Below are 47,835 nucleotides of genomic sequence, written 5' to 3'. Positions count from 1 at the left end.
CTGGATGAGGGAATAAATATACACTTCCTCCAAGGACTAAAAACTTAAACTTTTCTTCTTTTATCATTTTTATTGCTTTATCTACATCAACATTCATCCTTTCTTCGTCATATGGAAGATAAACCTGCGTCATGCCTAAAGCTCCTAGCGTCCCAAATTTAGTATGACTGACATGGCTCCCGGCTTGTACGGGCGCAACAAGCGCTCTGTCTCCGGGTTCTCCCAATTCTTTAAAAACAGATGCATTTGCTATTGTTCCGCTAATAGGCCTAGTCTCTATATACTGAATGTTGAGAATTTTTCCCATAAGTTCAGCAAGCATTATTTCGAGCTCATCGATGTATTTTGTTCCCTGATAGTACCTTTTTTTCGGTTTACCTTCAGCATATCTGCTCATGAAGTCGCTCAAATATACAGCTTCAGCAAGAGGGCTCATTACGTTTTCGCTTGCTATTAAATTTATTGATTTTTTCCTCCTCCACTCATTTGCTTCATTTGTTAATTGCAACACATTTCTCAAGAGATTTTCAGGAGAGGACAATTTTATCACCATAAATTTTTACATCATTAATTAATTAAATTCTCATTATTAGTTATAAATTTTTCAATAAAATTCAGCCCGCTTAATAGCTCTCTTATTAAGATTTCGAATAAAATGGTTCAGCTTGCATGTGCATCCATAATCTTACTTGGTCTTTTCTTTCCATCAGTGATAAGTACTCTTTAGAGGGATCATATTACCCAACATTTATTTAACCTTGGCTTATTAAGTATTTAGCAATATTCAAAAGATTTATATGCTTTAAAAAGGAAAGAGATTCAGAGAAAATCAATAGCAGTCAGGTTCTGGTACTCCTCTTTCAAAAACCGGTCTTCCTTTTCTAGTTGGAGGTGCCAACCAATCTATGACATCGTGAGGATTATCATGATATATATAGAGCTTAACAGCACCAAGGGGAGATTCTCTTTCTTCACTTACAAAAGAAATCCTTCCAGCCGCTAATGCTTGTTTGTGTAACATTACAACTATCATCTTATCAGCTACACCTTCCTTTAGATATCTTCTTGCCGAATCTAATATCCTCTCGCTTCTAAGCAAGTAGTGCATTTTCTTCAGGCTTGAAATGCACTTAGATCTCGCTACAATTTTTTTCTCTATACCTAAATCTTCACTATATATCTCTTCTGGCTCCATAATTTTTTCAACCAGCAAGGCTAGATTCTTTTCACTTTCTGTAGGTTTTACAGGTATTTCCATACGGACTCTTTCTTGCAATTGCATATTTCATCCTCCTTACTTTTCAGGTAATCTATGACTTTACTGGGCGATTCATCATTAATTATCATGAAATCACTTAAAGATATTACATTGCCAATTCCGAAGCTTAGCTCTTTCAGATCTCTTTCAATGAGCTCTTCAAAGCTCCTAGGATCACCAGGTCTGCCTCTATAAAGTAGCCTTTCAAATCGCATATAAGGAGGCGAGTACACAGCTATAATGTTTATGCATTTGCTCACCTTTTTAAATTCACCAATTTCGTTTATGCTTCTCACTCCATCAATAACAACCGTCTCGGATTTTTCTTTTTCAAGAATAGGTATCATTAGCTTAGCTACCCCACTCGGACCATACTTATTTCTTATCTCTTGGGCAATTGACAGTAGATTTTCTAAAGTTTTTTCTACGCCTCTTTCTTCCGCAATATTTCTAACTATGTCGCCCATAGAATAGACGGTATAACCTCTGCTTTTAAAGTAGCTTGAAACTATCGACTTTCCAGAACCTGGCATTCCTGTAATTAATATAAGCTTTCTCATATCTCCCAGCATCTGGAATTAATTTTAAATCGTTATTTTATAATTTGATCTTTTCTCTTGCTATTAATTTAATTTTCAGGCATTTATATTTGGGAAGAGGCAAAACGATAGTATTTGTATCAACACTAATTTTCTCAGGATTTTGTTCTATATTATTTATATAAAATTCTCTCATGTAAAAAGGCGGCTTCACATAAATTCTTAATACTTTATCGTAGCTCAGGACATTGCATGCATATAATTCATACTCAAACTCTCTTTCGCTTAGATCTTTAATTTTTTGGCTGTGTAAGAAGGTGGAAGGGTCATTTATCTGAACTTTTGGTAACTTTGAAGAAAACAGGTTGTTCTCATCAACAAATACTCTTAGATAACTTAACAATGAGTAATTTGGAAGTGTATCAAGTGAAATGATCGTTTTTCCTCTGTTTTCTACAAATATTTCTTTTTCTTCGTGTTTGAGAGTTATTGGATATAAAGATGCAAAGGTTATTGAGAAAGAAGGCTGCGATAGAATAATAAAATTGCTCGATAGCTTTTCTCCGTGAGAAAGAGTGTCGATAACAATTCTATACGGCTGGATCCACTGAACTAAAGAGTTTATAGATATTGTGTTAATTCTTATATCTGATTTTTTATTAACTTGAAACATATTCCCCTCTTTAAACATAAATAACTCGTTTCCGCTACAGAAGTAATATGTGATCTCAGGCGTGAGGGTTTTTTCACAGCTCTCATTAAAATTTATATTTATTGGACCAATGTTAAGCTCTTTTCCAATTTTTGTTTGGTTTTTTCTACTTATTTTTTTAACATTTCTATCGTTATCGTTCAGCTCATATGGGCCAGTTCCCTCTCCTTTGAAAAAGTATTTTTCACCCTCAATTTCTTGAATGAATGTTATTGGAAAAGGGTTGACTATACCTATAATGTTGCTTGCAGATATTTTTGTGTTTGTTTCATGAATAGTTTTAATGGGTAACCAGCTAGTATTTTTCATAGGTGTTGTGGCTTCGCTCCACAGGATTTTTCTTGTTTTTTCAATGCTGTTACCTATACTTACTTCTTCATTGTAATAGTCAATTATCATGATATTTTCATTATCGAATTTTTCGTCTAATGCTTTTTTCGCAGCGGAGTTGTTCTTTAGGATTTGCACGATTTCCTTTAGCCCAACTATATTGAAACCATTCATATCATTTCACGCTTTTATTGTTGATCTTTATTATTAATGAAGATTTTACTAAGTGAAGTTTAATTATATATAAAAACGGCATGACGAAATTCCGTCCATAAAACAGTTGGTATTACTTTATAAATTTGAAAATTTCTATCTTTTCAAAATTTCAAACTCATGACACTCATTAAGGTAATACAAAAAAAGTAAAGGTAATACCCTTATCGTCATTCATTTCTTTTTTTAATTCCTTAAATAAAAATGGTGATTATCTTGCCAATCGTATATAAATGTAAAAATTGCGGATATGTTTTTCATTATTTAGAGCATGTCGGTCAAGATTATATTGGCATTCCTTCATTAAATGAAATAATTGGAAAATATGGGTCAGTTTGTCCAAAATGCGGTAGTAAGTTGTCAAAACCGTCACAAGAGGATATCGTGATAACTTCATTATCGACTGCAGTAAAGAAAAATATGCTCCCAGTATCTGTAGGAGGTAGCTTATACGTGCTTTCAAGTATATTAGATACGAGCGTATACAAAGGAGAATTAGACAAAGTTAAGATTCCTGTCGAAAAATAATATTTAAAATCTTCTCAATTACTTTTTCTATTTCTTCTTGCATACATCTTTTTTTGAAGCAGTTTTTATACAAAATTAATAGTTCTCTTAGCTTGTTTTGTTTTATCTCATCGATTTTAAAACTCTTAGTAATCCTTTCATTAATTCTAGATTTCGAAAGGAAAAGAGCTGAAGATATTTGTAAAAAATTTGAGTTATTTCCGTTTATAGTTGAGCTACCGAAATCTAAGAAAATTGGAGTTATCTTTTCGCGATTTTTGATAAAGAAAACATGGTGATAAGGCCGGCTGAGCTCATTATGAGATAATCTGATCGAGTCTAATTTTAAAGAATAGATCAGCAAACTTCTTAAGGCATCTTTTAACTCATCTTCGCTTGCACTAAAAATAAAGTCTGAGATTGAAATTCCGTTTATTCTCTCCATTAATACGTGATACTTTGAAAAAGAATATAGTTCAGGCGCAATTTTTATCCCTGTTTTTTTAAAGTTTCTTTCCAATATATATAATGACATTCCTTCTTTTAATAGCGAAATTTCTCTATCTAATCTTACTACCTTTAAAGCGTATTTTTCATCCAGCGATAGAACAATTGAGTCTGTTCCTTTAGCTAGAAGTGTTAATTTTCTCCCCTCTAGGTCTAAGATTTTTTCAATTACTTCCTCAATTTCCAGGCATTTTTTTGCATATTTGTCATTAAAAGGAAAACAAATTACGTATTTCAAACTCTCCATTAATCTCATCTTAAACTTAAGCGCCTTTAATTGTGTCTGAATATTTCGAGCTTTTCAAAGAAGATATTTTTTCTTCGAATATAGAAAGGTAATATGGCATAATCCATTTGGGCTTGTTCATAATAAATGTCTTTAGCCAAACACCTCTTTTTCCTGAGAGTTTTTCAGTTCTCCAAGAAAGAATATACATGTCAACCAAAGAGTCAGCAAAATCAGAAATAGCAATTTCCTTTTTTCTTTCCAAGAGGAGCTGTAGTGCATTTAAAAACTTTCTCTCATTAAGTGACCATAATCTACCGTCATCACCTATCCACGGTCCTTCAACGGGTCTTAAAATGTGCTCATTAATAAATGCGAAGAAATGCTCTTTAAAGAACATAGGCGGACCTATAGACACGTTTTTACTTGGCAAAAATATTGATGTTAGTAAACAAGCAATGTATGCTTCCTTTTTCTCATCGCTCCAAGGTTCGCATTTGACGACATCAAACCCCTCATTCTTCAAGATATTAAAGGCATTTTTGCTCATTCTTTTTAGCTCTCCCCATATAACATCTTTACTAATTTCTTTACGGATTTCAAACTCGATTATTACAACGTTTTTATAGTAAGGCTCAAGTGATTCAAAATTTATTGTACTGATGACTTTTTCATCATTATCCTCTTCGAAGAAATAAAGCGTTGGTTTCTTTAAATAAAGCTTCGAAGCAGAAGAAAATTCAAATATTTTTCTTTTTGATACTGCAGCTGCAACATTTCTTTCACTATCTGTAGGGTCTTCGACTATCATAGGACAATTCTCATATTTGCTTAAGAGACGCTTTATTGATTCGCTACTTGAAAATGATATCTTTATGGGGATTCTCCACTCAGATGCTTTATTCAGTAGCTCTCTGAAACCTCCATATTTTATTGTTAAAAGCTCAATCAAGTATCCAGAAAATCCCTCGATTTTTGTCTCTGCTCCATAAACACCAATACTTCTTGCAAACTTTTTTGCAACTCTAATTTCATCCCTAAGCTCCGGAGTGGTATTTTCAAGTATAAAAAGCGTATGAAGAGGGGTTCTATCCACAGCTGTTTTAGTTCTCTTTCCTTTTTCGTATTTAATAGCTGGAACAATGTCGACGTTGTACTCATCCACTTTTATTGTTAGGTAAGGATGCTCGGCATATTGCTTTGCAGGTTCATATTCATTTAAAATACTCGCCAATTTATTAACAATGGATTCAAAGTCTTTTTTATCAAGCTCATTTTCAAAAACGATAAAAACGTCCATTTCAGGGCTTGTTCTGAGCCATGTATCCTTAGCTATGCTTCCTTCAAGCAATACCTCAAATTTTTCGTTACTCGCTTTCAATCCTTCAATTATCTTGTTTTTTACTATATTAAAAATAGCATTTGCCTTAGCCCTATCTTCATCAGTCGGCTTTATTTTTTTTAAAATTTCAACTTCAATAGAAGAAAGGGTCATTATCTATCCTTCCCTAAGGTCTTTTGATAGTATATCATCATATATTGGACCTTTTGGCGTAAGTGTGCTTTTTTTAAGTTTTAATTTGTCGAAAACTACTTCGCCAATTTCAATACTTGAAAACTCATTTATAAAGCTCGCGAGCCTTTTGATATTTTCTCTCCCCTTTATTCTCGCAATAGTAAGATGGGGGGTAAAGTCCTTTTCCCTTTCAAAAGGAACTTTATGAGCTACTAAGCTACTTGATACCTTTTTGTACAACTCCATAATAGAGATGCTCGCTTTATCGTCAACTCCTATCCAAACAACTCTCGGCGAGTTTGAATTTGGAAAAGCTCCAATTCCCTTGAGTTTTGCTTTAATTTTCGTATGCTCTATTTCTTTAATTGCTTCTATTGCATCTTGAAGAGTGTCTTCACTAATTTCTCCGATGAATGCAAGAGTTATATGAAGATTCTCCTTTTCTACAACTTTCATAGGAACTTTTAATGATAGCATCTGCTCTTCAATGTTAATAATTTTCGAGACAACATTTGGATCATTAACCTCTATTGCCACAAATGTCCGAACCAAAATACTTCCCCATTTTATTATTATCAATACAACATAGTATTAAATAATATTTTTATCAATACAAAAGAAGCTCATGAAAACTTTTCAAATGTATAGTAAGATACATCTCCGTGTTTATCTACTACAGCTAAAATCGCTTCTCTATTTAGTCTCTTAGCCGCATCTAATAAATCTAGAAGAGTAGAAACCTTAAATTCAAAAGTTTCTTCATATACAAATACTAAGCTAATTGGCTTATTATTCTGATAAAGGGTAAAGCTGTTTTGAAAAGGTCCATACTTCAATATTCTGCCTCTTTCTCGCAGATCATAGTATACAGAAAATAGAATCCAGGCATTATTCTCTAATTGAGATCTATCTAAAACGATGTCGTACCATTCTAAAGTTTTTTGGTCTTCGTCAGTTATAATAATCTTTCCTTTTTTGCACATGTATACAGTTTCATAAAAATCCAGCTTTTCTCCAGTGTAACATACGAGCTCTCTTTTTTCCCTTAAGTATTTAGCTTTTGTACATTCTTTCACTTATGCTTCACCACTATGTTAAATTCATAATCTGCAATATTTTATAAATGAAATTTTAAGCATAATAGTATGAACATCAGAAATTTATATTAGTATGAATAAAACTAATATTAACAAATATCTTTTGACTATAATTGCGACTAAATAAATTTTTGATTCTTAAATCTAAAAGGGTGAAATTAACTTTGGGACAGAATTCAATTAAAGACGAAATAATAGAATCTATAATTTCTGCGGGTCTTCTTGAAGATTTAATTTCATACTTGAGCAAAAATGGAATCGATATAGATGGGATAAAGAAAATTACCGATATAGACGAAGAGGTTTTGTTAAAATATGCAAAAGAAAAAGGGCTGCTATTTGAAAGCGACCCATCTCAAGTACTAGAAAAAACTGATGAATATGAAGATATAGAACCTTACGAACAAAGACCAAAAACTCCTCCAAAAAATAAAAGATAATTCTGTTTTTCTTTTTACAACTGAAAGCCTCGCCTTTTAAGGCGGGAAGGAGGTCAGAATCGAGGCGATTAAGATACCTGATAATCCAGTAGGTGAAAGAGCGTTTAAAGGTTTTTTAAAGGATAATCCCACTATAATCATTTCCTAAAATTAATTTTTCCTAAAAATATATATTTTGAATTTTTACAATTATTAAGAAATTAATAAAATACAAGGTGTAAAAAATGTTATCTAAAAATCCATTGGAAATTCCTATGGATAGGAAATTAAAAGCTAATGAAATTGCCGATGCGTTGAGGCTTTCGATAATTGCTGAATTGGACGCAATAAATCTATATTTGCAACTTTCAAAGTCTGTTGAAGATGAGAACGTTAAGAAAGTTTTTGAAGACGTAGCTAAGGAAGAGAAAACTCATGTCGGAGAATTCCTTGCACTTCTTAATTCTTTAGATGCGGAACAAAAGAGTGAGCTTGAGGCTGGACTCAAAGAAGTAAAGGAGCTAACTTCTATGAACATAAAAGATGACCCAAGCAACTTAGTATCCAATGAGGAAAAGAAAGAAGAAAATAAGGTTAAGAACAGTAATGGAGATTTTCTTTCTATTGTTGTAAATGAATATCAAAAAGCTCTTGAAGAAATGAGGATTTTCAGAAAATATTTACCTATAAAAAGAATCGAAAAAGGCACTCAGGCTATATTTGTTGAGAAAAGTGATGAAAAAGGAGAAAGAGAAATAATTCCTCTAAATGAGATAGAGTCTTATTTTATAGTCTCGCAAATGTCAATAGATTCTATAGATAAAAACGGGGAATTGGAGGCTCCCGACTTATACAGATCTGCGTTGGAACTATCTAATAATGAAGATCGCTTGATACTTGAGACTATATTGAATCGCGAAGGTACGATAAAGTTACCAGTTGGCGAGTGGAATGAACCGTCTCAGTCTGTAAATGATATAGCTAATGCTTTTACGGAGATTTTAAGATCAGGAGCAACTAAGCCATTTGCATTGTTTATAAGCCCGAAAAAATATGTGAAGCTTTTGGCAATAAGCGATAAAACTGGAACTACAGATCTTGAGAGGATCAAAGCTTTTATTGATAATATAGTTATTCTTCCGATTTTACCTGATAATGTGACCATAATAGTTTCATTGCAGCCCAGAATTCTGGAATTAGTAATTGGCATTGACAGTGAAATAAGATATCTCGGTCCAGAAAAGGGTTACCACAACTTTAGAGCAAGGGAAAAGCTCGCTTTAAAAGTAAAGGATGCGAGAGGAATAGCTATATTGGAGGGGAAATAAAGTTGGTTGAAGAAGAAATTAAGAAAGAAGTGAAGGAATTCGCAATTTTAGAAAAAGAATATGCTAAAATCCTTTTGGAGCTCTCAAAGAAGATAAAGCATAAGGCTTTGAGTTCTATTTTTGAATCACTCTCAAAAGATTCTGAGAAGCATGCCACATTGTATGAAACGATATCAGAGCTATTAAGCAACGAACAGCCTTTTATTTCGGAAGAGGACTTTCGGCTGATTGAACGTACCATAAATGAACATATAACAACAGAAGCAAAAATGATAGAAGAATCTAGAAAAATTCTAAATAACATAAAAGATCCTAGGGTTAGGTTATTAGCCGCTATCATATACGAAGATGAAGAAAAGCACTATAAGCTTCTACTTACTGTGAAGGAAGACATTGCAAAAAAAGAGACATTTTCTGAAACAGATTTCTGGAATATGGTTTGGAGAGATAGCCCATATCACGGAGCCCCAGGAGGATAAAAAATATGTTATTCTTATAATTTTTTTGACTGCAGAAACTCTTGATATCCTTAAACTTATAGTCAAAATACCTGTTTTAGAACTAAATAAAATCAAACTAAAAAAATTACAGATTATTTGTGAAGCTCGAATAACTCAATCCTACTGGCAGTCACAAAGATAGAATAGCTCTATACATGGTAAGTTCTGCAATCAAAGAGCATAATCTCAAACTAGGAGAATATATAGTTGAAGCTTCGAGTGGAAATACTGCTATATATGTTGCATTTGTAGCGAGAAAATTAGGTCTTAATCCAATAATTGTAGTTTCCCGGCAAACTAGTGTAGCAAAAGTTAAATTGATAAAGATTTTAGGAGCTGAAATATTTTACGGTTCAGATGATAAGGATGCTGATGATTATTATATCAAATAAGCAAAAAAAGATCGCCGAAGAGAAAGGAGGAGTTTTTTTGAACCAATACGAAGATAAAAATAACTTCAGGGCACATTATGAAACAACAGGTCCAGAAATATGGAGTCAAATGAATGGAAAAATTGATGCTTTTGTGATGGGAATTGGAACAAGGGGAATGTAATGGAAGTTGGAAGATACTTGAAAGAAAAGGACAAAAAAATTATTGGCATAATACCGGAAGGTTCTAGACTTGCAGGGGAAAAGGTTATGAAAGAATAGAAGGTTTAATGCATAAAGATATTCGGGCCTTCTTGATAAAAAAAATCTTGGATGGCTTGATTGAAGTAAAATTTTCAGATGCAAAAGAAATGACGGAAAAATTAGCAAAAGAAGAAAAGGGATTCTTGCCGGTTATTCCTCTGGTGCTAATGTGTATGCTTCACAAAAATTAGCAGAGAATATTGAAAGCAATTCTACGATTGTAACTGTAATAGTAGATTCCATCTTAAGATATTTGACTGAATCATGAGCAAATAAGCTTAATTACTTTTTTATTACAATATTCATTTTTGCTCACGAGAGATACATCCTTTAGGGCGAAAAGTTAAGTATAAATAACAAAGATAGAAAGCTTTAGGGATATTCCCTAAAAAACAGAAGTCAAAATCGCCTGAATGCATCAATTAACATAGCCCTTGCCTTAACGAGAGGTAAGGGTCGAGGGTTATGTAAACACCCAAAGGAGATATAAAGGTGAATCATGAAGGTCGCTGGAAACCCAAAAGCCCTGCAGAAATGACGGTAGTTTACTCTAGGTAAACTTTTATACATAAGTTGAGATTTTTTAGTTTGTTAAATTGTTAAATAAGGAGTGCGAAGACATGCGAAAAGAAGAAACTTCTTTTGAAAATTTGCTAAAAACTAGGACTTATATAAAAGATCCGGTACATAAGCTTATTCCAATTAACTTCGTAGAATATAAAATTCTTCAACACCCTTTAATGCTTAGACTTCATGGCATTAAGCAATTGGGCTTTACGTATTTAGTCTATCCACAAGCGAAACACTCTAGGTTCGAGCACTCTTTAGGTGCTATGCATGTTGCGGGCATGATTTGGACTTCTTTCATGAATAACAGCCCTGGGATAATTTCTGAACTTTTCCCAACTTCCAGCTCCAGAAAAGATCAGTCTGCTTTCTACTTAGCAACAAGAATTTCTGCGCTACTTCATGACGTTGGTCACTTGCCTTACAGCCACGTCACAGAGAGCGCCCTTGAAACTGCATATGAAAACGGGGAATTGCCTGAAGAAATGAACGAAATTTTTGAAAAAGCCGAAAAAAGAAAATTAAAATTGCATGAATATTATGGATGCATATTTTCAGAAAAACTGCTAAAAGACATACTAACAGGTTTCAAAAAAGAAGGGTTTCCTAAACAGACAATAAAAATGCTCTCTGAGGCTTTTAAATCGGTGAAAGCTGTTCTTTGTAGAGATGATGATACTATTGAGGGGAGGCTTTTTAAAAAGGAAGCTCACAACATCATGAAACAAATAATTTCCGGCGAAATTATAGATGCTGACAAGATCGATTATTTGGTCAGGGACGCATATAACACAGGTGCTACCTTTGGAGCTATTGATATTGAGAGGCTTATAAGCGGTCTAATGCTTTATGATGAAGGAGGAAAAGTAAAGATTTCCATTCCGACGAAAATAATAAGCAATTTGGAAGACCTATTTTATGCTAGATATATGATGTATAAATGGGTATATCTTCACCATAAGGTCATATCATTAGAACTCTCGTACATAAATGCCTTGCAGACAATAGGCAGAAATTGGAGCAAAAATAAGAAAAAAATTCTTAAAGTTTTTGGACATCTGCCAAACAATTTCTGGGAACTATTTCATCCTGAATATATATACAAGTCAACTACTAAGTTTTGCCTTAGAATAGATGATAGCTTTATTGATATAATTCTAAGATATTCTCTTTCTGCTAATGCAAATTCAATTGTTGAGGATGTTAATGCACTATTAAATAGAAAAGCAAAGTTCAACTCGATTATCAAAAGAGAAGAAGATCTACTAGTCGAGCTCTTTGAAGTATTGTCGTCTGAAAATGAGAAGCGTATCAAACCTATAGATGTTTTGGAAAAGACTGGAGAGCTACTTCAGAGCTCTTCAGTGGAAATCTTAGATGTTGTTAAAAAAACATGGCCAGAGGGTTTTGAAAAATTGAACGAAGAATGCGGCAAAGTTAAAAATAGCTCTTACGATACTTTAAAGTGCTGTCTTGAAAAAATCTTAGGTGAAAAAATTAACAAAAAACTCAAAAAAGATATAGAGTTAACTCTATATTTCTCGCAGAGAATATCTCCTAAAAGCTTAGGAGGTCTATCACTGATGTCTGATGGTAAGGCATTACCTATCGAGCATGTATCATCTATTATAAGCCAGATTAATAGAGCCGGTCAGCATCCAATGATATTTTTATATTCAAAAGAAAAAATCGGCAAGTCAGAAGAAAGCTCTATTAGAAGGATTCTTGCCGAAGCTTTAATAGAACTCTACCTATCTTTAAGAAAGAACGGGTCAAAACCGTCTTAACACTTTTCACTAAAAATTCGTTAAAATTGCTCAAATAAAATCGAAACATCCAGCTAGAAAAATTAGATATACATTTATTAATTTTATTTGTTAGAGTGTCAATAATGCATAGATATTATAGTGAATTGCAATGAAGTTTTTTATAAAGACTTTTGGCTGTGCGCTAAATAGGAGTGACAGCGAATTAATGAGAGAGATCCTTATAAGCAGAGGGTTTGAAGAAATAGACAACTTAGAAAATGCTGATGTTATTATAGTCAATACGTGTACAGTTAGAAAAGATAGTGACCAAAAGGCGATTGAATATATAGAAAAAGTGAAACAGCTTAACAAGAATTCAAAAATAGTAGTAGCTGGTTGTATACCAGGAAGTCAACCGTATCTAATCAAATCAAGATTTCCTGATGCGGTTTTAATTTCACCGTATGAAACTAACAGGATCGTCGATGCTATTTTTTACGAAACGGACTTCCTAGGCTATGAAGAATTCAAGCGTTATAACGTTCCAATAGTAAAGACGGGCAATATTGCTATTGTACCCCTCAATGATGGCTGCCTTTCTAACTGTAACTTTTGTATTACGAAGGTAGCAAGGAGAAGACTTTTAAGCAGAATGCCTAAAGTAATCCTTAAAGCGATAAAGGATCTTGTTGAAAACGGTGTTTACGAAATCCAGCTTTCTAGTCAGGATGCTTCAGTTTATGGGATTGATTTTAAAGGGAGACCATTGTTACCAGATTTAGTTGAAACGATCAACCAAGAGATTAAAGGGGAATACATGCTAAGGATCGCGATGATGAATCCGGATGGAGTAAAAAAAGATCTAGAAAATTTCGTAAAAATTTTTGAATATGAGCATGTATTTAAGTTCTTGCATTTACCAATACAAAGCGGAGACGATGAAGTTCTGAAGATCATGGGAAGGGACTATAGCATAGAAGATGCTCTATATGTAGTAAATGAATTCAGAAGTAGAATTAAAGACCTGAGAATAGCAACAGACATTATAGTCGGTCATCCAGGGGAGAGTGAGGAGGCCTTTGAAAATACATTGAAAGTAGTTGTAAGCGGCTTGTTCGATAGGGTACATATCGCACAATACACACCAAGACCTTTCACCCTATCAGCGCGAATGCCTCAGATTTCTGATTCTGTTAAAAAGAAGAGAAGCAGTTTACTTAAGGAGGAGCTGGAGAAAGTATTGAATAAAAAAATGGAAAAATATGTTGGTAAGATCATAGAGGGAGTTGTAGTAGAAAAAGATGAAAAAAGAGAGAGTTATATTGCTAGGACAAAGAATTACATAAGCATTGTGCTGAAAGGAGGAAAAAAAGTTTCTTTAGGGATGAAAGTAAACATTGAAATAACTGATTATACACCATATGACTTAAGAGGAATAGCGCTCTAATTGTAATACTCTGGTGAGAAAAATGGGAGAGCTATGCATGTTGAAAATAGCAAATTCTGAAGAAGGAATATCTGCAGAGATTAGTTTATATGACGAATCTACCGGTAAGATGGTTAGAAGAGAAGAACTTGGAAAAGAAAAGAATATCAGGCAAATCAGCATAAAAAATAGCGTTCTAATTACAAGCGGAATTTTCGGCTTCACTATTACTTTAATTGTCAAGGATGTTACAGATATTAGGTTAAATAACGATATTCTTATAATTAATTAAGATTTGGTGATTTGTACTGAACATCGAGCTTATAAAAGAAAGATCTAAAAGTCTCACAGGAAAACATGCAGTTTATCACTGGTCATTTCTAGTTAGTGAAAATGACGTGAAAGAAGTGCAGGAATTGAAAAAAGAAAAGATAACGACGAAATACAGAAAGGGTGAAGCTTTTAAGATCATCGTAGAACCTCCTCAAGATGAAAAAACATACATACTAGACGTATATCTTTTAAAAAACCTGAAGGGGCATATAAGCGGAAGAATCAAAGTTATAAACAATAATGGAGACGTTGTTTTAGAATGCGTATATAGAAAGATGAAGGTTAGAAGAGTAAGGGGGAGTTCTCATCTCATTTGGGCAGTAAAAAAGCTTTTAGAAAAGCTAAAAGTTCCCGTAAAAAGATATAATGTAAAAACGGGGGAGCCTATATGAACTTATTAAAGGGATGACCGGATTTTAGCGGAATGATCCTTCACAGGAAATGATTTTTTCACGGACCGGGGGACCTTTTAGATTTTTGTAAGTTTAAGCTTTTTTATAAAGATCCTTACAATAATATACTTCCTTTCATTGATGATGAGCTTTCAGTTATATAAAACCATGGTCCTTCTATTCTGAACGACTTGCACTTGGGACACTTCGATGGCCTTTTTGCCTTTCTGTTGTCTTTGAAAGTGTATCCGCAATTTAAACATCTTGCAGGCAAAATTGCTATTCTTTCTTTACCATTGCTTCTGCTTTTTAAGCTTAAGGCTAAATGCTCAATATCTTCTTCTACTTTTCTTTTCTCTCTAACTGAATAACCAAGCATATTAATTATATCTTCAACAGTCAAAGGGATAGGAGAATTTTTGAGGATTAAATATATTTTTTCTCTGGTAGTAAGAAAATTTTCTTCCCCGCTCAAAATAATTGACCTCGAAAAGCTTTAGAATACTAATATAAGTTATAAAAACTTCATTAATTTATTTTAATTATTTTAATATAACAAGTTTTTGAAAAGGTGAAATTTTTGAGAAGAAAATTCTACATTGCCACTGATGAGGAAATTTTAAATGGAGAGGCAACAGATGTCTACTTTACAAGAGTTGAAAAAATTTTAGAAAGTGCAGGATTAAAGGACAAAAAAGTCAGAGCAGAATTTCATACTTATGGGCTACCTAAAGATTACAGCTGGGCTATATTTGCTGGATTAGAGGAGGCACTTAATGTTCTTGAAAACCACAAGGTAGATGTTTATGCGTTGCCAGAAGGCACACTTTTCAGGGAAAGAGAACCTGTAATGCTAATTGAAGGAGAATACTATGATTTTGCACTTTATGAGTCTATAATATTGGGAATTTTAAGACATTACACAAGCATCGCAACGAAAACCGCTAGAATAAAATACGCAGCAGGAAATAAACAGGTTCTATTTTTCGGTTTAAGATCTCTACATCCAGCGCTTGCTCCACTTGCAGATAGAGCAGCTTTGATAGGAGGCGCGGATTCTGTCAGCGGGGTTCTATCAAAAAAATATCTTGGAGTAGAACCTTCTGGAACTATGCCCCACAGCCTGATGATAATAGTGGGCGATCAAGCTAAGGCTTGGAAGCTGTTTGATGAAAATATAGATGAAAGCGTTCCAAGAATAATACTTGTTGATACTTTTTGGGATGAAAGAATAGAAACTGAGCTTGCAATGAAAACTTTAGGGAAAAAGCTTTATGGTGTTAGGCTAGACACTCCAAGCTCACGAAGAGGGAATTTCAGAAAAATTATTGAAGAGGTTAGATGGGCTCTAGACCTTAATGGATTCAAAAATGTAAAAATTATAGCAAGTGGAGGGTTAAATGAAGAAGATATTAATGAGCTTAAGGATATCGTTGATGCTTTTGGTGTTGGGACGTCTATAGCATTTCCTCCAAGCGTAGATATTAGCATGGACATCGTTGAAGTATATGAAAATGGAGAGTGGATACCGAGAACAAAAAGAGGTAAGTTGCCAGGTGCAAAGAAAATTTATAGATGCCCAGGATTTAAAGACCAGATATTGCCTTGGAACAAATCTCCTGAGAAATGTGAAGATGGCAGTGAGCCGAAGCTTTTATTAAAGAAATATATTGAAAATGGGAAATTGATCGAACCTCTTCCGGACTTAAAAGAAATTCGAAAATTAGTTCTATCTCAACTCAATGAGCTTGCAAATATCACTTTTTAAGATTTTTTGCAACTGAAAGGTTTCGCTCTTCAGAGCGTAAGGAGGTCAGCTAAAGTCGGTATAAAAGAGTTATAACTTAATAATTAATATAAATTTAACGAATATTTTATTATCTTCAAAAATTACATATGAATAAAATATTAAAAAACGAATGGGGATGATGCGTTATTTCCAACGAAACAGAAGAAGAGAGAAAATATAGGTCAGACACTGAAATCTTATATGAAATAATGAATGTTATTTCCAGTGGAGGAGATTTTGGGATAAAGAAGACTCATTTGATGTATAAGACCAACTTAAATTCCAAAATGCTTCAAAAATATCTCGACATACTTCAGAGAAATGGACTGATAATAGAAGAAAGTAAGGGAAAGCAGAAAATAATAAAAATGACGCCAAAAGGAAAAAGCGCATACTTTTCATTAAAGATGTTTTCTTCCTATCTCAACATAGTACAGACTCCGCAGGAAATTGTTGAAATATATGAAAGATTAAGAGGATTAAAGGGAGAAAATGTTAACATAAGTTACAACAGTATGCTCTTAGGAAAAAGCGGAATAGAATATGCGGCTTTAGTTGTAATTACAAAAGAGAAAGATAGGTACGTAGTTGGACATGTGCTAAGTAAAAACAAGCTTGATATGGTAGTAGATCTTATGCAGTATATAATTATGATGCTAGATACAAATTCAAAAATTATATTAATAGTTTCAGATGAAAGCATTTCAAAAATAATACCGGAAAAATTGGAAAATGATATCAAAATAATTCCATTAGAACCAAAAGAGAACTTGATTGAAAGGATCAGGAATTCGATAAAAATCTAAAGTCCCTTATTTTTCAACTCTTTCTAATACTGTCTTCATTGCTTCCTCCTCTTTCATCGATGAGTACCTTTTTGCCTTTGAATATAGGGCTTTTAGTTGTTCATTTGAAGCGTAATCAATTGGAAATCCTTTCTCGTTATTCTCTTCCCACAACTTGTATAAAATTTCCATAATTTTTGATACTTCTGAATCGGAGAAATATGCTGCCTTTATCCAGTTGCTGGGATTTTCGTCTATCATAGATATGATTTCCAGTTTCATTCTTTCATTTTGGTTATACTTCTTTTCCATTTCCATCACCTTTTGTCATCTTTTATTTAAATAAAAAAGTAAATATAACCATTTTTCTTAATTAAATTAATTAAGGGAAAAGTTATGGATGCATATACTTTAGTTTCAAACCTAACAACTATAATATTCATCATCATAATATTGATAATTTTCCTTTCAATGGCTATAAAAGTAGTCAGAGAATATGAGAGGGCTGTTGTCTTTAGGCTTGGAAGGCTACTTGGAGCAAAAGGTCCGGGACTTTTCTTCATAATTCCTTTTGTAGATAGGCTTTTAAAAGTGGATTTGAGAATTGTTGCGGTTGATGTTCCTGAGCAAAGGAGCGTTACGAGGGATAATGTTTCAGTAGGAGTTGATGCAGTAATCTATTATAAAGTTCTAGACCCAGTAAAGGCTATTATGGCTGTGGAAAACTACTCATATGCTGTTCTCATGCTTGCGCAAACAACTTTGAGGGATGTAATCGGGCAGGTAGAGCTGGATGATCTTCTTTCAAAAAGAGAAGAGCTAAATAAGAGAATTCAGGGGATATTGGACGTGCTGACCGATCCCTGGGGCATAAAAGTGACTGCAGTTACTTTAAAAGAGGTAAAATTACCGGACACAATGTTAAGGGCATTAGCTAAGCAAGCTGAAGCCGAACGGTTTAGGAGGGCGAGAATAATTGAGGCAGAGGGTGAGAGGCAGTCTGCTAGTATAATGTCTGAAGCTGCAACATTTTATGAATCTCATCCAATGGCTATGAGACTTAGAGAGCTTCAAACCCTTATTGAAATCGCTAGAGAGAAGAATCTGATAATTGTGACTCCAGAGAGTAGGGGTGAAATTCTTGGGACCGTAGTAGGTCTTACAAAAGGTATCCAGGTAGGTGGAAAAGAAACTTCAACCTCTTCTCCCATGAAAGCTTCAAGTGAGTCAGAAAGTGAAACATAAAATGAGTCTGAAAGCTAAAGCATTGTTTTTCATAGTGGTTTTTTTATTATTATTTTTGCTTTTTTCTGAGAGTAAGATTTCATATGCTCAAAGCAATAATGTTATAGGAAACAGAGTGATAGTCATAACTGTTAGCGGTGTAATTGATTCGGCGGTAGAAGAATATGTAAGCAATGCAATTGCAGTAGCAGAGAAAGAGCATGCGATTTTAGTTATATATCTAAATACTCCAGGAGGTCTTCTCGATTCTGCGATGAACATCGCTATAGATATCGATAAATCTACCATTCCTGTGATTGGATTCGTAGTAGATAAATGGGCGGAGAGTGCTGGAACACTGATTTTTGTCTGCACACATATAGCTGCAATGCAACCGGGAACAATAATAGGTTCCATGCAACCTATTGAATATGATCCTACTACTGGAACATATACATTAGTGAATGATACTAAAATAATCAACCCGATACTAAAGTTTCTAGATGAGCATGCTGGAAATAAAGATAGAAATTTAACGTCAATACATGATTTCGTGTTGGAAAATTTAAATTTGGGGCCTCAAGAGGCTCTGGAGTATCATGTTATTAACTATATAGCTTATAACATCGACGACCTTCTTAGGCAAATTAATGGAACGCAGGTTTACCTCCCAGGTACAAACATCACATATATAATAAATACTTCGTCTTATACATTAGAATATTTTGATATGAATATAAGAGAATATATTGTGCATGCGATATCAGATCCTACTCTTTCCACACTTATGTTATCCTTAGGCATGATGATCATATTATTCGGCATACTTTCAGGGCATCTAGGAGTAGTTCCTGCAGGCATTCTTCTACTTCTTCTTGGATTTGTAGGAAATGGTTATAGTATAAGTGCAACAAGCATATTACTAATTCTCTTTGGGAGCATTTTATTGGTTGTAGAGCATTTCATTTCTAGTTTTGGAGTTGCAGGAGGGATTGGGATAGTTATGATCGTCCTTGGCATAGCTTTAGCACCAACATCAATAGGTTTTTCTTTTAGTGAGCAGTATGCACAGAGTGTTTTATACTCCGCATATGCCGTTGGAGTAGTTTTAGGGGCAATTACCGCTTTCATCATTTACAAAATAATAGCGGTCAGAAGGAGGAAGCCTTTTTCATGGAAATTAGAGGGCGCTTTAGGGAAAGCAGTTGACCCTATTTCACCTGACAATGAAGGCTTTGTAGTAATTGATGGAGAATACTGGAAAGCTAAAAGCGAAAGCGAAAGTATTTCTCCTGGCGATGAGGTTATTGTAGTGAAAAAAGAAGGACCAATTCTTATTGTTAGGAAAAGGATAGAAAAATAATACATATGCGTAAATTATATATTTTTGAATATAGTTAATATTTTTGACAAATCTTCTAAATTTAAGGTGTTGTTATTTATGAGCGAAGAAGTTAGAGCTATTGTAGCAGAAGCAAAATCAAGAGATGTCGGTAAGAAAAGGGCTAGGGTTTCATTTAGGTTAATGAGCAAACTAGGAGTTACTTCTGGAGACTTTATTGAAATAGAAGGTAGAAAAGGAACTACATTAGTTCAAGTTTGGCCTGCTTACCCAGAAGATGAAGATAAGGATTATATCAGAATTGATGGTGTAATAAGGAATGCGATAGGTGTTAGCGTTGGTGAGACTGTAACAATTAGAAAGGCAGAGGCATCTCCGGCAACAAAGATAGTGTTGGCACCTACTGGTATAGAAGGCAAGCTTAGTAAGGATTATGTAGAATACTTTGAAAACTTACTTAAAGAGGAGCTTAACGGGAAACCTCTGAAGAGAGGCGAAACGATCATCGTTCCGCTTTCATTCTTTGGCTCTGAGCTTACATTTGTTGTTACTAATACACAACCCACAACAAATGTCTTTGTTACAAGTTCTACAGAAATTCAAGTAAGAGAAGAGCCGGTGAAGGAGGGAGAAATAGTAGGAGAAATTCCTAAAGTTACTTGGGAGGACATCGGAGATTTAGAAGAAGCCAAAAGGAGGCTAAGGGAAATTGTAGAACTTCCCATGAGGCAACCACAACTATTTAGGCATTTAGGTATAGAGCCTCCCAAAGGAGTTCTACTCTATGGACCTCCAGGAACCGGAAAAACCTTACTCGCAAAAGCATTGGCAAATGAAATTGGAGCCTACTTTGTAGCAATAAATGGTCCTGAGATTATGAGCAAGTTCTACGGAGAGAGTGAACAGAGGCTGAGGGAAATATTCCAGCAAGCACAGGAAAATGCACCTGCCATAATATTTATTGATGAAATTGACAGTATTGCACCAAAAAGAGAGGAAGTCACCGGTGAAGTGGAAAGAAGGGTCGTCGCTCAATTGTTAACGCTTATGGATGGTCTGAAGGAAAGAGGAAGAGTTGTTGTTATTGGAGCTACAAACAGACCAGATGCGCTCGATCCAGCTTTAAGAAGACCGGGAAGGTTTGATAGAGAAATAGAAATCGCCCCTCCAGATGTTAAAGCCAGAAAAGAAATATTAATGGTTCATACAAGAAACGTTCCATTGGCTGAAGATGTCGATCTTGATAAGCTCGCTGCTATAACTCATGGATTTACCGGAGCAGATCTTGCTGCTTTAGTAAAAGAGGCAGCAATGAATACTATTAGGAGGTTTATCGAAGAGAAAAAAGTAGATTTGGACAAGCCGATTAAGCCTGAGCTTTTGAAAGATGTAAAGGTCACATGGAGCGATTTTATGAATGCGCTTAAAGATGTGAATCCGTCGCTTATTAGAGAAATATATGTAGAGGTTCCAAATGTTAAGTGGAGCGATATAGGCGGGCTTGAAGAGGCAAAACAGCAGCTGAGAGAGGCAGTTGAGTGGCCTCTCAAGTACCCTGAGTCATTTAAGAAGATCGGCATAAGACCTCCAAGAGGTGTATTACTCTTTGGACCTCCTGGTACTGGGAAAACGATGCTCGCTAAGGCTGTTGCAACTGAGAGCGAGGCGAACTTTATAGCAGTCAGAGGTCCAGAGGTGTTGAGCAAGTGGGTTGGAGAGAGTGAGAAAGCTATAAGGGAAATATTCAGGAGAGCAAGACAGGTCGCTCCGACTGTCATCTTCTTTGATGAAATTGATTCAATTACTCCTGCAAGAGGATTAAGGTATGATTCTTCTGGAGTGACAGATAGGATTGTCAATCAATTACTTACGGAAATTGACGGAATACAACCTCTTTCAAACGTTGTTGTTATTGGAGCTACAAACAGACCAGACATACTAGATCCTGCTCTATTAAGACCGGGAAGGTTTGATAGATTGGTGTATATTCCTCCGCCAGACAAAAAGTCGAGGTTAGACATATTAAAAATACATACGAGAAAAGTTCCTCTTGCAAGTGATGTAGATTTAGAAAAGCTGGCAGACATGACTGAAGGCTACACTGGCGCAGATCTGGAAGCTTTAGTTAGAGAAGCAGTGATGCTCGCTCTTAGGGAAAAACTTGAAGCTAGACCTGTTGAGTTCAAATACTTCCTTAAGGCCATGGAGACTGTAGGACCATCGCTGACTAGAGAAGAAGTAGAAAAGTATGAGAGGCTGGCAAAGCAGCTTAAAAAAATGACGATCTGAGCTTTCAATGGAATTTTTTAATTTAGGATTATCATGAGTGGCAAGTGTGTTATTCCCGATCCACGAATTTCCCCTCCTCTTCATTTATGTTCAAGAATTTGGTATTGACGCTTTAAGCTCAGCTCTACCTCTATATTGCATAAATGATGAATGTTCATATAATGTTTGAGTCACTAATAGCAAAACTTCAAAGTATTGCTTTACGAGAGATATCTTAGCTTAAAAAGGTGGTATCTACGACTATGAAGAGAGAAGAAATAGAAGCTGTAGCTTCTGACTACATAAAAACTATAGGAAAAGAACCTCCGCACGAGATTAAAAAGTTTGCAAGAAGATTGAGAGATAATACTGAAAAATACGTAAAACTGAAATATAGAAGACTGGTTGTCGTTTCTGGCGGTGATGAAAAGAAACAGGGGTTCATAAGCGGGTATATTACTTATCATTATCTGCTTGAACTATCGAGGCTTAGAGGCGGAAAAAAGTTAAAGTTACTTTATATGTATCATGATGAGTATGAAGAAGCCAGAATTAGGAAGGAGACTTTTAGACAATTTATGAAAATGGCCAGAAAAAAACTACAAAATATTGAAAGAAATATTGACGTCTATGAAAAAAGTGACAGATATTTAGGAACAAGCTATGACGTCCTTATTTTAGACCTAACTAACGACTTAAGACCTAACGATATTGGAAAGCTTGTAGAAATAGTAAACGGTGGAGGTCTCATTATTTTCCTAACGCCCGATTTAGAAAAGTGGGACAGATGGATGACGGCATTCAAGCAAAAGCTTGTAGTACCAGGATTTAATGAGCCTAGACATATATTTATAAGATGGTTCAAAGAAACCATATTAGACTCAGACAGCACTTATGTTTATGATGCAGAAAAAGACCAGCTCGTTAAGAAATTCTATGTACAGAGGGTAAAAGGAGAAGAAAAGAAGTCCGAAGTAGTGAGAGAAAAGGGGCTCAAAGAAAAACACATATTTGACGAAAGATTATATTCGCTAGCCTTAACTGAAGATCAACAAAAGGTTTTAGAAGTTATGGAAGAACTTCTAGGGAAGATGAAAAAGAAAAAGGTACTTGTAATTACATCTAACAGAGGGAGAGGAAAATCTTCCGTACTAGGAATTGGGGTAATAGCTCTTGCTAATCATATGAGTCAGTTTAAGCACAAAGTCAGAATATTAGTGACGGCACCAGAAATCACAAACGTTCAATCTCTTTTTGACTTGGCATATCTTTCAGCAAAATCAATAGGCTTAAACGTGAAACTGTTGAAGAAGGGCGGAATGATAATAGAAATACAAGGGCAAAATTTTAGTATAGAGTATTGGGAGCCAATAAATATTCCAAAGATAAAGGGCGATGTGGTTGTAGTAGATGAGGCTTCTGGAATTTCAGTGCCGCTTCTACTGAAAATATTAAAAACGCACAAAAGGCTTATCTTTTCAGCGACCATACATGGATATGAAGGCGCAGGAAGGGGATTTTCTGTCAGATTTTTAGGAAGCTTAAGAAAAGACCCTAATGTAGAATTAAGTACATGTGAGATGAAAACCCCAATACGATATGGAGAAGGAGATCCTATAGAAAAGTGGCTCTACAGAGCGCTACTTTTGGATGCGGAACCTACGGACCTTAGTGACGACGATCTGACAAAAATAAAGAACCAAGAGCTTGAATATGTATATTTAGATCCTGCTGAGTTATTTAAGAAAGAAAATGAAGAACTACTGAGGCAACTCTTTGGTATATTCGTTTTAGCTCATTACAGAAATCAGCCAGACGACTTAGCAATGATGGCAGACGCGCCACATCATATGATAAGGGCTGTTATGATAAAGGGGACAAATAAGATTGTATGTTCTCTTCAAATTGCAGTTGAGGGAGGGTTGGATTCGCAAACAGTTGATACTTTGCTTAGAGGAAACAAAATACAGGGAAACATAATCCCGGATAGAATTATAAAACATTTAAGAATATGGGAAATGGGATGGCTGAGAGGATATAGAATTGTGAGAATCGCAACACATCCTGAAGTTCAAAACTTAGGAATAGGGTCTTTTGCATTAGAAAGGCTTTATGAAGAAGCAAGACAGAAATCGTTTGACTGGATTGGGAGCGGATTTGGCGCCAATTACAGTCTCTTGAACTTTTGGATAAAAAACAAGTTTATACCTGTTCATATTAGTCCGGACAAAAATCCGATCAGTGGAGAATATACAGTGATTGTTATAAGACCGATAAACCATATTGCTGAAAAAATCACAAGAGAAGGGCAAATTTACTTGAGAAAGAAAATTGTAAAGGGAATGCGGGATGTATATAAGGAGATGGAGCAGGACCTTGCATTATTGATATTGAATTCTATAGAAAAGATGGAAATTGAAATTCCTAAGCTTCATCCTATAGATGTTGATAGATTATGGATATATGTTTATGGTCCAATGACGTACGAAGCTATAAGTGATGTCTTTTTAGATTTGGCAATATATTACTTTCTTGGAGATATGGAAAAGTTAGTTGAGTTGAATAACGAAGAAAAAATAATACTTTTAGCAAAAGTATTGCAAGGAAAAGATTGGAGTGAAATGTCAAAGATGTTGAGAAGAAGGAGAATCGATCTGATGCTCATATTAAAGGATATTGCAAAAAGAATGCTAAACAGCTATTACAATAAAAACCTAGAGTCATCTGTAGGCTATCATATATAAGATCAAATTGAATGAAGATACTTTAGTCCTGAACCCGTTAATGGAATAAGAATTTTACTACCTATCAATTCTTCTCTGTTAAGTAACTCAAAAGCCTTCCACACTACCGAACTCGAAGGCTCGACAATAAACCCTCTACTGTAGAGATTCCTCATTCCTTCTTTTATATCTTCATCATCTACGATTATACCTCCTCCTTTAGTTTCATTTATTGCATTGATTATATCATTGATTCTTGCAGGATTGCTAACAACAAGCGCGTCTGCAGAATCGCTTCTTCCTTGAGATTCATGTACAATTTTTACTTTTCCCCTCAAATAGCCGGTTCTAGTCGGCTGAACAGCCCAAATCTTAGGCAATCCTCCGTTCTTATCGATATTTCTCTTAAAGCCCTCAAATATTCCAAGCAATAGAGTTCCTGAAGCAAGTGGAACAATAACGTCAGTTATGCCAATTGTTTTCTTGAGCACTTCTTCTACTAAAAATGACATTCCATAGTTGAATATTGGATTTACCATGTGCCCTATGTAGCACGCATTTTCATTTTTTTTTGCCATTTTTACTGCAAGATTAAAGGCTTCCTCCCTTGTCTCAGTTATCGTGAGCTTTGCACCGAGAAGGTTTAAAAGTTTTTTCTTAGATTCAGCTATAGTTTTTGGGGAAAAAATATAGGATTCTCTATTGACCCTTCTTGCGTAAACAGCTGTGCTTATTCCTGTATTTCCAGAAGAGTCTTCAATAAAAGATGAGCATTTTTTCTTCAAAAAGTATTGCACTGTAGCTGATGTTCCTCTATCTTTAAAGCTTCCTGTGGGATTCAAATATTCAAGCTTAAAAAAGAGTTCTTTTCCTCCTATCTTTTCCTTTACAAGCGGCGTATTTCCTTCTCCCATGATCCTATATCTAAATATCTTGGGCTTCTTGGCCAAGTTTAGCGAAGAACCACAATAAGGACATTTCCAATCTTTAGGCGCATCCTCGAACTCCTTTCCGCATTTTGGGCAGATAAATGTATAGCCTTCCATTCTGTTCACTGATTATATCTACTGTACATTGAGAGTCCTTAAAATTATCGGCGCAAGATGTTCAGGTTTGCTATACCACTTGTCATATTTATATGTCTGCCCTTTGTATGATAGTTCTATATAGTCTCCCTTATCAGTAATCGTCATTATGATCTCCATGTCCTTCACTAGTCTAAGCATCTTTTCCTTAGGCAATATCTTTATACCTGCGGCATTTAGCTTTACTGATATTTGTTCTTTTAATTGTTCTAAATAGTCTGCCATTTTTGATACCTCCTAATAAACTGATTAACCTTAAATTTGATTTTAGTAGGTTAAAATTTTTTACCTGAGTTTCTTTCTGTTACGAATGATGATGAGATCAAGATTTAAACAACTTTAAAGATTTATTCTATTTAATCTACGCATTTCCTTTTGTCAGGAGGTTCGCAAAAGGTCAAAGCAAAATATTAAAAACATATTGAAGTGCTAAGGAAAATACCCTATTTACCTATCTTATATGCAGATTAAAGATGTAAGCTTGAAACAAGTGTAAACTGATATCCGATTTTAGGGAACTTTAATCTTTTATAGCAACGAGAAGGTCAAAGAATCAACTATAACTCCTTTTGTTACTTTATTTAAAAAATATCTTTATTCTTTTCTCTCTTGGATACAATTTCAAGAACATCTGGGATTATTCCCTTTCTACTAGGTTCTGATAAACTCTCCAAATTCTTTTTACTATGACAGAACTCATATCAAATACATTTTCTTTTAGGAGTCTTATAGCTATTTCAGGAAATTACTCTGGATGAAGTCCTTTGGCCATTAATGAGGCTTCTTTACAGCTTCTACTATGTCTCTGTTACTTGGAAATCAGGCCTTTCCCCGGTTTATTTTCACTTTCATATTTTTTCATCAAGAAGGTCCCCAGGTATGAATTCGCCATAATCAAATTCATCTTTTATCAGAAACACCTGTAACTACATTATTAAATAATATATTGTTATGTAAATAATAAATTTAGCAACAATAAATAATTAATTGTTTTTTGTTAGAAATCTTAGACTTTTGTAAATAATGTACACGGGCCCGCGGGGATTTGAACCCCGGATCACCGGCTCCGGAGGCCGGCGCCCTATCCTGGCTAGGCTACGGGCCCGCTACTACAGAGATCCTTTTTTTCAATCTTTTTCACGTTATCTAAGACGTTTTGCTTAATTTCATTAAGTGGCAAGTACTTTTCAAAAAAGGTTTCAAGCTTTTTTCCATCCACTGCGGTACTTGCTTTACTAGAAGCAATAGCACAAAATTCTGGGACTCTACTACTCACCTCATAAGTTCCCACTTTTTTTGATAGCTCTATTATTTCTTCTTTATCAAAGCCAATCAATGGCCTAAATACTGGAATATCGATAAAGCTCTCTGTAACTGCAAGGTTATGAACAGTTTGGCTTGAAACTTGTGCTAGGTTTTCTCCTGTTGAAATGGCTTTTATCCCAAGCGACTTTGCGAGCGCTTCAGCCCCTACATACATAGATACCTTAAGCGCGACGGTTCTATATCCTTCTGGGAAGTAATTAAACAGGTACGGGAATATCCACCTATGTTCTACGATGTACACATTCTGGTTTGGACCGTAGGACCAGCCGCATATAAGCTTCTTTGCAACATCTAGGAAGTACTCTTTATGTTCTTTCCCTCCTATGTTAAAGAACAGTATATCAACAGGTGAGCCTCTCTTCATGAGCATCCATGCAGCAACAGGCGAGTCAAATCCTCCGGAAACGAGAGAAAGTATCTTCAACTCGCTACCTAAAGGTAAACCGCCAACACCATTTATGATATCTTTATATACAAAAAACAATCCCTTTCTAGCTTCTACATATATGGATATTTCAGGGGACTCCAAGTTCACTTTTCCAGCTCCCATTTCCTGAAGCTTCGCGCCTATCCTTCTTTCTATGTCTTTGCTTGTAAATCTATTTTCGTCGGCCCTTCTCCCTCTAACCATAAATACTTTTCCCCTAACATCTTCAATTGAAGCCTCGCTCACCTTATCTACCAAGTCGTCTAGATCTCTATACTCGCCCATCAGAGCAGGGCTTGAGCTTGTAACCCCAAAAACCCTAGAAATTAACTCGGCCTCCTTCCTCGGATCCTCAGGAGTTGTTACTAAAACTCTGCCAGGGATAACTCTTACAATCGATCTTTCGAATCCATTAGATTTCAAAGCATTTTCGATATTCTTTGCTAAAATTGATTGCATTCTTCCCCTTGTAATTTTTCCCTTTATGCCTATTTCTCCAAATCTTGCTATAATACAGTTTGCATCCATTTTTTCCAACTCATTGATATAAGTATATTATAAAACTTTATAATTAAAAAAATAAAAAATATTGAGTTTGAAGGTGGCTTGCTTGAGTGAAGATGACAGAAGCAGAAAGATATTCTATATATTGGGAATAAGTGGGCTACTAGCTGTAATATTCTTAATAGGCGCAATAGTATATGCTGAAATAGACACTCCATCTTTAAAGCCTATGTATTCGCAGCCTGGACTTAAGCTTGATTATTTAATGAACGTCAGCTTTGGTAATTTTTCAGTACAGTATGTTAGAATTGAAATGGTTGTAAGTAGATATCCTCCTTATAACTATACAGTGAATGTAATTGTTGCAAACACAACGCAGTTCCCTCCTCCACCTAGAACGATAGAATATAACAATAACGTCACATTTCCGATGGGAAACGGATATGCAATGGAAGGGTTGCAACTAAATTCTCTAGTTCCAATCGGCACTGTAGATTACGAGCTGAATGGAGTTAAAATTTTAGGTGAAAGGTTTCTTGACCCACAAACAGGTTCAATAATAACAGTTGATCTCGATAAGGGGATAATTTTAGAAGTGAGATACTCTTACTACGGAGTGCTTAACGATATAAAACTTATTGACATGAGCGGGGGCTCTCTTTCTTATGCCTGGTCTCGCTAGGGTGCACATAAAAGTCTACGGCATAGTTCAAGGGGTTTTTTTCCGCTCCTTTACTAGGAAAGTAGCAAAAGAATTGAACGTAAAAGGATGGGTAAGGAACTGTATTGATGGCAGCGTAGAGATAGTCGCAGAAGGAGAAGAAGACGCTCTGTTTAAACTAATAAATGAGGTAAAGAAGGGCCCCCCTGCTGCTGTGGTAGAAAATGTAGATGTAAGCTGGGAGGAGTATAGAGGTGAATTTGACGATTTTGTGATCATTAGGTAGATTTCTCATTGCGATGGAAGTTTAAACTCTCTTATGGAATAATGATTTTATTTTTAAGCAAGTTACACATGCACTAAAGTGTATAACGAAAACTCCTCATTTATTCTCCCGAATTTTGTAGTATTTAAATTTTGAAAAGCACTTTCCTAGGGTCAATTACATTTTTGGTAATATAATCGTCAATAGCATGTTTAATTCTTCTCAGAAGACTTCTTCTCATTGATAAAGGGAGCTTTTGGTATATTGTTAAGAGATTATATTGTAGTTTAAGTTGATCGGAAAGCTCTTTGAAGTCTGCGTGGTTTATTACAGTGTTGTAAGCTTTATTGAAGTCCCTCAATTCGATCAGAAATTTTCCCAATAGTGAGGACTGAACATATGAAGGTCTTATTCCTTCTCCAGTTAGAGAAAAGACTGTTCCGTTAGCTTCTCCAATCGTATAGCCAAAAGTATATATGGGCTTAGCTCGATATTGAAGAGTTATTAGCGATGTCTTTATGTTCAAAATTCTTAAGTTTCTAAATTTTTTATTCATAAACTCCATTAGCTTGCTTGTAGGGTTCTTTATCAGCAAAGACCCATATCCAACGTTTATTAATTTTCCAGCACTGGGAAAAACCCAGTAGAATCCTATATTTTCTGCGTCAAAAATCAGTTTTACTTCACTTTCAAGAGAAAGATCTGAGGAAATAATCGCTCTAGCTATAGGTATTTTCCTCAACTTATTGAATGAAAATGGACCAGTAGCATCTATAACTAGATCCTCGCTACCATTTTTTTCTTTAAATGGATTTACTTTTTCGTAAGAAAGCAGTATACCGCTTTTTTCTGCATACCTTCTGTGCTCTTCAATCCACTTCCTTTTATCTATGATGAACCATTTTCCTGAGGAGTAATGTCTTTCTTCTATTAAATTTTCTCCGTCGTAAATGTAGAAGTCTTTTATTTCGTGCAATATTTCTGGTTCAACATAATAGATATTCATGTTTAAGTTCAGAAGCGCCTCTCCGCATGGCTTCTCATAATTTCTCTCTCCATCATATACTTTTATTTTTTCATCTTTTCTACTGTTGATAAGGTAGCTTATTGCAAATGAAATGCCAGAGGGTCCTCCTCCCACTATTTTTATCATAATCAACCACTCCTTTTAAATATGTTTTTGAAAAATTTATAAGCTTAAATAACAAGAGAAAAGAGTTGACTTTTAATAAAAGGTGAGTTAGTGTGTCAGTAGGAAAGGTCAAAGGAATTAACACTCACGGACATTTAGGATGGGTTATGAAAAAATGCAGGATCTGTGGCAAACATCTTGATGTAACGAGGAACATTGTTTATAAGTGCCCTAACTGTGAGAAAAAATATGATGCTTACTTCTGCGAATCAGATGCAAAGGTCCTGCACTACAGATGCCCATACTGCCACGGTCAGCTAGTTCTCTTCTCAGAGAAACCCGGTTGAAAGTTATGCCAACAAGGAGTATATGGCTAAATAACTACGAAAGGGTTACAGAAGTTTTTTCTCCAGAACTCAATACTTATGTATACTTTATTGATATCTTCAAGCAATGTAAAGTGCTTAAAAATTTAGAATGTAAAGAAATATCTTCAACAGAGGGAAAACTTTCATTATTTAGTTGTGAGTTAAAAGTGGAAGCAATAAATTCGGCCGTAAGCCTAGAAGTTTTAGTTGATTCAGAACACGATATTACTCAGGCGATAAGCGTACACTTTTCTAGAAGTCTTCCCCTCGATCCTCAGCTTTTAATGAAAGTAAAAGAAGAAGTGAGCATTTTCTTAGACAAAAATTGTTGAACGATATAAAAATTTTCCTTTAGGATTTATTACTTTTCTATATAGACAATGTTGTCTAGCTTTATAGCACCTTCCCCCGGAGGAGGGTACTCGTATGATATGTATTTTAATTTATGCAAAGCCTTCAAGTCTTTTTCTGCTTCTTTTAATTCTTGCGGAATGTAGACAACTTTTGCTATCTCATCTGAGAACTTCAGTCCATTCTGTTTTTTATACTTCCATATATCACTATTAACTTTAACCATCAAATCGATTATTTGTGTTAATTTATCATTAATGCCTTCCTCCGCATTAATTTCTTGAGTTAATGATGCTTGATGTATGCTTCCGCAATTTTTCATAAGCCTCCAAATCTCATCAGAAATAAATGGCATTATTGGGGCAGTCATTAGCAGGATTGTTCTTAATACTAAATGCAATGTGGCCCAAGCAGATTCCTGATCTTCTTTGCTCCATTCATTGTTTAAATTATATGCCCTCTGCTTCACTAGTTCTATATAATTGCTTGCAAATATATCCCAAGTAAAGCTGTAGACTAAGTTAGAAGGTTCATAAGTATCCATTTCTTTGAAGCTACTTATATACTTCCTAAGTGTCATTTTTGTATATTCTAAAATTGCTTTATCAATTGTATTCTTTCCAGCTTTTTCCTTTCCAGGATCTGGAAACCTAGATATGAACCTTGAGATATTCCAAAGTTTTGTAGTAAATAGAAGACCTGTTTTTAAGAGGTTTGGATTAAACCTGTAGTCATATCCTACTTTAGCTGCTGAAGCAGCCCAAAATCTAAATGCATCAGCGCCATAGCTTTCAATTACCGGAAACGGGTCTATTACATTTCCCTTGGACTTGTGCATAGCTTCTCCTTTCTCGTCTAGACCCATACCTGTAATCCTAACGTACTTGAAAGCAGGTCTTCCTGTCAGCTGATATACTCTAAGTATGCTATAGTATAGCCAGGTTCTAATGATCTCATATCCTTGAGGTCTTAAAATATCGTTCTTCAATTTTTCATATAATTCATTGTCTCTCATGTACCCGGTGATATATAGGGAAGATATGCTTGAATCGAACCACGTATCAAATACCTTTTTCTCTCCTTCTAAGTAGCTCTTGTCAGCGCCACAGACAGGGCATTTTTCAAAAGGCGGTTCATCTTTCCATGGCCTATAGTATTTAAAGTCTTCTGGTACTAATATTGAATTGCATTTTTTGCACCTCCATGTAGGAATTTCTGTAGCGTAATACCTATCTCTAGAGATGGGCCAATCAGTCTTTATTGAGTTGATCCAGTCAATAAGCTTCTGCTTATGCATTTCAGGGTAAAACTTCATTTTATCAATAGCTTCTAAGAGCTTATCTTTAAATTCTATCTGCTTTAAAAAGTATTCTCTAACGTGAATAAATTCTATTGGAGTTCCGCATCTCCAGCAGACTGGTACCTTGTGCATAAGTTTTTCTTTTTTTACCATCAGACCTCTCTTTTCCAGCTCTTCAGCAATTTTAGTTCTAGCTTCATGCGTTTTCATCCCCTTTAGAAATCCTGCTTTTTCATTTAGTCTACCATCCCTGTCGACCACAATTTCAGGCTCTAAACCGAGCTCTCTAAACATCTTTATATCATCTTCATCTCCGTAGCTACATATCATGACAAGCCCGGTACCAAAGTTCGGGTCAGCGTTTTCATTCTTGTAAATTTTTAATTCTTTTTCATAGATTGGCGAAATGGCCGTTTTTCCCTCGAGCCCTGAATAGCGAGGATCAGATGGATGGTAAATTAAAGCCTTGCATGAGGAAAGTAGCTCTGGCCTTGTAGTTGCAACTGTCACGTAATCGTTAGTTTCCCTTATTTTAAATTTAATATAGTATAAGTATGTTTCGAGCTCTTTATATTCAAGTTCTGCATCGCTTAAGGTGGTTTTGCATCTTGGACACCAATTTACAGGCCTTTCTGCTACATAAATCAATCCCTTCTTCCAAAGCTCCCTGAATGTTGCTTGGGTGAGCTTTCTATATTCTTCGCTGTCAGTTCCGTTTTTCCAATAATCGTAGCTGCATCCAAGCCTTTCTAGTAGCTTTACCATTTCTTCCTCTATAGAATCAAGCTCCTTTTTGCAAAGCGCTAAAAACTTCTCCCTTCCTTCTGGTGTGGAGGAAACTTCATGAGGATTTATTCCTGTTTTCTTTTCAACACTCACTTCAACAGGCAAGCCGTTTCTATCAGCATAAAAAGGAAGAAGAACATTATAACCAATCATTCTGAAAAACCTTGCAATCATGTCATGATGGACGTAATGCGCTGCCCCAGCGACGTGCCATTTTCCGCTAGGATATGGAGGTGGGGTATCAATTACAAGAGTTGGCTTCCTTCCTAAATCCTCCTTCCTGAATTTTCCTATGTTCTCCTTTTTCCACCTTTCAATGATCTCGTTCTCCTTTTTTATATCCCATCTTTTCTCTTCTATAATATTGCTACTGCCGTTGTTTTCCAAGCGCTCCACCCATTAGAGCTACTATTAGTGAAAAATTCGTTCAGGCATTTTAATTTTGTAATTAATTCCTTTAATTTTCTTTTCTTTAAAAACATGAGTTTTCCTTTAAGCTTTTAGAAATAAGACATAATTGGTAATTTATAAATAGCTTGCATTCCTAATATAATACATTCCGTAAAAAATGTTTCAAATTGGAGGTACATATGTTGCAAAGAGAAGAAGTTGTAGTTTCTCCCCAGCTTTTAGAGAAGCAACTTTCTAAGGAACCATTTTTAAAAAAGGCGTACGAAATAGCATTGCGCGACGAGGAGCTTCAGGTTTTATTAGAGCATAGTAATGTAATGGCAGTTAAAAGATTGAAATATAACGACCACGGTCCTACACATGCAAAAATAGTTTCAGGCTCTAGCTTAGAAATATTCGACAGAATATTCTCCGCCGGCATTGAGCCTACTACTATAAAAGACGGTGTTTTTCAGAAGACAGAAGAAGCAAAGCTGGTGGTCCTTTTAGGTTCGCTTTTTCATGATATTGGAAATAGTATTCACAGAATAAATCACGAGTTTATAGGAATGCTTATGTCCGCAAGTATTCTAGATAGAATTCTTTCTTCAATATTTCCAAACGATAAAAGGAAAGCTATATTAATGAGAGAAGAAGTGCTTCATGCTATATATGCTACAAGCTATACTGTTCCTGCACTTACTATTGAGGCTGGCTGTGTTAAGGTTGGAGATGGCACCGATATGTCAGAAGGAAGAGCAAGGATCCCTTATAGGTTAGGAAAAAACGATATTCATGCTATTTCTGCTCTAAGCATAGACAAAGTGACGATTTCTTCCGAAGACGAGACTCCAGTTGTAATAACCATTTATATGAAGGAGAGAGCTGGAGTGTTCCAGGTTGAGCAGGTTCTTTATCCAAAGATAGCGACGAGCGGTATAAAGAAGTATGTCAAGCTTAAAGCAGTATGGGGAGGAAAAGAAATGAAAATGGATCTTTCATAAAGAGAATTGCTGAAGGTAACAATATGATAGAAACTGAAGTAAAAATAAAAATTGATGACAACGATGAAAAGAGGATCAGAGATTTTGCAGAAAGTAGTTGCATATTTAGAGAAAAAGTATCCATAAATGACATATATCTGATCCATCCTTGCATCGATTTTTCTAAAACAGATGAGGCAGTAAGGATTAGAATTGAAAGTACTGCCGGTATTGAAAAAGTAAAAATAACATATAAAGGCAAAAGAAATAAAGACACAGATTTCAAAAAAAGGGAAGAAATAGAATTTGAGGTTAAAGCGAGCCCAAATGACGTAATATCATTTTTCTTAAGAAATAGGTACAGGGTCCTTTGTAATATAGAAAAAGATAGGGAGATATATGAGTGTAAGGGTTTTTACCTCATGATAGATAATGTGAAGGATCTAGGAAAATATATTGAGCTCGAGCAAATAGGCAAAAACGAAAAATCTATACAAATCTTTCTCGAGTCTTTCAATCTCAAAGAAAAAATTGAACCTCTTACATACTTAGAACTAATTATGAAAAAATGAAAAACATACATACGCAAAGATAATAATTTTTTTAAAAACATCAATAAAATGGTGATTTAAATGTCATTGAGGCTACAAGTTAAAAAGCCGAAGGAACAGTCCACAGAATATGATGTAGCAATAATAGGTTCAGGTCCAGCTTCATTATCGTGTGGATTATATTCTGCGAGGTATAGGATGAAGACGATAATAATAGGAGATACGATTGGTGGGCAATTAAATCTTACAAATATAGTTGAAAATTATCTCGGTTTTCCAAAGATTACAGCAACAGATCTAATCTCGAGATTTAAGAAACATGTAGAAGAATACGATGTGGAATTCAACCTAGACAGAGTTAATAGTATAAAAAAAGAGGGTAGCTACTTTATTATTAGAACTGTAAATGGCAAAGAAATAAAAGCTAAGTCAATCGTTTTAGCTATAGGGCTTAAAAGGAGAAAACTTAATGTGCCGGGAGAAAATGAATTTGCAGGAAAAGGAGTCAGCTATTGTAGCATATGCGACGCCGCATTTTTTAAGGATGCAGCTGCAGTAGCTATTGTTGGCGGAGGAGACTCTGCTTTGGAAGGTGCACTACTTTTGAGCGAATATGCTAAAAAGGTTTACTTAATACATAGAAGAGATCAGTTCAGGGGACAGCCGATATTAGTAAATGCAGTAAAGTCCCGAAAGAATATAGAAATAGTTTACAACAGTATAGTAAAAGAAATTAAAGGAGATAAGAAAGTAAACTCAGTTAAAATAAAGAATGTAGTTAGCGGAGAAGAAAGAGAACTTCAAGTTAACGGAATATTCATTGAAATAGGATTTGAGCCTGACATAGAATTACCTAGAAGCATCGGCATCGAGCTCGATGAGAACGGATTCATAAAGGTTAATGAATATATGTCAACAAATGTAGAAGGAGTTTTCGCTGCTGGAGATTGCACCAACATGTGGAAGGGATTTAGACAAATAATTACGGCGACAGCGCAGGGTGCTGTTGCAGCATATTCAGCTTATAAGTATTTAAGTGAAAAATGGAATAAAAATTAAGCTTTTATTTCTGCTTTAAAGTTCTTAAGAATTTCTGCAACGTTTTCCTTCCACCTTGACAAGCCGTAAGGAGTTTCTGGGTATTCATTATATGCGTTTTTCATTTTATTCATAAATGTCGAAAGTGTCCTCAGCTTTAAAAGTAGAGACGGCTTCGAAGTCATTTTTAAAATCTTAAAGAAATCGCTCACTATCTTCACTGACTTTTCTATAGCGGATTCATTTAACTCTCCTTTTCTTCCGAGAATGTCCACATCATTTTCGTCAACAATTTTCTTCTCCATGATGAAATCGAGCTCCTCGTCACTGAGCCTTTGAAGGAACATTCTTGTAAGCTCAAGAGATGCCTGCTTTGTTCCTATCATCTTCATGTACCCAACATTTGTGATCCATAAGTTGAACCTGTTAGGCTCTCCTTTTTCAAATGCATTTTCTATTCCTTTTGATGCCCAATATGCGGATATCATAGCATAACCCATTCCGCCACCGTGGACAGGATTGACTGCAAACGCAGAATCGCCGATGGCTATGAAATTGTCCCAAACTAAGGAATCTAAGGGTCTTCTTGTTGGTACTTGTGCCCCGCCTGAAGAGATTACTTCTTTTTTGCTCCTTATCTCAGGTCTTTTGCTCAATAAATTTTCGTATATTAGTTTTGGATTTGGATATCCCATACCGCCCTGAACGCCAAGTCCTATGTTTGCGCTGTCTATTCCCTCTGGGAAATACCACCAATAACCCCCTGGAGAAACTTTCTGATTCAGGTATATTTTCAATATACTGGGCTCCTTTATCTCATAATTAAGCTTGACTATTTCTCTATATGCTATATCTGAGTCTTTGGGATCCAGTTCTTCAGAAACGGGCCATTCCTTTGGCAGGTATCTTCTTATCACTCCAGCAGTTCCAGTAGCATCAACTATAATTTTTCCCTTGAATTCTTCAATTTTATCATTGATTTTTACCTTTATTCCAGCAAGTTTTGCGTTTTCAAAAACTGGACCCAAAACTTGCGTTCTTGGATAAAATTCTACTCCGTTATCAACTGCTGTCTTAAGAAGTCTAGTACCGAACTTTTTCCTATCAATGATGTACCCTTCACCATAAATTCTAAATTCTACATGTTCACTAGGACTGATTATACTGATTCCTGTCACAGTTTGTTTTATTTCATCTCCTTGGGGTTCTGGAATTCCAAGCTCGAAAAAGTGATGCTTACCAATAGCATTTCCGCAAGGCTTACCCCATAGGTCTTCCCAGCTTCTTGAGTCAAAGACAGCTACCTTATAGCTCTTTTTTTGTGATAAAAAATAAGCAAGAGTGGATCCGCTCGGTCCTGAACCTGCAATTATAACATCATAATCATTGTTGACAATCAACTTCTTTTCACCAGAATGTTTTTTTGCAAATAAGATTATTTATTCTTTAATTGTTAAGAATTAAAAGTTTATGCTATTTTCATCTATGTATATTTTTAATTATTAACAATTATTAAGATTTTTAATTTTTAAATGAAAATAAAGAAAATAAATTAAAATAAATTATTTATTATATATATAAAATAAAAAATATTTAAATATTATTTTTCCTAATTAAATATTACTAATATCATTATTGAGGTGTAAGTAATGGCGATAACATATACAGATCCACTAACTGCTCAGTTGTTTGGAATAACATGATCAACGATTCTTGTAGCATATGCTATGTTAAGGATGGCAATGGGCCAAGATATAAAGACAGTATTGAAAGGATTGTATGCTCCACTACTTGCAATGGGAGTGTATGTCTTTTTTAGCGGACTATATGGATACTTCATATGGCCGTTGCCAGGAAGCTATGACATACTATTTTATGATATGTATGCAGTGCTTGGCGTAGGATTAATTGCAATAGCATTGTGCATTAAGCATGACACGAAACTGGAATACATCGGTTTTCTCGCTTTGATATATGGCGTCATAACTATATTCTACGGATATTCCGGATATAGCTTAGGAATGACGAAAGAGCCAGCAGGAATGTTCGCCCTCTATGCTCTAGTAGGATTATCATCAATAGTGTTCTATTTCGTTTCTTTTGGCATCGATTCTGGAAAAGTCAACAAGCCTTTGCTATATATAGAAGCTTTGCTTTTAATACTCGGAGGACTAGCGGCAGCATACATAGCTGGAAGTGCAGTGCCTTCCCATCTCAAAATGTTCGGTCAGTACGTGCCTTTCATCTAATTTTCAAATAAATAATAAAATTTTTTATAAAAAGGTACAATAATAATACAAGTTAAAATTCTTAACTTCCATAGAAGGGGAAAAAATTGGGATTAGATGTAGAGCAAATTAGGGAGGACTTTCCAATTTTAAAGCAAGAAGTGAGGGGAAAACAGATAGTTTATTTTGATAACGCGGCTACATCACAGAGACCTATTCAAGTTATAAATGCCATAAAAAAATATAACGAAGAATTAAACTCAAATGTTCATAGAGGGCATCATTATTTGAGTAAAAAATCAACTGAGCTCTATGAAGAAGCTCATGAGATAGTAGCAAAGCACATTAATGCAGATTCATGGCAAGAAATAATTTTCTCTTTAAATACTTCTTATGCTGTTAACCTAATGGCATATCCTTTAGTGATGAGAGGGTTAAAAGAAGGTAGAGATAAGATAGTGATCACTGAAATGGAGCATCATAGCAATATGCTACCATGGAGAAATGCAGCAAAGATATTTGGGGCAAGAGTAGAATATGCGAGAGTTGATAAAGATGGTTACATTGACGTTAAAAGGTTAATTAATAAGCTAGATGAAAAGACATCTGTACTCGCTATAACTCATGCAAGCAACGTCACAGGGATAATAAATCCAATAGAAAATATTAGTAAAGAAGCGAAAAAGTATGGAATAACCGTTTTCGCTGACGTTGCTCAAAGTATTCCTCATTTAAGTATTGACGTCAAAAAGCTTGGAGCGGATTTCATCGTGTTTAGCGGACACAAGATGCTGGGCCCACTTGGAATTGGAGTATTATATGGAAAATTAGAGATGCTTAGAGAAATTGATCCATTTATAGTTGGGGGAGGGACTATAAAGGACGTGACTTTGGAGAGCGTAATGTACGACGAGCCTCCATATAAATTTGAAGCTGGTACTCCAAACGTATCTGCGGCTGTAGGATTAATGGAGGCTGTCAAATATCTTGAAAAGGTCGGAAAAGATAACATTATTCAGCATGAAAGAATGTTGCTAATGAAGGCTAGAAAAGGCTTAAGCGAAGTTGAAAAAATTAAATTATATCCGAAAGATCTCAAGAGCGAGTCGACTGGAACTTTGGCTTTTAATATAGATGGTGCAAACCCACATATAGTAGGGAGTGTACTCAATGATTTTTATGCTATTGCAGTAAGAACAGGGCTTCACTGTGCTCACCCGTACCACTATGCAATAGGAGCGAATGAAGGAACTATTAGGGCGAGTTTTTATTTATATAACACTGAAAGTGAGATAGAGTATTTTATAAGGTCAATGAGTGAAATAGTAAAAAAATATTTTTAAAATTAAATATTTCAAATATTATAGTAAAACATAGGTGCAGAAAATGGACGTAGAAGAGAAGATTAAGCTAATAACAAGAAATACAGAGGAAGTTGTAACCGTAGAAGAGCTCAGAGATCTTTTAATAAGAGGGGAAAAGCTCGAAGGTTATCTTGGGTATGAGCCAAGCGGGTTATTTCATATAGGATGGATGGTTTGGGCATATAAGGCTAAGGATCTAGTTGAAGCTGGAGTTAATTTAAGGCTACTTGAAGCTACTTGGCATGCATGGGTTAATGATAAATTCAACGGAAACATGCAAGTGATAAAGGATGATGCGAAATATATAAGACATAGCTTGAAAGCGATTGGTATTCCTGTAGAAAAAATAAAATTTATAGATGCAGAGGATCTAGTTAGTGATAAAGATTATTGGGCACTCCTATTGAAAGTTGCGAAGAATACTACATTAGCTAGAGCTAAGAGAACTTTAACTATAATGGGAAGAAAAGAAGAGGAAGCCGAACTTGATTCAAGTAAAATAATATATCCTTTTATGCAGGCAACAGATATCTACTATATGGGGCTAAACATCGCTCTGGGGGGCATTGATCAAAGAAAAGTCCATATGCTCGTAAGAGAGTTGGCGGAAAAGGTCGGGGCAAAGAAGATAGTAGCAATACACACTCCACTACTCACTGGTCTTCAAGGATCAGGAAGGGCAGGTGGAGGATCGAGCAAAGATGAAATAATGTCCGAAGTAAAAATGAGCAAGTCAAAGCCAGAATCTACCATAATAATTCACGACAGTCCAGAAGATATAAGGGAAAAAATAATGAACGCGTACTGTCCGAAGCAAGTGGTAGAATTTAATCCTATAATCGAGATCAACAAATATTTGCTATTTTCTCAGGATAACTTCTCACTTTATGTCGAACGGCCTAGCGAATATGGCGGTCCTATTGAAATATATAGTTACGACGAATTAGAAAGAATGTACCTGAAAGGCGAAATACATCCTCTCGATTTAAAAAAAGCAACAGCAGATGCTTTAATAAAGAAACTAGAGCCAGCTAGAAAATATTTTGAAGATAATAAAGAAGCGAAAGAGCTCGCATTAAAAATTGCTTCTGAGCTAAAAATTGAGATAAATTTATAAAAATTTACTATCTATACTTTCATAATTTTTCAATTTTTCTATAATTCTTATCTAAGGGAAAAGTTTAATTTTTGTTGAATTGAAATTTAATTGAAAATGGCGTTTATCTCAATTAATGGCGACCTATGCTAACCTCTTAGTTGATACGAGACAACAACTAGGAGAAGCTGTAAGTATAATAGATAAGTGTTTGTTAGGTTTTAGCATGGGTCGCCGCTATTTACTATCAATGCATGGAGGATGATTATATATGAAATATCTGATAAAAGCAAAAATCGAAATTGATGGTGTAGTTGATAAAAACGATGTAATAGGGGCTCTCTTCGGGCAAACCGAGGGTCTTTTATCGCCAGACCTCGATCTAAGGGAGCTTCAGGATAAAGGAAGGATTGGAAGAATAGCTGTAGATTTAAAACCTCAGAATGGAAAGATAAAAGGAGAAATAAAGATTCCCTCAAATCTGGATAAGGCTGAGACAGCTCTTATTGCAGCTCTTATCGAAACAGTTGATAAGGTAGGACCATATAACGCTAAAGTACAGGTAACTAGAATAGTTGACCTTAGAATTGAAAAATTGAAGAAGGCCGTTGAGAGGGCAAAAGAACTACTGAAAACTTGGCAGAGTGCTGAAGCACCAGACGTAAAAGATCTTTTGAAAGAGATACAATCTTCTCTGAAGCCTGCCGAAATAATCGAATATGGTCCTGAAAAGCTTCCAGCAGGAAGTGAAATAGAAAAAAGCGATACTCTCATTATTGTTGAAGGAAGGGCTGATGTCTTAAATCTGCTTAGATATGGATACAATAATGCAATAGCTTTAGAAGGAGCAAAAGGAACAATACCTGAAAGCGTTAAGCAATTAGCAAGCAAAAAGCAGAAGGTAATAGCTTTTACCGACGGAGATCACGCAGGAGAGCTGATATTGAGGACTTTATTAAATAACGTGAAGATAGATTTAGTTGCAAAAACTCCTCAAGGGAAAGAAGTTGAAGACCTTACAGGAAAAGAAATAGAAATGGCCCTCCAAAACGCGGTACCTCCACAGCAGTTCCTTTCTGAGCTAGAGAAGAGGGAAGAAAAGGAAGAAGTGACACAGAAGGAGCTGGAGAAGAAAGAAGAAAAGTTAGCGCCTCAAATAACAGTTACAGAAGAGCAACAAAAACCTTCAATGCCTCTATCTATTGAAATACCTGAAAATGTAATGAAAGATATGAATGAACTCAAGGGAACGCTCGAGGCCATCCTTTATGATGATAACTGGAATGTAGTTGCAAGAGTGCCTGTAAGGGATCTCTATGATACTTTATCTAAGCTTGAAGCTAATAAGGTTAAAACTGTTGTATTTGACGGGATCATAACTCAGAGACTTATTGATATAGCATCTCAGAAGAATGTAAGCTATTTAATTGGTGCAAGGATAGGAAACGTCTTGAAGAGAGATGAAAAAGTAGTATTACTTTCAATGTATGATTTATTGAGCTAGCCCCAAAACAAAGGAATTTTTTAATATAAATCATATAGGTGTTTTACCTAATGATCGATAAATATTCCAGCGAAGATGCCATTATCCTAAGACCTGGAACAAAAATCTTTCTTAAAAGAATTCTTTCCTACAACCTGGATATGAGTAAAATTCTAGAAGAGCCTAAATTCTCTTTTTTAAAAAGCGATGAAAAAAAAGGAAGGTATGTTGCCATTGAAGGGATAGATGGATCAGGGAAAACTACAATAGCCGAAAAAGTTTGCAACCTTCTGATGCAAGGAGGAAAAAGATGTATTTTGGTTAGAGAGCCATGGACACTGGAAATAAAAAAGCTATTAGAAAACAATCCAAAAATTGATCCTGTTGTAGAAGCCTTTCTTTTTGCGACAGATAGGATGATTCTAAACTATAATGTAATAAGTAACGCTTTAAAAGAAGATACATATGTAATATCTGACAGGTGCTACTTATCTAGTCTAGTTTATCAGTATATCAGAGGTGCAGAGGAAAGCATAATTTTTGCTTTAAATTCGCTTATAATCAAACCGGATGCGATCTTTCTGCTTGATGTTTCGGTTGAGACTGGCTTGAAAAGATTAATGGAAAAGAAGAAAAGGGAGCTGACGCACTTAGAAGGTTTTGAATTTTTGAAAAAAGTAAAAGAAAGGTATTTGGAGATTTCGAATACTTTAAAGGATCAGAAAATATTTAAAATAGATGGAGAAGCAAAGCCAGAAGAAATTTCAGAAGCAATTTTCAATAAAATTATAGCGCTTTAAAAATAAATTTAACAACTGAAAGCCTCGCCCTTTAGGGCGGAAAGGAGTCAGTTGATATGTAAAATCCCCCCTTTAAATTCGAGTTTTTTCCTTTTTATTAGTTCATAAAGCAATTTTTTAGCTTCATTTTTTGATATTTTCAGTCTTCCCATTAAAACATTAGTTGCATCTTCTAAAGTAATTTCCCCAAATTCTAGCATGCTGTCTAGCAAGACTTTATAAGCCTTCTCGAGAAAGTAGCTTTCTCCTTCATCAGCCTCAAGTAACTTTCCATTTTTATATTTCAAGTACTTTTTTAATCCCCCGTATTTTATATAAAAGCCAGAATAATCTTTTTCTAGCCTTAAAATATTCATACCAAAAATCCTGTTAATCCCTTTACTCACATGTGTGAATAGAAGCCTTACATTTCTTTTTAGCCTTAAAAAATCATTAATATAATCATCAAGGTTTTCTCCTATTGAAAAGATTATTATAGGAACATTTGTATTGTTCTTCTTCATTTGCAACTCTTCGATGCTATGAGGAGGAATTATATTTATGGAAGCTTGATTGCAATTTGCTTGAATGTATTTTTCAATAATATTTCTGTTTATTGGGGAGATCTCTACAGCAAAAACTTCAACTCCCTCACTTTTGTAAATGTTACATACGGACTGTGCTAGCAATAAGCTAGACTCTAGTGAGTAATGTGATATGACTACCAACCTGAGCTTGGTTCCTATTTTTTCTAAAATGCTTTTCAAATTTCTCCACTAACTTACTAAATAGTGCCGCGAGCTCTTTTAATTTTTCATAATAAAATCCTGAAATGTTATAGTACCCGATAAACAGCAAAATAGACAAGGGAAAAAGCTCATAATATATTGGAGAAATTTGTGTGAAGTAAAAACTATAAAGAGTTTTGTTTCCTGCAAAATATGTAATATAGTAGAAAAAGAAAAAGAAAAAAGAAAGCAATGAAAGCCCTGCGAATTTTTCCAGATTTTTGTTCTCTGAAATTTTAAAGAAATATACTGGAAAAGTCAGAAGAGATGCAAAAAAGACAGGTATATATATGAACGGAAGTCCTTTAGCTGGGATGTCTGGATTGTAAGATAAGTAAAAAGAGTGCAAACCAAAGACCCAATCGATGGGAGTGCTTGCAGGAGGTCCTGGAGGTCTGCTTTGTGTGTTCCATATTATTGCTGAAACGAATTGAGATATAACCCATACAGGTCCAAAATGAATAATGTATGGTAGGAAAACTATGATTGCAACTATAAGCTGGGCTAGTGCAACCTTGAAAAATGCACCTATTATATCATTTTCTTTTTTATAAAGAAATAATATTAAAAATGGAATCAGAAACAGACCACTGTATTTTATCGTAGATGCAAGAGAAAAGAACAATAGGGAAAAATTCTTCTTATCATAGATATAAAAGAGAGATCCAAGTGCCGTAAAAAAGGCTAGGTGAATATCTAGCATTGCTACAGAAGCCATGTTAGTTGTTAATGGATCAAAGGAAGCGGCAGTTGAAGCTAGTATCATTCCAAAAATGCCAGCCAATCTCCATCCTGCTAAAGCAGCTATTATAACTATAGCTGCACCCTCTATAATACCGGGCAATCTCCAACATATAGGTTTATCACCTAAAAGGTATATTGCTAAAGCAATTATGTATTTACCTAGCGGCGGATGCTCAGGATTTATATATGTATTAACGTTTGAGGTATCTGGAAGCGGAAAGCCGGGAATTATGTCAGTTAAGTCTTTGCATTGGCCTAATGATTTTACTAAGTTATTTGGCACTGCGACAGCTATTGCTGTATTTTTAATATAGTCACCTTTGAGGATTTCTCCGCCGTTTTGCAAAACAAAATTTTCGCATGTAAGCATTCCTTGGTACGAAGAAAAGAAGAGATTTAGACCTGTTAAATTATTTACCTCGTAGGTTGCATTCAAATGAAAAATATCTTTCAAAATCAAAACCGAGCTTGGAACGTACCAAATTTCATCGCTAACATACCAATTTTGGCTTTTTGCGATGTTGTATTCATTTTCAAATTTGTATCCAGAAAGGACTAAACAAATAATAATACCTATAATGAAAAGCTTTAAACCTCTTGCGTCCGTAATTTTTTTGATTATATTCATTGAAATTAACACCGTATTACCGATGCGAATTCGAAAATGTAGCTTGCTTACCACATATCATAGCTTTTACTATTATGATAATATTTCATATCTAGAAATAATTATTTATTATTTAAAATCTATTCTAAAAATAAGTAAGGAGCCTTTTGTTAACAAAAGCTTTTAGGATAAAAAAATTGTTTATCTTTCAATATAATTAAAAAGTTTTTATAAAACATCATCAATTTTAGTAATAAATAATGGAAAATATTCATAAATTTAATTGATCGTGGTGAAGTTTTTATGGCAAAAAAAGAGAAAAATACCATATATCAATTAGATGAAATAGATTTAAAAATACTGACGCATTTATCCAATAGTTCAAAGACAAGTTTAAACCAGCTATCAAACATCTTAGGAATCCCGGTTTCTACGGTTTTTGCTAGAATAAAAAAGCTCGAAGAAAAGGGGATTATTGATAAGTATACCTTAAGCGTTGATCCGAAAAAGCTCGGATTTAACGTGACTGCAATAATCAATTTCAGTGTAGAGGGCTCTCATATAGAAGAATTTGAGAAGCAGATATCAAATCATCCCAACGTTTTGTTTTTGTATGATATAACTGGAGATTTTGATGTCATTGCAGTAACAAGATTCAGAAACATAGAAGAACTCGATTACTTTATAAAAAACGTACTAAAAAATCCATATGTAAAAAGGACAATAACAAATATAGCATTAAGGGTTGTAAAAGAATCATATCTTCATGTTCCTTTGTTGATAGAGTAAAAAAATTTTAGAGTGAATTTGATTTGCATGCAAAGATAAGGACTTTAAAAAAGGTTGCAATATCGCTGGTTTTAGCATGTATTTTTCTTTCAATCTTTTCTTATATCTTGACTAGAAATACTATACATTTGATAGAACTATCCATATTTATCTTTCTGCTTGTAATTGACTGGATCCTTATATAAATTCTTAAAGAATTAGTTTATCTAATAGGAGCCTGGCACCGGCTTGAGGCCCCTGCGAGCCCTCTCGGCGCTCACGGGGAACCTCAACGCAACCGGCTTAACTTCCGGGATCTGACGAGTCCGGGTGTTGCCCGGTTGCTATGGCCGGTCCAGGCAATAAATTATTAATTTTCAATAGGTTTTTAAATTTAATGGTTATCTTTAAGCATCAAAATTTAAAAAGGTGATATACGTGGATAATTTAAAAAGAGGTGTTGAGCTTATAAATAAGCTTGCAAATATTGATGCAATTGCTACTGATGTTGATGGAACTATTACCGCTAATAGAGACGGATATTTCATACCAAGTGAAGTTATAGAATGCATTAGAGAGATAAGAAAGTATAACATAATGCTCATATTTGTTTCAGCTAATGCTTTTCCAGTTTTGTATGGGTTGGCGAGATATATTGGTGCAAAAGCAATCGTTTCAGAAAATGGTTGCATTATTGCTTCATTAAATGAACATGGAAGAGAGATGAATATCTACGAAATTTGTGGGCGAGGATACAGAGAATTAGTTTCAAAAATTGTATCTGAAATGGGAGATTTCTTAAAAGAAAGCTGGCAGAATGATTATAGAAAATACGATTTTGCTCTTATTCAAAAAGATAATAGAGTATCTCATATAGAATTGATGCAAAAAATTAAAAAAATCGTTATAAAAAACGGATATGACAGCAAGGTAAATGTTAATTATAGCGGTTACGCTTTTCATATTACTCCAAAAGAAGGTGGCAAGTCAGTTGGTCTAAAAAAGATTTCAGAAATTTTGGGAATTGAACTAAAAAATACTTTAGGAATTGGTGATAGTTATATGGATTTAGAATTCATTCAGCTAACTGGGGTAAAAGTTGCTGTTAGAAATGCAGACGAAGACCTTAAAAGGAACGTTGATATAATAACCGACGAAGAAAGCGGATATGGTTTCGCTCAGATATGCGAGACCATAATAGATGCAAAAAAATTAAAGCTTCAATCTCTTTAGAAGATTAATTATTTTTGATTTAATCGACTCTTTGTCTTGAACATCATCAATAAGCGAAATTCCTGCAGCATATGGATGCCCACCTCCTCCTAAAGCTGAAGCTATCTGTAGCACATTTATTTTATGGCTTCTTAAAGAAATTCCCTTATCATAAATAAATACATAAAGATCAGCCGGTCTTTTTCCCTCGCTTTCTAACTCTCTAACTATATCGCCTGGATGTAATTTTTCACTTGAACTTATAAAGGCTATAACTCCTTGCTCAGTTTGAACATATTCTGAAGCTTCAATTGCACTTTTTATCAATTTTTTGTACTCGAGATCGATTCTTTCAAACTCCCTCTGAGCCCATTTAGGCCAAATATAACCATCAATCCAGCTTTCGAGTGTTTTATATCTTATACTCCAATCACCCCACCTTAGCAACACCCTCCACTTGTATGTCATTTCATATTTATTGGAGAAAGTATCATCATCAATAGCTAATTTAAGTACATCTTCAATATACGATGGAGGACGTTGCTCGCCATATAAGTAATTTTTTACCAGCTCAGCAGCGCAAGAAGCTTTCTCATCTACGATGATTTCAGCCCCCCGCGTTTTTAAAAAATTTTTCGCTTCTTCATCCCAAGCATGATGATCTATCCATACCAGCTTTATCTTCTTTTTTTCTGCAATTTTGATGATGTTTTCAGCTATTTGAAAACTGGGATTTAAATCAGTAATAAAAACATTCTGGACTTTGTTCTTACTAATTTCATTGAAATATTTGTCAATTTTTATAGTGCTAGAAAGCTTAATGTTTCTAGTGGGAATTCCATAATTAATAGAAAGAATAACGGCAGAAGCTATGCCATCTATGTCCCAATGCGAAATTATACCTCTCATCATTTTCAGCCTATATATTTATCCCAAATTATTCTTCTATTCAAAGGTTAAGATTTTTTACTTGTTACACTATAAGCACTAATATCCAATATCTAAGAATTTTTTTGCATATTAATTAAAAGCTTTTTTATATATAAAATTATAGGACTAGAAGCATTGTTAATTATCCATATATATTATCATTTTCATCTTTAACAATAACAATGTTCTTCGGATCGTGTATTATAGTACCAATTTCTTTTTTATTAATTGGTTTATCATTTTTGGTTTTATAAACTTTATTTGTATATAGTATTTCTACATACT

General features: G+C 34.9%; 48 protein-coding genes, 1 tRNA gene, 1 rRNA gene and 2 pseudogenes. 31 read left to right on the top strand and 21 right to left on the bottom strand.

The genetic code is table 11. The annotated features are described in order from the left end of the window. The 4 genes and pseudogenes from ACP5SL_RS02135 to ACP5SL_RS02120 all read right to left on the bottom strand — a co-directional run. Positions 1-541, bottom strand: a pseudogene (locus ACP5SL_RS02135) (serine hydroxymethyltransferase); the annotation flags it as partial. A 288-nt stretch (positions 542-829) separates the two neighbouring features. Next, positions 830-1,282 carry an RNA-binding domain-containing protein gene (locus tag ACP5SL_RS02130; RefSeq protein WP_148683721.1) on the bottom strand — a complete coding sequence of 151 codons (453 nt, stop codon included), beginning with the start codon at positions 1,280-1,282 and terminating at the stop codon, positions 830-832. Beyond that, positions 1,243-1,818, bottom strand: coding sequence for an AAA family ATPase (locus ACP5SL_RS02125; protein ID WP_148683722.1), 576 nt, complete (start codon positions 1,816-1,818; stop codon positions 1,243-1,245). Before ACP5SL_RS02125 ends, ACP5SL_RS02130 begins: the two co-directional genes overlap by 40 nt. Before the next feature lie 37 nt (positions 1,819-1,855). Next, positions 1,856-3,013 (bottom strand): hypothetical protein, encoded by a 1,158-nt coding sequence (locus ACP5SL_RS02120; RefSeq protein WP_014558281.1) that lies wholly within the window; start codon positions 3,011-3,013, stop codon positions 1,856-1,858. Positions 3,014-3,268: 255 nt separating this feature from the next. On the opposite strand from ACP5SL_RS02120, the gene ACP5SL_RS02115 reads away from it, so the two are divergent. Continuing rightward, on the top strand, positions 3,269-3,580 hold the full coding sequence (locus ACP5SL_RS02115; protein ID WP_148683723.1) for a hypothetical protein: 312 nt from the start codon (positions 3,269-3,271) through the stop codon (positions 3,578-3,580). Here the strand turns inward: ACP5SL_RS02115 and ACP5SL_RS02110 are convergent. The 4 genes from ACP5SL_RS02110 to ACP5SL_RS02095 form a co-directional block, all read right to left on the bottom strand. After that, a complete protein-coding gene (locus tag ACP5SL_RS02110; RefSeq protein ID WP_148683724.1) occupies positions 3,558-4,313 on the bottom strand; it encodes a hypothetical protein in 756 nt (251 codons plus the stop codon). The two genes, ACP5SL_RS02115 and ACP5SL_RS02110, sit on opposite strands and share 23 nt — an antisense overlap. Positions 4,314-4,329: 16 nt before the next feature. After that, positions 4,330-5,787, bottom strand: a complete 1,458-nt coding sequence (cca, locus tag ACP5SL_RS02105) for a CCA tRNA nucleotidyltransferase (protein WP_014558284.1) — start codon at positions 5,785-5,787, stop codon at positions 4,330-4,332. Positions 5,788-5,790: 3 nt separating this feature from the next. Then, positions 5,791-6,360, bottom strand: a complete 570-nt coding sequence (thpR, locus tag ACP5SL_RS02100) for an RNA 2',3'-cyclic phosphodiesterase (protein ID WP_158308324.1) — start codon at positions 6,358-6,360, stop codon at positions 5,791-5,793. A 71-nt stretch (positions 6,361-6,431) separates the two neighbouring features. Further along, positions 6,432-6,884, bottom strand: coding sequence for a tRNA-splicing endonuclease subunit beta (locus ACP5SL_RS02095; protein ID WP_014558286.1), 453 nt, complete (start codon positions 6,882-6,884; stop codon positions 6,432-6,434). 185 nt (positions 6,885-7,069) lie between these two features. On the opposite strand from ACP5SL_RS02095, the gene ACP5SL_RS02090 reads away from it, so the two are divergent. The 9 genes and pseudogenes from ACP5SL_RS02090 (at position 7,070) to ACP5SL_RS02050 (ending at position 14,253) form a co-directional block, all read left to right on the top strand. After that, positions 7,070-7,345, top strand: a complete 276-nt coding sequence (locus ACP5SL_RS02090; protein ID WP_148683726.1) for a hypothetical protein — start codon at positions 7,070-7,072, stop codon at positions 7,343-7,345. 224 nt (positions 7,346-7,569) lie between these two features. Next, positions 7,570-8,652, top strand: a complete 1,083-nt coding sequence (locus tag ACP5SL_RS02085) for an encapsulin (RefSeq protein ID WP_193803229.1) — start codon at positions 7,570-7,572, stop codon at positions 8,650-8,652. Between the two features lie 2 nt (positions 8,653-8,654). After that, positions 8,655-9,131 (top strand): ferritin-like domain-containing protein, encoded by a 477-nt coding sequence (locus ACP5SL_RS02080; protein ID WP_428228113.1) that lies wholly within the window; start codon positions 8,655-8,657, stop codon positions 9,129-9,131. A gap of 146 nt (positions 9,132-9,277) precedes the next feature. Then, positions 9,278-9,544 (top strand): annotated as a pseudogene (locus ACP5SL_RS02075) (pyridoxal-phosphate dependent enzyme); the annotation flags it as partial. Beyond that, entirely contained in the window at positions 9,510-9,707 is a 198-nt protein-coding gene (locus ACP5SL_RS02070) for a pyridoxal-phosphate dependent enzyme (RefSeq protein ID WP_148683727.1), read from the top strand. The pseudogene ACP5SL_RS02075 and the gene ACP5SL_RS02070, both read left to right, overlap by 35 nt. 700 nt (positions 9,708-10,407) lie before the next feature. Beyond that, positions 10,408-12,141: an HD domain-containing protein gene (locus tag ACP5SL_RS02065; protein WP_428228112.1), complete on the top strand. Its 1,734-nt coding sequence runs from the start codon at positions 10,408-10,410 to the stop codon at positions 12,139-12,141. Between the two features lie 130 nt (positions 12,142-12,271). Continuing rightward, positions 12,272-13,549 (top strand): tRNA (N(6)-L-threonylcarbamoyladenosine(37)-C(2))-methylthiotransferase, encoded by a 1,278-nt coding sequence (locus ACP5SL_RS02060; RefSeq protein ID WP_014558294.1) that lies wholly within the window; start codon positions 12,272-12,274, stop codon positions 13,547-13,549. 22 nt (positions 13,550-13,571) lie between these two features. Beyond that, complete coding sequence (locus tag ACP5SL_RS02055) at positions 13,572-13,820, top strand: hypothetical protein (RefSeq protein ID WP_148683729.1); 249 nt, start codon at positions 13,572-13,574, stop codon at positions 13,818-13,820. Between the two features lie 106 nt (positions 13,821-13,926). Then, on the top strand, positions 13,927-14,253 hold the full coding sequence (locus tag ACP5SL_RS02050; protein WP_014558296.1) for a hypothetical protein: 327 nt from the start codon (positions 13,927-13,929) through the stop codon (positions 14,251-14,253). Between the two features lie 115 nt (positions 14,254-14,368). On the opposite strand, the gene ACP5SL_RS02045 is transcribed toward ACP5SL_RS02050, so the two are convergent. Then, positions 14,369-14,728: a transcriptional regulator gene (locus ACP5SL_RS02045; protein ID WP_014558297.1), complete on the bottom strand. Its 360-nt coding sequence runs from the start codon at positions 14,726-14,728 to the stop codon at positions 14,369-14,371. A 96-nt stretch (positions 14,729-14,824) separates the two neighbouring features. On the opposite strand from ACP5SL_RS02045, the gene ACP5SL_RS02040 reads away from it, so the two are divergent. Continuing rightward, entirely contained in the window at positions 14,825-16,021 is a 1,197-nt protein-coding gene (locus ACP5SL_RS02040) for a nicotinate phosphoribosyltransferase (RefSeq protein WP_428228111.1), read from the top strand. 167 nt (positions 16,022-16,188) lie between these two features. After that, positions 16,189-16,848 carry a winged helix-turn-helix domain-containing protein gene (locus ACP5SL_RS02035; protein WP_280101547.1) on the top strand — a complete coding sequence of 220 codons (660 nt, stop codon included), beginning with the start codon at positions 16,189-16,191 and terminating at the stop codon, positions 16,846-16,848. Between the two features lie 6 nt (positions 16,849-16,854). Here ACP5SL_RS02035 and ACP5SL_RS02030 read toward each other — a convergent pair whose 3' ends face one another. Next, positions 16,855-17,139, bottom strand: coding sequence for a hypothetical protein (locus ACP5SL_RS02030; protein ID WP_148683731.1), 285 nt, complete (start codon positions 17,137-17,139; stop codon positions 16,855-16,857). Between the two features lie 84 nt (positions 17,140-17,223). Here ACP5SL_RS02030 and ACP5SL_RS02025 point away from each other — a divergent pair, with 84 nt between their 5' ends. The 4 genes from ACP5SL_RS02025 (at position 17,224) to ACP5SL_RS02010 (ending at position 24,405) form a co-directional block, all read left to right on the top strand. After that, positions 17,224-18,072, top strand: a complete 849-nt coding sequence (locus ACP5SL_RS02025; RefSeq protein ID WP_014558301.1) for a slipin family protein — start codon at positions 17,224-17,226, stop codon at positions 18,070-18,072. A 1-nt stretch (position 18,073) separates the two neighbouring features. Further along, positions 18,074-19,414, top strand: coding sequence for an NfeD family protein (locus ACP5SL_RS02020; protein ID WP_014558302.1), 1,341 nt, complete (start codon positions 18,074-18,076; stop codon positions 19,412-19,414). 78 nt (positions 19,415-19,492) lie between these two features. Next, positions 19,493-21,682 carry a CDC48 family AAA ATPase gene (locus tag ACP5SL_RS02015; protein ID WP_428228110.1) on the top strand — a complete coding sequence of 730 codons (2,190 nt, stop codon included), beginning with the start codon at positions 19,493-19,495 and terminating at the stop codon, positions 21,680-21,682. Positions 21,683-21,924: 242 nt separating this feature from the next. After that, positions 21,925-24,405 carry a tRNA(Met) cytidine acetyltransferase TmcA gene (locus ACP5SL_RS02010; RefSeq protein ID WP_428228109.1) on the top strand — a complete coding sequence of 827 codons (2,481 nt, stop codon included), beginning with the start codon at positions 21,925-21,927 and terminating at the stop codon, positions 24,403-24,405. Positions 24,406-24,407: 2 nt separating this feature from the next. On the opposite strand, the gene ACP5SL_RS02005 is transcribed toward ACP5SL_RS02010, so the two are convergent. The 4 genes from ACP5SL_RS02005 to thiI form a co-directional block, all read right to left on the bottom strand. After that, positions 24,408-25,430: a threonine synthase gene (locus tag ACP5SL_RS02005; RefSeq protein WP_428228108.1), complete on the bottom strand. Its 1,023-nt coding sequence runs from the start codon at positions 25,428-25,430 to the stop codon at positions 24,408-24,410. A gap of 18 nt (positions 25,431-25,448) precedes the next feature. Then, entirely contained in the window at positions 25,449-25,694 is a 246-nt protein-coding gene (locus ACP5SL_RS02000; protein WP_014558307.1) for a hypothetical protein, read from the bottom strand. 805 nt (positions 25,695-26,499) lie between these two features. After that, positions 26,500-26,574: transfer RNA gene (locus ACP5SL_RS01995), tRNA-Arg, on the bottom strand. After that, a complete protein-coding gene (thiI, locus tag ACP5SL_RS01990) occupies positions 26,560-27,750 on the bottom strand; it encodes a tRNA uracil 4-sulfurtransferase ThiI (protein WP_158308326.1) in 1,191 nt (396 codons plus the stop codon). Before thiI ends, ACP5SL_RS01995 begins: the two co-directional genes overlap by 15 nt. Positions 27,751-27,832: 82 nt before the next feature. Between thiI and ACP5SL_RS01985 the strand changes: the two genes are divergently transcribed. Both ACP5SL_RS01985 and ACP5SL_RS01980 read left to right on the top strand, forming a co-directional pair. After that, complete coding sequence (locus tag ACP5SL_RS01985; RefSeq protein WP_272985271.1) at positions 27,833-28,408, top strand: hypothetical protein; 576 nt, start codon at positions 27,833-27,835, stop codon at positions 28,406-28,408. Further along, the gene (locus tag ACP5SL_RS01980; RefSeq protein ID WP_148683733.1) at positions 28,392-28,673 is read left to right on the top strand and encodes an acylphosphatase; all 282 of its coding nucleotides are present in this window, start codon (positions 28,392-28,394) and stop codon (positions 28,671-28,673) included. The genes ACP5SL_RS01985 and ACP5SL_RS01980 overlap by 17 nt, the downstream gene beginning before the upstream one ends. 124 nt (positions 28,674-28,797) lie before the next feature. Here the strand turns inward: ACP5SL_RS01980 and ACP5SL_RS01975 are convergent, their stop codons facing one another. Continuing rightward, positions 28,798-29,805, bottom strand: a complete 1,008-nt coding sequence (locus ACP5SL_RS01975; RefSeq protein ID WP_014558311.1) for an NAD(P)/FAD-dependent oxidoreductase — start codon at positions 29,803-29,805, stop codon at positions 28,798-28,800. A 146-nt stretch (positions 29,806-29,951) separates the two neighbouring features. Between ACP5SL_RS01975 and ACP5SL_RS01970 the strand changes: the two genes are divergently transcribed. Together ACP5SL_RS01970 and ACP5SL_RS01965 are read left to right on the top strand one after the other, a co-directional pair. Next, on the top strand, positions 29,952-30,131 hold the full coding sequence (locus tag ACP5SL_RS01970) for a hypothetical protein (protein ID WP_409335739.1): 180 nt from the start codon (positions 29,952-29,954) through the stop codon (positions 30,129-30,131). 5 nt (positions 30,132-30,136) lie between these two features. Then, on the top strand, positions 30,137-30,484 hold the full coding sequence (locus tag ACP5SL_RS01965) for a hypothetical protein (RefSeq protein ID WP_014558312.1): 348 nt from the start codon (positions 30,137-30,139) through the stop codon (positions 30,482-30,484). A gap of 29 nt (positions 30,485-30,513) precedes the next feature. Here ACP5SL_RS01965 and ACP5SL_RS01960 read toward each other — a convergent pair whose 3' ends face one another. Next, the gene (locus ACP5SL_RS01960) at positions 30,514-32,976 is read right to left on the bottom strand and encodes a valine--tRNA ligase (protein WP_014558313.1); all 2,463 of its coding nucleotides are present in this window, start codon (positions 32,974-32,976) and stop codon (positions 30,514-30,516) included. 203 nt (positions 32,977-33,179) lie between these two features. Between ACP5SL_RS01960 and ACP5SL_RS01955 the strand changes: the two genes are divergently transcribed. From ACP5SL_RS01955 to trxB, 3 genes are read left to right on the top strand one after another with little or no spacing between them, the layout of a single operon-like run. Next, positions 33,180-33,983 (top strand): phosphohydrolase, encoded by an 804-nt coding sequence (locus ACP5SL_RS01955; RefSeq protein ID WP_193803236.1) that lies wholly within the window; start codon positions 33,180-33,182, stop codon positions 33,981-33,983. Further along, entirely contained in the window at positions 33,947-34,534 is a 588-nt protein-coding gene (cyaB, locus tag ACP5SL_RS01950) for a class IV adenylate cyclase (RefSeq protein ID WP_148683735.1), read from the top strand. Before ACP5SL_RS01955 ends, cyaB begins: the two co-directional genes overlap by 37 nt. 60 nt (positions 34,535-34,594) lie before the next feature. Beyond that, positions 34,595-35,572: a thioredoxin-disulfide reductase gene (gene trxB / locus ACP5SL_RS01945; protein ID WP_193803237.1), complete on the top strand. Its 978-nt coding sequence runs from the start codon at positions 34,595-34,597 to the stop codon at positions 35,570-35,572. Here trxB and ACP5SL_RS01940 read toward each other — a convergent pair. Next, on the bottom strand, positions 35,569-36,951 hold the full coding sequence (locus ACP5SL_RS01940; RefSeq protein ID WP_014558317.1) for a digeranylgeranylglycerophospholipid reductase: 1,383 nt from the start codon (positions 36,949-36,951) through the stop codon (positions 35,569-35,571). The two genes, trxB and ACP5SL_RS01940, sit on opposite strands and share 4 nt — an antisense overlap. A gap of 309 nt (positions 36,952-37,260) precedes the next feature. On the opposite strand from ACP5SL_RS01940, the gene ACP5SL_RS01935 reads away from it, so the two are divergent. The 6 genes from ACP5SL_RS01935 (at position 37,261) to tmk (ending at position 42,522) form a co-directional block, all read left to right on the top strand. Next, positions 37,261-37,800, top strand: coding sequence for a DUF981 family protein (locus ACP5SL_RS01935; protein ID WP_428228114.1), 540 nt, complete (start codon positions 37,261-37,263; stop codon positions 37,798-37,800). 86 nt (positions 37,801-37,886) lie between these two features. Continuing rightward, on the top strand, positions 37,887-39,122 hold the full coding sequence (locus ACP5SL_RS01930) for an aminotransferase class V-fold PLP-dependent enzyme (protein ID WP_014558319.1): 1,236 nt from the start codon (positions 37,887-37,889) through the stop codon (positions 39,120-39,122). 43 nt (positions 39,123-39,165) lie between these two features. Further along, on the top strand, positions 39,166-40,260 hold the full coding sequence (locus ACP5SL_RS01925) for a tyrosine--tRNA ligase (protein ID WP_014558320.1): 1,095 nt from the start codon (positions 39,166-39,168) through the stop codon (positions 40,258-40,260). 115 nt (positions 40,261-40,375) lie between these two features. Next, positions 40,376-40,504: a hypothetical protein gene (locus ACP5SL_RS01920; RefSeq protein WP_265589014.1), complete on the top strand. Its 129-nt coding sequence runs from the start codon at positions 40,376-40,378 to the stop codon at positions 40,502-40,504. A gap of 6 nt (positions 40,505-40,510) precedes the next feature. Then, positions 40,511-41,743, top strand: a complete 1,233-nt coding sequence (gene dnaG, locus ACP5SL_RS01915) for a DNA primase DnaG (protein WP_014558321.1) — start codon at positions 40,511-40,513, stop codon at positions 41,741-41,743. Positions 41,744-41,793: 50 nt separating this feature from the next. After that, positions 41,794-42,522, top strand: coding sequence for a dTMP kinase (gene tmk / locus ACP5SL_RS01910; RefSeq protein ID WP_014558322.1), 729 nt, complete (start codon positions 41,794-41,796; stop codon positions 42,520-42,522). Positions 42,523-42,569: 47 nt separating this feature from the next. On the opposite strand, the gene ACP5SL_RS01905 is transcribed toward tmk, so the two are convergent. Next, positions 42,570-43,268, bottom strand: a complete 699-nt coding sequence (locus ACP5SL_RS01905) for a hypothetical protein (RefSeq protein ID WP_148683737.1) — start codon at positions 43,266-43,268, stop codon at positions 42,570-42,572. Then, on the bottom strand, positions 43,195-44,661 hold the full coding sequence (locus tag ACP5SL_RS01900; protein ID WP_428228107.1) for a hypothetical protein: 1,467 nt from the start codon (positions 44,659-44,661) through the stop codon (positions 43,195-43,197). Before ACP5SL_RS01900 ends, ACP5SL_RS01905 begins: the two co-directional genes overlap by 74 nt. A gap of 282 nt (positions 44,662-44,943) precedes the next feature. Between ACP5SL_RS01900 and ACP5SL_RS01895 the strand changes: the two genes are divergently transcribed. Beyond that, on the top strand, positions 44,944-45,429 hold the full coding sequence (locus ACP5SL_RS01895) for an Lrp/AsnC family transcriptional regulator (protein ID WP_428228106.1): 486 nt from the start codon (positions 44,944-44,946) through the stop codon (positions 45,427-45,429). 218 nt (positions 45,430-45,647) lie between these two features. Here ACP5SL_RS01895 and rrf read toward each other — a convergent pair. Beyond that, positions 45,648-45,766: ribosomal RNA gene (gene rrf / locus ACP5SL_RS01890) — 5S ribosomal RNA — on the bottom strand. Positions 45,767-45,846: 80 nt separating this feature from the next. Between rrf and ACP5SL_RS01885 the strand changes: the two genes are divergently transcribed. Continuing rightward, complete coding sequence (locus ACP5SL_RS01885; RefSeq protein WP_428228105.1) at positions 45,847-46,641, top strand: phosphoglycolate phosphatase; 795 nt, start codon at positions 45,847-45,849, stop codon at positions 46,639-46,641. Here the strand turns inward: ACP5SL_RS01885 and ACP5SL_RS01880 are convergent. Beyond that, positions 46,621-47,529: a DHH family phosphoesterase gene (locus ACP5SL_RS01880; RefSeq protein ID WP_158308327.1), complete on the bottom strand. Its 909-nt coding sequence runs from the start codon at positions 47,527-47,529 to the stop codon at positions 46,621-46,623. The two genes, ACP5SL_RS01885 and ACP5SL_RS01880, sit on opposite strands and share 21 nt — an antisense overlap. Between the last annotated feature and the right edge of the window lie 306 nt (positions 47,530-47,835).

Origin of the sequence: Fervidicoccus sp. (assembly GCF_049967375.1) — an archaeon.
GTDB lineage: Archaea > Thermoproteota > Thermoprotei_A > Sulfolobales > Fervidicoccaceae > Fervidicoccus > Fervidicoccus fontis.
This window is presented reverse-complemented; position numbering and strand designations above follow the sequence as displayed.

Excerpts from the sequence above, each read along its gene's own strand:
- ACP5SL_RS02020 (WP_014558302.1), top strand. The coding sequence starts at position 18,074 with ATGAGTCTGAAAGCTAAAGCATTGTTTTTCATAGTGGTTTTTTTATTA.
- ACP5SL_RS02110 (WP_148683724.1), bottom strand. The coding sequence starts at position 4,313 with ATGGAGAGTTTGAAATACGTAATTTGTTTTCCTTTTAATGACAAATAT.
- ACP5SL_RS02055 (WP_148683729.1), top strand. The coding sequence starts at position 13,572 with ATGGGAGAGCTATGCATGTTGAAAATAGCAAATTCTGAAGAAGGAATA.
- ACP5SL_RS02085 (WP_193803229.1), top strand. The coding sequence starts at position 7,570 with ATGTTATCTAAAAATCCATTGGAAATTCCTATGGATAGGAAATTAAAA.
- ACP5SL_RS02070 (WP_148683727.1), top strand. The coding sequence starts at position 9,510 with ATGATAAGGATGCTGATGATTATTATATCAAATAAGCAAAAAAAGATC.
- ACP5SL_RS01975 (WP_014558311.1), bottom strand. The coding sequence starts at position 29,805 with ATGATAAAAATAGTGGGAGGAGGACCCTCTGGCATTTCATTTGCAATA.
- ACP5SL_RS02010 (WP_428228109.1), top strand. The coding sequence starts at position 21,925 with ATGAAGAGAGAAGAAATAGAAGCTGTAGCTTCTGACTACATAAAAACT.
- ACP5SL_RS01900 (WP_428228107.1), bottom strand. The coding sequence starts at position 44,661 with ATGAATATAATCAAAAAAATTACGGACGCAAGAGGTTTAAAGCTTTTC.
- ACP5SL_RS02120 (WP_014558281.1), bottom strand. The coding sequence starts at position 3,013 with ATGAATGGTTTCAATATAGTTGGGCTAAAGGAAATCGTGCAAATCCTA.
- ACP5SL_RS01925 (WP_014558320.1), top strand. The coding sequence starts at position 39,166 with ATGGACGTAGAAGAGAAGATTAAGCTAATAACAAGAAATACAGAGGAA.
- ACP5SL_RS02015 (WP_428228110.1), top strand. The coding sequence starts at position 19,493 with ATGAGCGAAGAAGTTAGAGCTATTGTAGCAGAAGCAAAATCAAGAGAT.
- ACP5SL_RS02005 (WP_428228108.1), bottom strand. The coding sequence starts at position 25,430 with ATGGAAGGCTATACATTTATCTGCCCAAAATGCGGAAAGGAGTTCGAG.
- ACP5SL_RS02030 (WP_148683731.1), bottom strand. The coding sequence starts at position 17,139 with ATGGAAAAGAAGTATAACCAAAATGAAAGAATGAAACTGGAAATCATA.
- ACP5SL_RS02065 (WP_428228112.1), top strand. The coding sequence starts at position 10,408 with ATGCGAAAAGAAGAAACTTCTTTTGAAAATTTGCTAAAAACTAGGACT.
- trxB (WP_193803237.1), top strand. The coding sequence starts at position 34,595 with ATGTCATTGAGGCTACAAGTTAAAAAGCCGAAGGAACAGTCCACAGAA.
- ACP5SL_RS01920 (WP_265589014.1), top strand. The coding sequence starts at position 40,376 with ATGGCGACCTATGCTAACCTCTTAGTTGATACGAGACAACAACTAGGA.
- ACP5SL_RS01955 (WP_193803236.1), top strand. The coding sequence starts at position 33,180 with ATGTTGCAAAGAGAAGAAGTTGTAGTTTCTCCCCAGCTTTTAGAGAAG.
- tmk (WP_014558322.1), top strand. The coding sequence starts at position 41,794 with ATGATCGATAAATATTCCAGCGAAGATGCCATTATCCTAAGACCTGGA.
- ACP5SL_RS02025 (WP_014558301.1), top strand. The coding sequence starts at position 17,224 with ATGGATGCATATACTTTAGTTTCAAACCTAACAACTATAATATTCATC.
- ACP5SL_RS02060 (WP_014558294.1), top strand. The coding sequence starts at position 12,272 with ATGAAGTTTTTTATAAAGACTTTTGGCTGTGCGCTAAATAGGAGTGAC.
- cyaB (WP_148683735.1), top strand. The coding sequence starts at position 33,947 with ATGGGGAGGAAAAGAAATGAAAATGGATCTTTCATAAAGAGAATTGCT.
- ACP5SL_RS01980 (WP_148683733.1), top strand. The coding sequence starts at position 28,392 with ATGCCTGGTCTCGCTAGGGTGCACATAAAAGTCTACGGCATAGTTCAA.
- ACP5SL_RS02000 (WP_014558307.1), bottom strand. The coding sequence starts at position 25,694 with ATGGCAGACTATTTAGAACAATTAAAAGAACAAATATCAGTAAAGCTA.
- dnaG (WP_014558321.1), top strand. The coding sequence starts at position 40,511 with ATGAAATATCTGATAAAAGCAAAAATCGAAATTGATGGTGTAGTTGAT.
- ACP5SL_RS02125 (WP_148683722.1), bottom strand. The coding sequence starts at position 1,818 with ATGAGAAAGCTTATATTAATTACAGGAATGCCAGGTTCTGGAAAGTCG.
- thiI (WP_158308326.1), bottom strand. The coding sequence starts at position 27,750 with ATGGATGCAAACTGTATTATAGCAAGATTTGGAGAAATAGGCATAAAG.
- ACP5SL_RS02130 (WP_148683721.1), bottom strand. The coding sequence starts at position 1,282 with ATGCAATTGCAAGAAAGAGTCCGTATGGAAATACCTGTAAAACCTACA.
- cca (WP_014558284.1), bottom strand. The coding sequence starts at position 5,787 with ATGACCCTTTCTTCTATTGAAGTTGAAATTTTAAAAAAAATAAAGCCG.
- ACP5SL_RS01880 (WP_158308327.1), bottom strand. The coding sequence starts at position 47,529 with ATGAGAGGTATAATTTCGCATTGGGACATAGATGGCATAGCTTCTGCC.
- ACP5SL_RS01895 (WP_428228106.1), top strand. The coding sequence starts at position 44,944 with ATGGCAAAAAAAGAGAAAAATACCATATATCAATTAGATGAAATAGAT.
- ACP5SL_RS01970 (WP_409335739.1), top strand. The coding sequence starts at position 29,952 with ATGAAAAAATGCAGGATCTGTGGCAAACATCTTGATGTAACGAGGAAC.
- ACP5SL_RS01965 (WP_014558312.1), top strand. The coding sequence starts at position 30,137 with ATGCCAACAAGGAGTATATGGCTAAATAACTACGAAAGGGTTACAGAA.